Source organism: Stenotrophomonas maltophilia, from assembly GCF_001676385.1.
In the GTDB taxonomy this organism is placed as follows: Bacteria; Pseudomonadota; Gammaproteobacteria; order Xanthomonadales; family Xanthomonadaceae; genus Stenotrophomonas; species Stenotrophomonas maltophilia_J.
On sequence record NZ_LYVJ01000003.1, the window covers coordinates 226432 to 283582 of the forward strand.

Consider the following 57151-nt stretch of genomic DNA (forward strand, 5'->3'; position numbering starts at 1 on the left):
GCCGCCGCGTCCACCCGCCGCTGCCTGCTGGCGATGCGAAGTCGGAAAACGGCGAGCATGCCCGCGGGCGCTTGCGCAGAATCCGCGGAAAGACAGGGAGACCCCCATGAACGCCTGGTACCTCAGCGGCCTCGATCACCGTCCCTTCCAACCTCTGTTCGAAACGCACGACAGCAGGCTCGCTGCACTGGGCATCCAACGCCGCTGGGCGGGCGACGCGGGGGGACATCCCTGCCGGATCAGCCTGAGCGATCCACCCAGCGGCAGCGAGCTGCTCCTGCTCTCGCATGTCCATCTGCCCCTGCACTCGCCCTACCGCGCCTCCGGCCCGATCTTCGTGCAACGCGGGGTGACCCGTTGCGTGCTGCCGCCCGGCGAGGTGCCACCCTATGTAGAACGCCGGACGATCTCGGTGCGGGCCTATGACCGTGCGGCGCTGATGCTGGGCGCCCAGATCTGCGCGGGCACCGACGTTGCCGTCCGCCTGGATGCGCTGTTCGACGATCCTGCCGTGGCCTTTGTCCACTTGCACAATGCGGCGCACGGCTGTTTCTCATGCCAGGTGGACAGGGTCGGTGCGGACGTCGCGTGGCGCGGGCATCCTGACGTGATCCAGGCCCCGCCGATCCCGTGATCTCCAACGCATCCGTCCAGCCGCTGGTGACGCCTGCGGGAAGCGCTTCACATGCTCAGCCACGGATCGGAATTGCGGGAGTTCCGCCGCCTGCATCGCGATTCGATACTCGCGGTGCGTCAATGCCGACGCCTGCCGGCCGGGCATGGATGCCACCGGCGCGATGCGTGGGTCGCGTGCTGAACCAGTGACACGGGAAGCGGCGCACTGTGCACCGCCCTCCGCCCGGAGCTGCACAGTGAGCATCATGTTGCAGATCGAACATGGCCGCCGCCGATTTCGCCGTTGTCCGATATTGCCGGCGGGCCTGAATGTGAAGACTGCACGGGATTTCCCACACGTCGCAAAGGAGTTCCTGCATGCATCTGTCCCATCGGGCAGTCCTCGCACTGTCCGTCGTTGCCGGCCTGGCCCTGTCCGGCAACGCCTTCGCCCATGGCACCATGACCAAGCCGCTCAGCCGCGTGAAGCAGTGCCACGAGGGCAATCCGGAGAATCCGACCAACCCGGCCTGCGCCGCAGCCAAGGCCATCGGCGGCGCGCAGCCGTTCTATGACTGGAATGCGATTGCCCACGGCAACGCCCATGGCAACCACCGTGAGCTGGTGCGCGACGGCGAACTGTGCAGCGCCAGCATTCCCAAGTACCGCGGGCTTGACCTGAACCGCACGGACTGGCCGACCACGCCGATCCGCGCCGATTCGCGCGGCCGCTACACCTTCGAGTTCCATGCTCCCGCCCCGCATGCCACCCGTGAGTGGAAGTTCTATGTCACCCGTGACGGTTGGCAGCCGGGCAGTCCGTTGCGCTGGGCCGACCTGCAGGAATTCTGCACCCTGGGCAACGTGCCGTTGTCCGAAGGCAAGATCTACAAGCTGGATTGCCCGCTGCCCAAGCGCAGCGGCCAGCACATCATCTACAACACCTGGCAGCGTTCGGATTCGGGTGAAGCGTTCTACACCTGCATGGACGTGCGTTTCGAAGGCGGCAACGGCGTGGTTCCGCCGCCGCAGTGGCAGGACGCCGGCCCGGTCACCGCGCGCGGTGCGCTGGAGGTGGGTACCACCGTGACCCTGCGTGTGTTCAACGCCCAGGGCAACGACCTGGAACGCCCCGAGACCACCCTGGCGGCTGGCCAGACCGCTGCCAACCAGTGGCCGCTGGCGCTGGCCCGCAAGGTCAACGGCAGCGCCCTGCACGCCCGCGTGGGCGTGATGAAGAACGGCGTGATCACGCCGGTGGCATCCGCCACCGAGAACCGCGTGTACCTCAAGCCGGGCAACCATTTCGAACTGGAAACCCGGATTCCGGGTCCGATCGATCCGGTCGATCCGCCGCCGGCCGACGACTACGACTTCGTGTACCCGGCCGGCCTCGGCAGTTACAAGCCGGGCGAGACCGTGGTGAAGGGCACCGACGGCAAGCTCTATGCCTGCCGCCCGTTCCCGGAAGGCGCGTGGTGCAACATCAACGCGGACGCCTATCGGCCGGGCACCGGCTTCGCCTGGCGCGATGCCTGGATCGCGTACTGAGCGTGACGGGGGTGGCACTTCGGTGCCGCCCCTTGTGCCGGCGTCGCCTGCGATGGAGATCGCATGTGAAGCGCCAACGGGTTCGCAGCCCCGATCTTTTAGGAATCGTTGAATGGTGAACGATCCATGTGGTGCGGAGACTCAACGGACCCTCCATACCGCAAAGGACGTCATCGATGCAGGCACGCCTCCTCGCCGCAGCTGCGGCCTCCCTGTGCGCGGGTTTCCTCGCCGCGCAGGACGCCCACGCCCACGGCACGCTTTCAAAACCGATCAGCCGCATCTACGCCTGTCGCCAGGCCAACCCTGAGAATCCAACCAACCCTGCCTGCGCCGCGGCCAAGGACATCGGGGGCGCGCAGCCTTTCTACGACTGGGCCGGCATCAACCAGGCCGACGCCAACGGCAACCATCGCGCGGTCGTCCCCGATGGCGAGCTGTGCAGCGGCGGCAACCCCAAGTACCGCGGAATGGACCTGAATCGCACGGACTGGTCGACCACGCCGATCCGCGCCGGTGCCGGTGGCCGCTACACCTTCGAGTACCTGGCATCGGCTCCCCACAAGACCCGCGACTGGGTCTTCTACGTGACACGTGAAGGTTGGAAACCGGGCAGCCCCCTGCACTGGGACGATCTGGAACCGTTCTGCTCGCTGGGCCATGTGGACGCCGATGCCAATGGCATCTACCGCCTGGACTGCCCGCTCCCCCAGCGCACCGGCCAGCACGTGATCTACAACACCTGGCAACGATCGGACTCGGCCGAAGCGTTCTATACCTGTGCCGACGTACGTTTCGAAGGGGGCGACGGCACCCCGCCACCGGAATGGGAAGATGCAGGGGCCGTTACCGCGCGGGGTGACCTGGAGGCCGGCACCACCCTGACCCTGCGCGTGTTCAACGCCAGCGGCAATGACCTGGAAAGCCCGAAGATCACCCTTGCCAGCGGGCAGACGTCCGCCGTGCAATGGCCGCTGGCCCTGGGCCGCAAGGTGAATGCCAGTGCCCAGCACGCGCGGGTGGGCGTACTGAAAGACGGGGTCATCACCCCGGTCGCCTCGGCCACCGAGAACCGCGTCTACCTCAAGCCCGGTCATCGCTTCCAGCTCGACACGGAGCTGCCGGGTCCCGTTGATCCGCCGCCCGGTGACTATGACTTCGAATATCCGGCAGGTATTGGCAGTTACGTTCCGGGCCAGACCGTGGTGAAGGGCACCGACGGCAACCTGTACGCCTGCCGCCCGTTCCCGGAAGGCGCCTGGTGCAACGTCGATGCCGAGCCCTACCGGCCGGGCGTAGGCTCTGCCTGGCGTGATGCGTGGATTCCCTACTGAACTGATCCACACGGCGGGGGCGGCCACGTGCCGCCTCCGCGCTTCGAGCCTTACTTGCTGCTGACGTACTTCTCGCGGCGGATCTGCGGGTTGCCCAGGCCGGCGGCCTTCAGCAGCTCGGCACAGGCATCGACCATGTCCGGGTTGCCGCACAGGTAAGCGATGTCGGTGGCCGGGTCCGGCGTGAAGCCGGCCAGTGCCTGCTGCACGTAGCCGTGCTGTACGTCCGGATGCGGTTCGGCCGGCAGTTCGCGAGACAGGCACGGAACATAGCGGAAGTTGGGTTGATTTTCGGCGAAACCGTAGAAATCTTCGCTATACAGCAGTTCGGCCGGGCTGCGCGCACCCTGCAGCAGCAGCACCTGCACGCCGCGCTCGGCGATCGCCTTCTCGAGCAGCGGCAGCATCGATCGATATGGAGTGACGCCGGTCCCGGTGGCGATCAGCAGGTAGCGGGTATTGCGGTCGCCGGGATTCAGGCAGAACCGGCCATAAGGGCCGGATGCACTGATCTGGCCGCCCGGTTCCAGCGCCTCGAACAGCGCCGTAGCGGCGCCACCGGGCACGAAACTGACCGCGATATCCACCGCCTCGCCCGGGCCCAGCGCATGGTCGTGGAGGGTTGCCAGCGAATAGCTGCGCTTGGTTTCGGTGCCGTCGGCGTAGCTGAAATGGACCTGGATGAACTGCCCGGGCTGGAAATCCAGCGGCTGTCCATCGTCACGCACGAACTGGTAGTGGCCGACGGTCGGGGCCAGCATGCGGCAGCCGACCAGCTTGAGGGGGAATTGAACAGGCACGACTTTTCGGGACAGTGTGTAGCCGGGGCAAGCCCTCGGGGTCTTCTATAATAGCCGCTCCCCGCCCCTCTCCAGCGCCAGCCCATGGGCGCGAAGGCTTCGAGCTTGGCATCCCAGAACGATACGGCACCCGCCCTGCGCGTGCGCGACCTGCGCAAGACCTACGACAACGGCACCCAGGCCCTGAAGGGAGTTTCCCTGGAAGTGGCTCCGGGCGACTTCTTCGCCCTGCTTGGCCCCAACGGGGCCGGCAAGTCGACCCTGATCGGCATCATCAGCTCCCTGGTCAACCTCAGCGAGGGCCAGGTGGAAGTGTTCGGCAGCGACCTGGTGCGCCACCGCAGCGCCACGATGCGCCTGATCGGGCTGGTGCCGCAGGAGATCAACTTCAACCTCTTCGAGAAACCCTTCGACATCCTGGTGAATTACGCCGGCTTCTACGGCGTGCCGCGCGCGGAAGCGGAGAAGCGCGCCGAAGAGGAGCTGCGGCGGGCCCACCTGTGGGAAAAGGCGCAGGTGATGAGCCGCACGTTGTCCGGCGGCATGAAGCGCCGGCTGATGATCGCCCGCGCGATGATGACCCGCCCGCGCCTGCTGATCCTGGACGAGCCGACCGCCGGCGTGGACATCGAGATCCGCCGCGACATGTGGCGCGTGCTGAAGGAGATCAACGCTGCCGGCACCACGATCATCCTCACCACCCACTACCTGGAAGAAGCCGAGTACCTGTGCCGCCACCTGGCGATCATCAACCACGGCCGGATCGTCGAGCAGGGGCCGATGCGCACCCTGCTGGCCAAGCTGGACGTGGAAGGCTTCCTGCTGGACATCGATGGTGACCTGCCTCCGCAGCTGCCGGTGATCGAGGGCGCGACCCTGACCGCACCGGATCCGCATACGCTGGACATCGACATGCCACGCGCGATGGACCTCAACCGGGTGTTCGCCACGCTCAACGAGGCCGGCATCCGCGTGCGTTCGATGCGCACCAAGAGCAACCGCCTGGAGGAGCTGTTCGTGCGCCTCACCGGCAACATGGAGACCTCCGCATGAGCATCACCGAGCTGACCGACGGCCAGCGCAACCGCATCGCACTGATGACCATCGTGCGCCGTGAAGTCGCCCGCATCATGCGCATCTGGGGCCAGACCCTGGTGCCGCCGGCGATCACCATGACCCTGTACTTCCTGATCTTCGGTGGCCTGATCGGCTCGCGCGTGGGTGACATGGGCGGCTACAGCTACATGCAGTTCATCGTGCCGGGCCTGGTGATGATGAGCGTGATCCAGAACAGCTACGGCAACATCAGTTCGTCCTTCTTCGGTGCAAAGTTCGGCCGCCACGTGGAAGAGCTACTGGTCAGCCCGATGCCCAACTGGGTGATCCTGTGGGGCTACGTGGCCGGTGCCGTGCTGCGCGGCCTGATGGTGGGCGTGATCGTGCTGATCATCGCGATGTTCTTCACCCCGGTACGCATCCCGCACCCGCTGGTAACGCTGACCACGGTGCTGCTGGGCGCGACGATCTTCTCGCTGGCCGGCTTCATCAACGCGGTCTACGCGAAGAAGTTCGATGACGTGGCCATCGTGCCGACCTTCATCCTGACTCCGCTGACCTACCTGGGTGGCGTGTTCTATTCGGTGAAGCTGCTGCCGGCCTGGGCGGAGGCGGCCACGCACGCGAACCCGATCTTCTACATGGTCAACGCATTCCGCTATGGCCTGCTGGGCAGCAGCGACGTGCCGGTGACAGTGGCCTATGCGCTGATGATCGGCTTCGTGGTGGTGCTGACCGCCATCGCGCTGTGGCTGCTGCGCCGTGGCGTGGGCATGCGCAGTTGAGGGTGGCCTGCAGGGCCTGCGGTCCTGCACCCGCAGTGGTAGTGCCGGCCGCTGGCCGGCAACAGGACCGTTGGGGTCAGAATCGTTTCCCGCAGGAAAACGGTTCTGACCCCATGCCTTGAAGGGCACCGACGCCGGCTGCGATCTCCGGCACAATCGCAGTTCTGATTCCCCCAGAACACGGTGAACGTACAATGCGCATCCTGATCCTCGGCGCCGGCGGTACCGGCGGTTACTTCGGTGGTCGGCTGGCCCAGGCCGGCGTGGACGTGACCTTCCTGGTCCGCCCCGCACGCGCCGCCCAGCTGGAGCGCGATGGCCTGGTCATCCGCAGCCCGCTCGGCGATGCGGCCTTCCCGGTGCAGCACGTCACCGCCGACGCCCTGCCTGCGCTTGCTACGCAGCAGCCGTTCGACCTGGTCATCCTCAGCTGCAAAGCCTACGACCTGGACAGTTCCATCGATGCCATCGCGCCGGCCGTCGGTGCGAACACCGCGGTACTGCCGATCCTCAACGGCCTGCACCACTACAACGCGCTGGACCTGCGATTCGGTCGCGACGCGGTGCTCGGTGGCCTGTGCTTCATCAGCGCGACCAAGGCGCCTGACGGCGCCGTGCTGCATCTGGGCAAGCCGGCCAAGCTCACTTTCGGCGAGCGCGATGGCGGTGCGGTCTCCGCCCGCGTGCGCGCCTTCGCCGCGGCCTGCGCACAGGCCGGCCTCGATCACCTGGCCAGCGAACACATCGGCCAGGAGCAATGGATCAAGTACACCTTCCTCACCGCACTGGCGGCGGCCACCTGCCTGCTGCGTGCGGATATCGGCACCATCGTCGCCACCGATGATGGCGAGGCCATCGTGCGCGGCCTGTACGACGAATGCCTGGCCGTGGCCGAAGCCGCCGGTGAACCGATTCCCGAGGCCGCGCAGGAGATCGCACGCGGCACCCTGACCCAGGCTGGGTCGGCGCTGAAGGCCTCGATGCTGCGAGACCTGGAGGCGGGCCAGCAGGTGGAGGCCGGACAGATCGTCGGCGACATGCTGGCGCGCGCGCGCAAGGCCGACCAGGAAGCGCTGCTGCTGCAGGTCGCCTACAGCAGCCTGCAGGCCTACCAGGCACAGCGCAGCGCGTGAGTGTGACCGCGCCGGCCCGCGCGCTGCCCTCACGGGTACTGATCCTCGGCCTGGGCTGGAGCGGGCGTGTGCTGGCCAGGCAGCTGCAGGCGCGGGGCGTGCACGTCGCCGGCACCGTGCGCGATCCGGTGCCGGCGGCCGACGATGGCCTGCTGCGGCATACACTGCGCGTCGATACCGCGCCTTCTCCGGCGCTGCTCGAAGAAATCGCGCAGTGCGAGGCCGTGCTGTGCAGCGTGCCACCAGATGCCGAGGGCGACCGGGCGCTGCGCCTGTTGCGGCCCGCGCTGCAGGCCAGCCCGACGTTGCGCTGGGTGGGCTATCTGTCGTCCACCTCGGTGTATGCCGACCGCGCCGGCGCTTGGGTCGACCAGCGCAGCGCAGCCGATGCCACCGAAGCGGCAGGCATGCAGCGCCTGCGCGCCGAAGCGCAATGGCGTGCGCTGGCGGAGGAACGCCGCGTCGCCTCGGCGGTGTTCCGCCTGCCCGGCCTTTACGGCCCCGGACGCAACGTGCTGCTGCAGTTGTTGCAGGGCCGCGCACGCCACGTGGTTCGCCCGGGCCTGGTGTTCAACCGCCTGCATGTGCAGGACCTGGCAACCGCCATCGTCGCCGCGATGCAGCGGCCCACCGCACAAGGGTTGTATCTGCCCAGCGACGACGAGCCGGCAGCGCCGCAGGATGTGCTTGCGTTTGCCGCGCAGCTGGGGGGATTTGCGATGCCACCCGCCGTGGCCTGGGACGACCCGGCGCTGAGCCCGACCCTGAGGCGCTTCTATGAGAGCAACAAGCGCATCGACAGCCGTGGCACGCGTGAAGCGCTGGGTTGGGCGCCGCGGTTCCCGACGTACCGGGAAGGGCTGAAGGATCTGGCCGCTTCGCTCGCCGGGCATCGCCCCGTGCTACCGGATGGCGCTTTGTAGGGCCGAAGGCAGCGGCTGGAGCCGCTGCCAACGTCGCGCGCGACGGCCCGCAGGGTGCCGGTCAGGACGGCCGGCATAGCCCACGCTCGGCTGCTCTCCGTGTCGGTCGCGCTGCGCGCGCCAAGCCGAGCGTAGGCTCGGCGCTGCAGATCAACCCGCCTCGGGCAGGCGGAAGAACGCACGCGTGGCGGCGGTGGCATTGGCTGCGGTCACCGCCACGTCCTCGCCACGGTCACGCGCCAGTTCTTCCACGATGTGCGAGAGGAACATCGGTTCATTGCGGCGATCCTTCGGCATCGGCTTCAGCGTGCGCGGCAGCAGGTACGGCGCGTCGGTTTCGATCATCAGGCGGTTGGCCGGGATGCTCCTCACCAGCTCGCGTAGGTGCGCGCCACGGCGTTCGTCGCACAGCCAGCCGGTGATGCCGATATACCAGTCCTGGTCCAGGTAAGCGAACAGCTCATCGCGTTCGCCGGTGAAGCAATGCACCACGGCCGGGCCAATGCGGCCTTCGAAGTTCTTCATCTGTGCCATGAAATCGGCATGCGCATCGCGCTGGTGCAGGAACAGCGGCTTGCCATTGTCTGCGGCCAGCTGCAGCTGGCGCTCGAAGGCACGATGCTGGGCCGGGCGCGGCGAGAAGTCACGGAAGTAGTCCAGTCCGCACTCGCCCACCGCCACGACTTCCGGGTGGGCATGCAGCGCGCGCATCTCCGCATCACATTCCTCGGTGTATTCCACCGCGTGGTGCGGGTGCACGCCGGCGGTGGCGTACAGGAAACCCGGGTGCTGCTGTGCCAGCTGCAAGGCCAGCGGCGAGTGCTCGCGGCTGGCACCAGTGATCACCATCTGCACCACGCCGGCCTGGCGCGCGCGGTCCAGCACGGCATCGCGGTCGCGGTCGAAGGAGTCGTGGGTCAGGTTGGCGCCGATATCGATCAGGTGCATGGTCATCGCGGGGGAAAGTGCCCGCGCATTGTACCTGCGCCTGCCCTGGCCCCTTATCCTTTGCACATGAACGCCCCGCTCTTCCCGATTTCCCCGCTGCTGCCGCAGATCCAGCAGCACCTGGCCCTGCAGCCACGGCTGGTGCTGGAAGCCCCGCCCGGTGCCGGCAAGACGACCCAGGTACCGCTGGCCCTGCTCGATGCGCCGTGGCTGCAGGGCCGGAAGATCATCCTGCTGGAACCGCGCCGGGTGGCCGCACGCAGCGCTGCACTGTTCATGGCGCGGCAGCTGGGCGAAGAGGTCGGTGGCACGGTCGGCTACCGCATCCGCTTCGAGAACAAGGTCTCGGCACGCACGCGCATTGAGGTCGTCACCGAAGGCATCCTGACCCGCATGCTGCAGGACGACCCGATGCTGGAGGAGGTCGGTGCGATCCTGTTCGACGAGTTCCACGAACGCCATCTCAGTGGCGACCTCGGGTTGGCGCTGGCACTGGACGTGCAGGCACAGCTGCGCGATGACCTGCGCCTGGTGGTGATGTCGGCCACGCTGGACGGCGATCGGCTGGCGCGCTTCCTCGATGCACCGCGGCTGAGCAGCGAGGGCCGCAGTTACCCGGTGGCGATCAGCCACTTCCCGGCGCGCCGCGATGAAGCACTCGAGTTGCAGGTGCGCCGCGCGGTGCAGCAGGCCCTGGTCGAGCACCCCGGTGACCTGCTGGTGTTCCTGCCCGGCCAGCGCGAGATCACACGGGTGCAGGCCGGCCTGCAGGAATCACTGGATGCCGGTGTCGACGTGCTGGCGCTGCACGGTGAACTGCCGGTGGAACAGCAGGCGCGCGTGCTGCAGGCGGCCAGCGATGGGCGCCGCCGCGTGGTGCTCGCGACCAACGTCGCCGAATCGTCGGTGACGCTGCCCGGCGTGCGCGTGGTGATCGACAGCGGCCAGGCGCGCGAGCCGCGCTACGACCCCAACAGCGGCTTTACCCGGCTGGACGTGGTCGCCATCGCCCAGGCTTCAGCGGATCAGCGCGCCGGCCGTGCCGGCCGCGTGGCCGAGGGCGTGGCCTGGCGGCTGTGGCCGCAGTCGCAGCGGCTGGAGCCGCAGCGCCGCGCCGAGATCGACCAGGTGGAACTGGCCGGGCTGGCGCTGGAACTGGCGGCCTGGGGCAGCAGCGACCTGCGCTTCCTCGACCCGCCTCCGGCCGGCCCGATGGGTGCGGCGCGCGAACTGCTGCAGCGGCTGGGCGCGCTGTCCAGCAGCGGCGCGATCACTTCGCTCGGCCGCCGCGTGCTGGCGCTGGGCACGCATCCGCGCATGGCGGCGATGCTGCTGGCCGCACCCGATCCGCGCGCGCAGGCGCTGGCTGCCGATCTGGCCGCCCTGCTGGAAGCACGCGATCCGCTGCGCCAGGGCGGTGATGCGCTGGCAGCGCGGTGGCGCGCATTGGCGGCATTCCGCGCCGGCCGCGCACCGGCCGATGCCAACCGCAGCGCGCTGGCCGCGATTGATGCTGCCGCCAAGCAGTGGCGACGGCGCCTGCGCTGTGACGCCACGCCGCCTACCAGCATCGAGGCGCACGAACTGGGCGACCTGCTCGCGCACGCCTTCCCCGACCGGATTGGTGTCCAGCACCCCAGCGATCCACTGCGCTATCTGCTGGCCAATGGCCGCAGTGCACGCCTGCACGAATCGAGCGATCTGCGTGGCGAGCCATGGCTGGTGGCCAGTGAACTGCGCTTCGAGGCACGTGACGCGTTGCTGCTGCGCGCCGCACCGGTGGATGAAGGCCAGCTGCGCAGGGCGTGGCCGGAGCGCTTCGTCACCGAAGACGTGGTGCGCTGGGACAGCGAACGCCGCGCCCTGGTGGCGCTGCGCGAGACCCGTTTCGACCGCATCGTGCTGGACAGCCGCTCGGCCGGCCGGGTCGACCCGCAACATGCCGCGCAGGCGCTGACCGATGCGGTGGCCGAACTCGGCCTGCAGGCCCTGCCGTGGACCGAAGGCCTGCGCCAATGGCAGGCGCGCGTCGAGTCACTGCGGCGCTGGATGCCGGAACTGGGCCTGCCCGACTGCAGCGACGCGGCGCTGCTGGCCACCCGCGCGCAGTGGCTGCAGCCCGCGTTCGCCGGCAAGAGCCGATTGGATGCGCTGGACGAATCCAGCTTCGGCGAGGCACTGAAGTCGCCGCTGGAATGGGCACAGCGGCAGCTGGTCGAGCGGCACGCACCGAACCGCATTACCGTGCCCTCCGGGCTGGAGCGGCCGGTCACCTACGGACTGGACACCGGGAGCGGCGAACCGCTGCCGCCGGTGCTGGCGGTGAAGCTGCAGGAACTGTTCGGCCTGGCCGACACGCCACGCATTGCCGATGGCCGTGTACCGTTGACCCTGCACCTGCTTTCCCCGGGCGGACGCCCGCTGCAGGTCACCCAGGACCTTCGCAATTTCTGGGAGAACACCTACGCCGAGGTGAAAAAGGAGATGAAAGGCCGCTACCCGCGCCATCCGTGGCCGGATGATCCGTGGACGGCCACAGCCACGCACCGCGCCAAGCCGCGCGGGACCTGAAGGGCGGGGTCGGATCCCTTTGCAACGCAACGGGCTCTGACCCAGGGCGCGGTGGTTGGGGCCAGAGCCCTTCCGCAAGGGAAAGGGATCCGACCCCATCCCTGCCTGATCCTGAATGGCCGCGGCCGCGTCATACCACGCGCGCCCCCGGCTGACATACCGTTTACGGGCAACACGCGACACTGGACTTCGACCCGAGGCAAAGGACCCCCACAGATGAGCAAGCTGACCGTGATTACCGACCGCGCTCTGGAGCGCGCCCTGGACCTGGCCCACAGCGCCGGCGATGGCCTGAAGAGCGCCGGTGGCAGCCTGCGCCATCTCGGCCCGCAGGCCAGTGACTGGATCAAGACCGGCGCGGCGCTGGGCGCCGTCAGGACCGGTGGCAAGGTCGCCACCAGGTTTGCTCGCCGCAACCCGGCAGTGACGATTGCCGCCGCTGCCGTCGGTGTGGGCCTCCTGGGCTATGCGCTGTACCGCAAGCAGCAGAAGAAGAAGGCGGCCCAGGGCCACGTGGTGAATGGCCAGGCGCAGCGCATCAACGCGCGCGACCGCCGCAACGACACCGTGGTGGACGAGCACAGCGATATCGGCAGCGACGCGTGAGTTTGCCCGGGTCAGAGCCCTTCCTGCGGAAGTGATCTGACCCTACCAGCTACGAGAGGGCCGGATGCCGCGAGGTATCCGGCCCTTTCTGTTTCAACCGATCTGCCGCCACTGCCCCGGCTGCAGGTCATCCAGACGGTATGGCCCCATCGACACCCGCACCAGCCGCAGCGTCGGCAGGTTCACCGCCGCCGTCATCCGCCGCACCTGGCGGTTGCGGCCCTCGCGGATCGTGATCGCCAGCCAGCTGTCAGGCACGGTCTTGCGGAAGCGTACCGGCGGATCCCGCGTCCACAGCGACGGTGCAGGGTCGAGGTGCTCGACCTTCGCCGGCAGCGTCGGCCCGTCATTGAGCACCACGCCTTCGCGCAACTGCTGCAGCTGTTCGTCGCTGGGCAGGCCTTCCACCTGCACCCAGTAGGTCTTGTCGGCCTTGTGCCGGGGGTCGGTCAATCTGTGCGCCAGCGTGCCGTTGTCGGTCAGCAGCAGCAGGCCCTCGCTGTCATGGTCCAGGCGGCCGGCGGCATACACGCGCGGCGGCAGGCCGAAACCGGCCAGGGTCGGCCGCGGCGGCACACTGCGGTCGGTGAATTGGCAGAGCACGTTGAAGGGCTTGTTGAAGGCAATCAGCATTGCGGGAACGACAGGCGGCGGGTGCGGCATTGTCCCATTCCCGCACCGCCGCCGCGATCACCGGCTACTCAGCCGAAGGCCTTCCCTTCCATCAACAGCGCAACGAGCACCAGCACGACACCGCACGTGGCGGCAGCGTTGGCACGGTACCGCAGCCGCGTTACCGGTGGGCAGGCCCTTCGCGCACGTTCGTCCCACAGGCCACCAACGAGCAGCGCCGCAAAACCTGCCGCCGCCACAAGGTCATGCACGTGACCAGCATGGAACAGGAAGTCGTACAACCGCGGCAGCACCATCAATGCGAAGGCGAAGTACAGAACCTTCTTCAACTATCCATGTCCTTGAATTCGATCAGGCCGCAGCGCGCGGTGAGCCGAGCATCGGCTCGGCTCTACGGGGCACTCCGCGCTGGCGCTACGGCATGCCGGCTTACGGCTTGATGAAGCGCAGGGTCATGCGGTCGCTTTCGCCGATGGCCTGGTACTTCGCATCGTCGGCCTTGTCGTGCTGGTTGGTCGGCGGCAGCGTCCACACGCCGTTCGGGTGGTCCTTGGTATCGCGCGGGTTGGCATTGACCTCGCTGCGCGCGTCCAGCCTGAAGCCTGCGGCAACGGCCATCGCGATCACCTGCTGCTGGCCGACATAGCCGGTGCCGTCGTCGTCGGCCACATCGGCCTTGGCGCGGTGCTCGACCACGCCCAGCACGCCGCCCGGCTTGAGCACGTTGAAGAAGCCCTGGAACATGCCCTGCGCCTGCCCGGCCTTGCGCCAGTTGTGCACGTTGCGGAAGGTCAGCACCACATCGGCCGAACCGGCCGGGCCGAACACCGGTTTGGCCGGGTCGTAGGCCACCACGGTGGTCTTGCCGAATTGTGCCGGCGCGGCGGCGTACTTCTTCTCCAGGCCGTCGCGGCTGCGCTGCTGGTAGTCACGGCCACGGCCCTCGGGTACCGCCATCGGATCGACCACGGCGGCGATGTAGTGGCCCTTGTCATGCAGCAACGGCGCCAGGATTTCCGAGTACCAGCCGTTGCCGGGGGTGATCTCGATGACGGTCTTTTCCGGCGCGACCCTGAAGAACGACAGCGTCTGCGCCGGATGCCGGAAACCATCGCGCTTGACGTTGTCGGCACCGCGGGTGGGTGCCTTCACCGCCGCGTCGATGGCCGGCGAGATCTCGATCTTCGCCGGTGCCACCGTGACTGGCGAGGCGAAGGCGGGAAGGGTGGCAAGCAGGGCCGAGGCAAGCAGCAGGCGGCAACCACGCAGGGACGAAGCGGGCATCATCGGGACGACTCCAGCGGAAGATGCGGCGAGACTAGCAGCCCATGCGACGCAGGTGTTCACAAAACGTTAGCCGCGTGCGCATCGCGGAACACTGTTTTGTGGCCACCGCCGCGACGCGGTAACACAACGCGCTCTATGCTGGACCACTTCCCCCAAGGAGACCGTGCTGATGACGGCAACCCGCCAACTGGGCCGCTCCGGCCTGCATGTACGTCCCCTCGCCTTCGGTGGCAACGTGTTCGGCTGGAGCGCCGACGAGAAGGCCAGCTTCGCCCTGCTCGATGCCTTCGTCGACGCCGGCTTCAACCTGGTCGACACCGCCGACGTCTACTCGGCGTGGGTACCGGGCAACCGGGGCGGCGAGTCCGAGACGCTGATCGGCAAGTGGTTTGCCCGCAGCGGCAAGCGCGACAAGGTGGTGCTGGCGACCAAGGTAGCCAAGTGGGCCGAACGCCCCGGTCTGGCCCCGGACAACATCAATGCGGCCGTCGAGGACTCGCTGCGCCGCCTGCAGACCGACGTGATCGATCTGTACCAGGCCCACGAGGATGACGAGTCGACGCCGCTGGAAGCGACCCTGGCCGCGTTCGGCCGGCTGATCGAAGCCGGCAAGGTGCGCGCCATCGGTGCGTCCAACTACAGCGCCACGCGCCTGGCCGATGCGCTGAAGGTATCCACCGACTACAGGTTGCCGCGCTATGAAACCCTGCAGCCGGAATACAACCTGTACGACCGTGCCGGCTACGAGAAGGAACTGGAACCGCTGGTGCAGCGCGAACAGATCGGCGTGATCGGCTACTACGCGCTGGCCAGTGGCTTCCTCAGCGGCAAGTACCGCACGCCGGCCGATGCAGCCAAGAGCCCGGCGCGTGGCGAGACCGTGGTGAAGCGCTATCTGAACCCGCGCGGCCTGCGCATCCTGCAGGCACTGGATGACGTGGCCAGCAAGCACAGCGCCAGTGCTGCACAGATCGCGCTGGCATGGCAGATCGCGCGACCGTCGATCACCGCGCCGATCGTCAGCGCCACCAGTGTCGAGCAGCTGCACGATCTGCTGGCGGCGGCCAACCTGTCGCTGAGCGTGCAGGACATCGCGCAGCTGGATGCCGCCAGCGCGGACGCTTGAGACCGGGTAGTGCCGGCCGCCGGCCGGGATTGCACGGATGCCCTGGAGAATAATTGAACAAAATGGTTGCGCGCGACTAAATCGTGGTTTATCGTGCGCACCTCGTTTCAACAACCACTGGAAACTTCCCTTGAACGCGCATTCCGTCGCCACCGCCACATTGCTGCCATGCCTGCGCATGGACCGGCTGGCGCGCGCGTTCGGCAAGGAAGACCAGCTGACAACGGCCTGATACCCGCCCTGCGGAGATCGGCCACCCCGATCTCCGAGGCCTGACGACGCCCTCGGAACGTAAGTCCCGGGGGCGTTTTCGTTTGCGTCGGCACAAGGACCCGCGATGCCAGAACTGCACCCCGCGCGGCGGCCCGCCGCTCACTGACCCAGGCATTTCCACCCCGCGCGAAGGATTTACTTCGCGCAACCGGCAGCGCCTGGACATTATCTGCATCGCTCCCAAACATTATCGCTCGCCGATAATGTCGGTGGCCTGCACCCTCGATTCTCCAACGGTCCCGTTTCAACCACGGGCTGGTGCGCGCGGCGTTGCCGTGGCGTATGCCGGAGGTCGCGGACACGCCATCGCCTGGATCGCCTGCTGGAAGCAGGCGCCGGTTCGCCGGTACGCGGTTCGATTCCGCGCGGTCCCCAACTGGATAGCTCAGCTTGGTTAGAGCAACGGATCCTGATTCCGTCTGTCGTGGGTTCGACTCCCACTCCAACCACATGACCTGTCACGTCATGACCTGAAGCAACACCCGGGGCGCAAGCCCCAGCGGCCATCGTCGCCATCCACTGTCTTCGCCTTCGGGCGGGAACGTGGAAGGCAACGGACCACACGCCGGGCCCCGGCCCGCCGCCACTGCCAGCCTCGTTCCGCACCGGCGCTGCCTGCCGGGGACGACGACGGCAGCACTGCCGGCGCACCGAAGGCTCCGCGCGCGGACCGTCCACCGATGGCCGCCCTCTTCCGCTGCCTGCACCTGGTGTGCAGGCGGCTCGCCACGACCTGATCGACCCGGGTCATGGCGATTCATTCGCAACGGGTCGAACCACCAGAGCCATACAAGGAGAGACTCCCATGTTCTGGACCATCAAGGTCGTGATCGGCGACGGCGAGCGCGGCCTGGTGTATCGCAACCGTCGCTTCCAGCAGATCCTGCTGCCGGGCGTGCACCGCCTGTCGCGGTTCGGCGGCCGCCCGCAGGTGGAGGTCCACACCGCATCGAAGGGTGCGGCCTACACCGGCAGCGACCAGGACAGCCTGATCGAAGCGCAGGGCGCGCAGCTGGGCACGCACTTCGTGCTGGCCAATGTCGGCGCCAGCGAGGTCGGCCTGTTGCTGCGCAACGGCCGCATCGATGAAGTGCTGCCGCCGGGCAGCCGTCGCCTGTACTGGCGCGGTTCGGTCGATACCCAGGTGCAGGTGATGGCGCTGGGTGACGAGCCGCGCATTCCGGCGGACGTCCAGCAGCGGCTCGGCCAGCTGGGGGTGCTGCCGCGTGTGGCGGTGATCAGCACCGTGCCGAGCGAGTCGGTGGGCCTGCTGTTCATCGATGGCACGCTGCGGCAGACGCTGGACGCCGGCCTGCACGCGTTCTGGAACTTCAACGGCAACGTGTCGGTGGAGCGCGTGGAGCTGCGGGCACGTTCGCTGGACGTGTCCGGCCAGGAACTGCTCAGCCGCGACAAGGTGACCCTGCGGGTGAACCTGGCCGCGACCGTGCAGGTGATCGACCCGGTGCGTGCGCACCGCACGCTCAGCAATGCCGATGAGTTCGTCTACCGGCAGCTGCAGTTCGGCCTGCGCCAGGCGATCGCCGCGCGCAGCCTGGACGAGCTGCTGGGTGACAAGGCGGCACTGGACGGCGAGATCGCCGCCCATGTGCAGGCTGCGATCGACGGCCACGGCGTGCGGTTGCTCGGCGTCGGCATCAAGGACGTGATCCTGCCGGGCGAAATGAAGGAGATCCTCAACGGTGTGGTGCTGGCCGAGAAGCAGGCCCAGGCCAGCGTGATCCGCCGCCGCGAGGAGGCCAATGCCACGCGTTCGCAGCTCAACACCGCAAAGCTGATCGAGGACAACCCGGTGTTGATGCGCCTGAAGGAGCTGGAGGCGCTGGAGAAGGTCACCGAGAAGATCGACAAGCTCACCGTGTTCGGCGGCCTGGACGGCGTGCTGAAGCAGCTGGTGACGATCAGGTAGGGGGTTGCGGCGGCGCAGGGACGCGCCGCCGGCCCACCAAGGACAGACATAACGACATGGATACTCAACAGAACTATCAATGGCTGCACGCCGAGGGCACCACCCCGATCAAGGGCTGGGTCAACGGCGTGCCGCTGGAGGCGCAGGCCCACGAGCAGCTGCGCAACATTGCCGCGATCCCGTTCGTCGGGCCGTGGGTGGCCGTGATGCCGGACGTGCACCTGGGCAAGGGTGCAACCGTGGGCTCGGTGATCCCGACCCGCGGTGCGATCATCCCTGCCGCAGTCGGCGTCGACATCGGCTGCGGCATGGCGGCGGTACGTACCACGCTGCGCGCCGATGACCTGCCCGATGACCTGCGGCAGCTGCGCAGCAGCATCGAACGTAGCATTCCGGTCGGCAACGGGCGCGGCGGCGAGCATCACCGCATGCCCGACAGCATCCACACCCGGCTGGTGCGGTCCGGGCTGGCCGCCGGCCTGGAGAAGATCAAGGACAAGCATCGCAGGATCCGCACCGACAAGCTCGACCGCCAGTTGGGTACGCTGGGCGGCGGCAACCACTTCATCGAACTGTGCCTGGACGAGACGGATGCGGTGTGGGTGATGCTGCACAGCGGATCGCGCGGCACCGGCAACCTGATCGGCACCTACTTCATCGAGAAGGCGCGCGAGGAGCTGGCCCGGCGTGTGCTGGGCTTCCACCTGCCGGACAAGGACCTGGCGTTCTTCATGGAAGGCGAGCCGCTGTTCGACGACTATGTCGAAGCAGTGTCGTGGGCGCAGGACTACGCCCGGCATAACCGCGAAGCGATGATGTCGCGCGTGCTGGCCGAGATGCGCCACCGCCTGCCGAAGTTCCAGCTGGCGGCGATGGCGGTGAACTGCCATCACAACTACGTGCAGAAGGAAACGCACCACGGGCAGGAACTGCTGGTGACCCGCAAGGGCGCCGTCAGTGCCCGCGAGGGTGAGCTGGGCATCATTCCCGGCAGCATGGGCACGCGCAGCTACATCGTGCGTGGCAAAGGCAACACGGACAGCTTCCACAGCTGCAGCCACGGAGCCGGCCGGGTGATGAGCCGCGGTGCTGCGCGCCAGCAGATCACGCTGGCCCAGCACCGCGAGGCGACTGCGCACGTGGAATGCCGCAAGGACAGCGGCGTACTGGACGAGTCACCGGCAGCCTACAAGTCGATCGACGATGTGATGGCCGCGCAGCTGGACCTGGTCGAGGTGGTGCACACCCTGCGGCAGGTCCTGTGCGTGAAGGGATGATGGAGCGGTGCCGGCCAAGGCCGGCCTCTACCAGAGCAGCACGTCGCGTCGGGGGTCAGATCGCTTTCTGCGAAAGGGATCTGACCCCGGCACATTCAGCGCGGCACGCTGTCTTCGGCCACCAGCGCGTGGTGCACGCCGATGCCCGCACGCACGCCTTCGGCCATGGCCAGGGTGATGTTGCCGACCGTCGTCGCGTCGCCTGCGGCATACACGTGCGGCACCGAGGTCTGCTTCATCATGTCGACCTCGATCAGCACGCCCAGCGGGCTCTCGGCCAGCGCGCAGCCGAGTTGCTGCACCAGCGGTGTGGCCATCGCCTGGGTGGCCGGCACGAACAGCGCACGCTGGGCGATGCGGCGACCGTCGGCCAGCTCCACTTCCAGCCAGGTGGGCTGGTCACCCTGCACGGCCACCACCGGCGATGTTTCGATCGCCACGCTACGCTGCTGCATCGCGGCCCGCTCATCGTCGGCGATCGGCAGTCCCTGGCTGAAGAAGGTGACGTTGCCCCAGTCGGCGAACAGCGGCGCCTTGCTGGCGGACATCGGGTGGCCTCCGAGCAGGCCGATGGCACCGCCCCCCACCTCGTAACCATGGCAGTAGGGGCAGTGCAGCACGGTACTGCCCCAGCGCTCGGCCAGGCCCGGCAGCGCCGGCAACTGGTCGGCGATGCCGCTGGCCAGCAGCAGCTTGCGCGCGGCCAGCACCTGGCCATCGGCAGTACGTACTTCCACGCCGCTGGCACTGGCGGTGGCCTGCACCGCCTCGGCATGCACCCAGCGCACGCTGGGGTAATCCAGCAGTTGCTGGCGCGCGGTCTTCAGCAGCTCTGCGCCGCTGATGCCATCCAGCCCCGGCACGCCGTGCGAATGGCTGGCGAAGCGGTTGCGCGGCGAACCGGCGTCGATGACGGTGACCGGGCGACGGGCACGGGCCAGGATCAGGCCAGCGGCGATGCCGGCGTAGCTGCCGCCGACGATGAGCACATCAGGATTCATGGTGACCTTCCAGGGAACGGTGATGAGCGAGATGGCGGGCGAAGTCGGCGCCGAGCCGGTCCAGCGTGACCGTCTGCAGGCGCTGTTCGAGCAGGCGCTGTGCTTGCCGCGCCCCGTCAAGCAGGGCGTTGTCGACCAGTTGCTGGATCGGGCAGCCGCCGGCGGACGCACGGGCGCCGACCTGTACCAGTGGAGGGGCTCCCACCGCCAAATAGATGTCGTGCAGGGTGATCGCAGCAGCGTCACGAGCCAGCTGGCTGCCGCCGCCATGCCCGCGTGCGCTGCGCACCAGGCCGGCCTTCTGCAGCTGCGCCAGGATCCGGCGGATCACCACCGGGTGGGTGGGCAGGCAAGCCGCCAGCTGCTCGGAGGTGCGCGGTTGCACCTGGCCGACCAGGTGGGCCATCACGTGCAGTGCGTCGGAAAGCGGGTTCGCGGATTTCATGTAACAAATGTAGTTACATTTATTTGCATTGTCGAGCGCCGGCCCCCCCGACCTGGATACCTGTGTCAGATGAACCGGCGGATGCCGGCGGCACTGCCGGGCCCTGCCCGGCGGGCGCAGCGGCCTCAGCGCAGATAGTCGCTGCGTGCCATCGCTTCCCCCAGGTAATCCAGGAACGAGCTGATCCGCGCCGACACGGCGGTGTTGCGGTAGTAAACCGCATGGATCGGCTGGTACACATCCAGCGTCTGCGCGGCCAGCACCGGCACGAGCGTACCGGCGGCACGGTCGCGGTCGGTGACGAAGTCGGACAGGCAGGTGATGCCCACGCCTTCCACCGCCAGCCGGCGCAACGTTTCACCGCTGGACACCGCGATATCCGGCCGTACCTGCAGCTGGCCATCGGCGCCACCCGGCAACGGCCAGCGGTTCAACGCCTCCGGCTCGTTGAAACCCAACAGTGTGTGCTGGGCCAGTGCCGCTACGCTGGCGGGCTCGCCGTGCGCTGCCAGGTAGCCCGGGCTGGCCACCAGTTGCAGCCGGCAGCGGCCCAGCGAACGCGCGTGCAGGGTGGAATCGGCCAGTGGCCCGATGCGGATCGCCAGGTCGGTGCGCCGTTCGAGCAGGTCGATGTAGCGCTCGGAGGAGTTCAGTTCCAGCTGTACCTCCGGGTAGCGCGCGCGATAGCCTGCTACCAGCGGTGCAATCACGTGCAGCACGAACGGCATCGCCGCATCCACGCGCAGGCGCCCGGCCGGGCGCCCACGGCGGGCCGTCATCTGCTCCTCGGCCGACTCCACCGCGTCGATGATTCCCCGCGCATGGTGCACGAAGGCCTCGCCCTCGGCGGTCAGATGCAGGCGGCGGGTGGTGCGGGTCAACAGCGTCGTGCCCAGCTTGTCCTCCAGCCGCCCCAGCGCGCGGCTGACACCTGACGGCGTCTGCCCCAGCTGCTCGGCAGCGGCGCTGATCGAACCGCTGTCGATCACGGCCAGGAAGGCCTGCATTTCGTCGAGGGTGGTTTTCATCGGGCCATTATTGACCACACGGCAAGAGTGATTGGCGTGAAGACCGGTTTTTCGGCAAAGGTGTGCCGCGCACACTGCGCCCCTTCCTGTCCTCTGGAGCCCGCCATGACCCGTGGCATCCCCCTTGCTCTGCTTGCGCTGACCCTTGGCGCCTTCGCTATCGGCACCACCGAATTCGTCATTGTCGGCCTGATCCCCACCATCGCCGCCGACCTGCAGGTCAGCCTGCCCTCGGCCGGCCTGCTGGTATCGCTGTACGCGCTGGGCGTGGCGGTCGGCGCTCCGGTGCTGACCGCGCTGACCGGCCGCGTTCCGCGCAAGACCCTGCTGGTAGCGCTGATGGTGTTGTTCACCCTCGGCAACGTCATCGCCTTCCTCGCACCGGGTTACACCTCACTGATCATCGCCCGCATCCTCACCGGCCTCGCCCACGGCGTGTTCTTCTCCATCGGCTCGATCATCGCCACTGCAGTAGTGCCGAAGGAAAAGGCGGCCAGCGCGATCGCCATCATGTTCACTGGCCTGACCGTCGCGCTGGTGACGGGCGTGCCGCTGGGCACCTTCATCGGGCAGCATCTGGGCTGGCGCGCCACCTTCCTGGCAGTGGCCGGCCTCGGCGTGATCGCCCTGCTCGGTGCGCTGCTGGCCGTGCCGCGCAAGCTGCCGCAGAGCGCGCCAGCCAGCTTCCGCCAGCAGCTGGCCGTACTGGGCCAGCCGCGGCTGCTGCTGGTCTACGCGATGACCGCGCTGGGCTACGGCGGCACCTTCCTCGCCTTTACCTACCTGGCACCGATCCTGCAGGACGTCACCGGTTTCTCCGCCAATGCGGTCAGCCTGGTGCTGCTGGTGTACGGCGTCTCGGTCGCGATCGGCAACCTGTGGGGCGGCCGACTGGCCGACCGCATGGGCCCGGTGCCCGCACTGAAGCGCATCTTCGCCCTGCTTGCCCTCGTGCTGTTCGCGCTCACCTTCACCGCCAGCAACCCCTGGCTGATGCTGCTGACCGTGCTGGCGCTGGGTGCGGTGGCATTCGGCAACGTGCCTGGCCTGCAGGTATACGTGGTCAAGCAGGCGCAGCGTTACGCCCCGCAGGCCGCGGACGTGGCCTCGGGCCTGAACATCGCGGCGTTCAACATCGGCATTGCGCTGGGCGCCTCGCTCGGTGGGCTGGTGGTGGAGCACATCGGCCTGATGCACACGCCGTGGCTGGGCGCGCTGGTGGTGGCGGGCGCGTACGCGCTGACCGCACTCAGCGGCCGCCTCGATCGCCGCGACGGCATCGACGCGCGTGCCGACGGGATCACCGCAGCCACCCATTGATCCATGCAATGCACCGTTGCCGGCACGCATACGGTGCCTGCCCTACCCTTTCCCCATCTTTCCCCCTCCCCCCTGGAGCTTCCCATGACTGTCCCCGCCTTCGGTCTCGGCACCTTCCGCCTGCAAGACCAGACCGTGATCGACTCGGTGCGCAACGCGCTGGAGGTCGGCTACCGCGCCATCGACACTGCGCAGATCTACGGCAACGAAGCCGAGGTCGGCCAGGCCATCGCCGATTCGGGCGTGCCACGCGATGAGATCTACCTGACCACCAAGGTCTGGATCACCGAGTTCAAGCGCGACGCGCTGCTGGCCAGCCTGCGCACCAGCCTTGAAAAGCTGCGCACCGACCGCGTCGACCTGGCACTGATCCACTGGCCGTCGCCGAATGACAAGGTTGACGTGCCGATGGAGGAATACCTGCCGGCGCTGGCCGAGGCCAAGGCCCAGGGCCTGGCCAGGGAGATCGGCATCTCCAACTTCACCATCGCGCAGACCCGCAAGGCGATCGAGATCCTGGGCGCCGACGCCATCGCCACCAACCAGATCGAAATCCATCCCTATCTGCAGAACCGCCTGCTGGTGAAGTTCCTGCAGGACAAGGGCATCCACATCACTGCCTACATGAGCCTGGCCTATGGTGAAGTACTGAAGGATCCGGTGATCCAGGCCATCGCCGGCCGCCACCAGGCGACCCCGGCGCAGATCGCGTTGGCGTGGGCGCTGCAGCAGGGCTACTCCGTCATTCCCTCGTCGACCCGGCGCGAGAACCTGTCGAGCAATCTGGAAGCGGCCGCCATCCGCCTGACCGGCGAAGACATGGCGCAGATCGCCAAGCTCGACCGCGGCCATCGCCTGGCGAACCCGGAAGGTATTGCGCCGGCCTGGGATTGAGGCGATGTTGTTGTAGAGCCGAACCCCTGCTCGGCTGCTGCCTCGCTGGAGCCGAGCACGGCTCGGCTCTACAGGCAGATGCCGACCTTGGTCGGCACTGACCTCTGATCGATCATTGAAGCACCCTGCGGACCAAGGTCCGCACCCACCAGACGCGGTTTTCGGCTACGCCTGCAACAACCACCCACGCATCGCCGCACTGACCTCGTCCGGCTTCTCCATCGGTGCCAGGTGCCCACAATCGGGCACCACCACCAGCTGCGAATGCGGCACCATCGCATGCATTTCCTCGCTTACCGCCAGCGGGGTGATGCGATCGTTGGCGCCGCAGACGATCAGCAGCGGATCGCGGTAACCCGCCAACACATCATGACCGTCGCGACGCTCCAGCGCGCTCTGGCGCAGGAAGACGCCTGCGCCCAGGCGGGCAGTCATGTCGCGCACGCGCTGCACCAGCACGTAGTCGTCCAGCCGCGAAGCATCGATGTAGCTGCGCATCAGCACGTCACCGAAACCATGGAACTTTCCGGGCAGGCGCACGCTGGCGCGCTGGCTGCGGCGCTGCTCGGCCCGCTCGGGTGAATCGGCATGGATCGAGGTATCGATCAGCGCCAGCTGCAATACCCGTTCTGGAGCGATGCGCAGGATCTGCTGGGCGACGAAGCCGCCGAGCGAGAATCCGGCCAGCGCAAAGCGCTCCGGTGCCTGCGCCAGCACGTCATCGGCCACCGCCTGCAGAGTTTCGCCACGGGTCTGGTCGCCCACGGTGCAGTCGGCGATATCGGCCAGGTCGGCCAGCTGCGCGCGCCACAGCTCGGCGTCGTTGAGCAGGCCGGGCAGCAGGAGCAGGGGGATGCGGTCGGTCATGGGCGTATTGTCGCGCCGGTGCGGTGGCGGCGCCATGCCAGCGACCGCGCCAAGCGCGGCGACGTGCCGCCGGATGAGCCAGGCGCGCCGGACCCGCGCCCGCTTCTGGATACCCTGTGGGACGCCAGTCAGACCGATGCCGCGACGCATTCCTCGGCGTCGGAAGCAGGCGCCGTCGACGCCCCACGCTGGGGCCGCACCTCCTGGACGATCCGCCCCTGCTCCATCACGAGCACGCGGTCGGTGCTGTTTATGGTCTCCGGCCTATGGGCCACGATCACCTTGGTCAGCTCCATACGCTGCACGGCTTCGTTGACCAAGCGCTCGCGCATGACATCAAGATGGCTGGTGGCCTCATCTAGAAACAGAATCCGTGGCCGGCGATAGAGGGCGCGGGCCAGAATCACTCGCTGCTTCTGACCGCCTGAGAGCGAGTTGCCCATGTCGCCGATAAGACCGTGGTAACCCATCGCCATCCCCGCGATGTCATCATGCACCGCGGCCATTCGAGCAGCTTCCTCAATGCGCTGTTCATCGAAGCTACTGTCGAAGCCGCTGATGTTGTCGGCAATGCTTCCTGCAAACAACTGGTCATCTTGCATGACTGCTCCCACCATGGAGCGAGTGCCGCGTGGACCGTGCTGCTGGATATCCACGCCGCCGATGCTTACGCTTCCTTCACTGGGCTTGAGCAATCCGAGCAGTAGTTTCATCAGGGTCGACTTGCCACAGCCGGATGCGCCCACGATGGCCACCGCTTCACCTTGTTCTACGCGGAAGGAACAATTGCGGATGATCCAGGGTTCGCCTTCGGCATAACGGAAGGAAAGATCCTTGACCTCAATGGAGAACGCGATCGGTACCACCGTCTCGATTCGATCGAAATCCTGGTCAGGTGCACTGAGAACGACATCAGCCAATCGCTCCCCATGCAGCCTAAGCATCCTGAACTCGACAGCCTTGTCGATCAGTCCCGCCATTCGCAGCGCGAACTGATCCTTGTACGCAAGATAGGCCACCAGCATGCCGACCGAGAACACATTGTTCATGGCCAGCATTGCACCAATCCAGATAACAGCAATTCTCTCGATGCCGAAGATCAACTGACTGGTACTGGTAAACCCGAGCCTCAGCTTCGAAAGCCTGACTTCCTCATTGACCGTACTGACCATCAGGTTCTCGTAGGTTGCCGTCCGCATCGACTCCTGGCCGGCGACCTTGATGCTCTGCATGCCGCGGATCGACTCGAGCAGATGCGATTGCTGCTTTGCACTGGCAACGAGCTGGCGCTCGGTACGATTGCGAACTGGCGCGTACGCGGTGGCGCGGACCAAGGTGTACAGCACCACCGCCGCCAGCGTCACCAACGCCAGCTTCCAGCTGTAGAGAACCATGACTCCTAGCGTGACGATCGCCATCAGGCCATCGATGAGCGCTTCGACGAAACTGGTCGTCAACGTCTTCTGGATGGATTGCACCGACGAGACCCGAGAGGTGATATCGCCCAGATGTCGCTTCTCGAAGAAGTCCAACGGCAATCGCAGCAGATGCCCGATAACATTCCCCATCCATCTCAAGCCCAGAGTGGAGGAGAGATAGATGACAGAACAACCGCGCAACAGTCCGATGGCCACCTGCAACAGCATTGCAAGCCCGAAGCTTATTCCCAGTACCGTAAGCAGATCCCGATCTGCCGAGACCAGTGCCTGATCAACCACCCACTGGGTAAAGAACGGCGCAAGGACTACGAAGACCTGGAGCGCGAGCGAGAGAAGCAGGACCAGCGCCAATGAGGGCCACAGGCCGTTGATCTCTCCCGTCAGCTGCCGCAGCGAGATCGAAGCTGGTCTGGCCTCCTTCTGGAACTCCGCCGTGGGGGCCAGCTCAAGTGCCACGCCTGTGAAATGCTCGGACACTTCCTCCATCGGAAGCACCCGCTCCCCGATGGCGGGGTCAAGAATCCTTACATTGCTGCGGCCAACCTTTGCCAGCACCACGTAGTGGTTCAGATCCCAATGCAGGATACAAGGCAGTTTGAGCTGGGAAAGATGCTCCATCTCAAGCCGCAAGGGCCGCGAAGACAACCCCAGTTGCTGGCCAATGTGGATGAGCTGGCCCAACTTGGCACCCTTGAGCGACAACGGATAGCGTCGGCGGATCTCGCTCAAGCCGATCCTCTTTCCGTGGAAATCGGCGATCATCGCGATCGACGCCAGCCCACACTCCGTTGCCTCCGACTGAAGTATCGCTTTCATTCCGATGACAAGCCCAAGATCCCAGTCAATTTGAAACAGAAGTCCTTGGCACGATCATCGGTGCCGATAGCCTTTACTGAGCACGCCGCATGAACTGGGCGGCGTGAATGCACCCCCGCACAGCGGTTCAATTCGATGTGTGTTCTCTCTGAATCCGCTTGCGCCTTGCATCCGCGAATCTGGCGATGGCAACCACCACCGCACCAACGCACAGAAGTGGCCAAATCCAGCGGTCTGAAGATGCCGCGACCACGGCCAGGGAGCACACACAGATGGCGAATGTCTTTTCGTCGATACCCGGAAACTTCATGATCCGCTCTCCTCGTGCCAGCATTTTCCGAAACCAATGGCTCCAAACAGATCGCGCAGGGGCGCGCGAGCACCCCTGCGCGACACCCATCACATCAGGTAGTGACCCACGATCGCACCGTGAACGCCACCACTGACGGCGCCGGCGAACGCGCCCACCGGGCCGCCCACCAAGAACCCGATTGCAGCACCGGCAACCACGCCACCGGCAAAGCCGTTCGAAGCGCCTTCACCCGCGCCATCGACATTGGCAACTTCGGCATTGTTGAGTTCACGCATGATGATTCCCCCTATTTGAATACGATTGTTTGAGTTTCAGAGAAGATGTACTTACATCAGGTAAAGCGCAACGGAAATTCCACCGCCGATGAGCGCACCGGCAGCGGACCCGGCCGGGCCGCCGACGAGTGCACCGGCAAAACCACCTGCACCGGCACCGTTGAGAAAGGCGCCCATCGCACCTTCACCCTCGACTTCGATAACTTCATCCATGGTCAGTTCACGCACAATCGATCTCCTGAAATTGGCACACGTCCAGTGTGCATGGGCTGGCTCAGCCAGCGACACGCTGTCTCATCCAATGCTGCAGTCATTGTCCGAACACAGTTCCCTTGATTGAGTAGATCGGCTCAAGGACCCACTCAAAAAACGATCTCGTCTCACCCAGAACATCCGCATCCACCAGCATTCCGGGTTTAAGCGTCTCGGGCTTGCCGTATGCGCTTACGGTTTGCGCTGCGAGAGCGACGGTGATTCGGTACATCGGCTCTGTCGCGCCGCCATTCTGCGAGGCACCCAGTGTGCTTCGACTGATCCGCGAAACCCGCCCTTCATGATGTCCAAACTTCTGGTAAGGATATGCCTGGTATCTGAGCAGGACCTTGTCGTCGGGCTCTATGAAGCCAACTGCGCGGCTGGGAACCAGCAGTTCCGCCTCCAAACGGCCATCCCCAGGCAGTATGCTCATGATCGGCTGGCCGCTCTGCACGGCTTGGCCGGCCTTGATCTGCTGGGTGGCTACAACTCCAGACACCGGGGCGACAATGGCCAGCCGCCCACGCGCGGTATTCTCCACACGTTCCTGCTCAAGCAATGCAAGTTCCTGCTGGAATGTCGCCTCCGCAGCCTCATTTTCTCCAGGCAGTTCATTGAGCGCCTGCGTGATCTGCTCGATCATTCTGTGCGTGGCGATCGCCTGCCGCTGCAATGCCTGCATCTCGCCCTTCTGCGTGAGCGCCGCGGATTCCTGCTGCTTGATCTGGAGGATGCTAACGTAACGATCGTCCTCAAGGAGCCGGAGGCGTTTCAGCGTTTCCTGTGCAATCCTGATCTGATCCTTCCTCGTCAGCACTTCCGCGTCGATCTGCGCCAACTCCCGCTGCGCGTTGGAAAGCTGGCTACGCAATCCCTCCTGCTGTGCGCCTAGCCGCATCCTCTTGGCAGTCTGTACCGCCTCAAGGCTGGACGTCCTGCGCTCGAAGCGGGATTCCATCGCGGCCAGCGTATCTCCATCAGTGGTGGTGGCTCGCGGAACACTCAGGACCGCAACTACCTCACCCGCTTCGACGTGCTCACCTTCGGCACTTCTGACTTCCGACATGAACCCATTGGCTGGCGCCATGACCTGCGCGATTCCATTGACTGGCACAAGCTGTCCACCCACGTGCGAACGGTGGGTATAGGTGCCAAATGTAAGCAGCAGCACTACTACTAGTGCGGTGGAAGAAGCTACGATGGCAAGAACCCAGAGCCTGATCGGTTGCGTGATGGAAATCGATCCCAACCAACCAGCGCGCTTTCCTTGCAGAACTTCTCTGCGAAACAGATCTGAAGACACTCTTCGAAAGTAATTTTGCCCGCGTTGATTGGATGATAGCGAGGCCTCTTCGCAGAGTTAAAGAGCGAGATGCGTCAGCTCTCCTCTCATGCAGTGACCATGATTCATTCATCATTATCTGAGAGATGCACCAACTACTCAGCGCACCGACGCGCAGGGGCCATCCGCGCGCCGTCCAGGATGGCATACGCCGTCGTCGTAGTCCGCGTTCAGCCATCAGAACAACCGGCGTCAACGCTCTGATCGGCACGCGTTACGCCACCACCCAGCATGATGACCGGGCGACGTTGTAGATACCGTCTCGCCCTCGCCTAGGCAAGGGCGGCGTCAGGCTCAAACGGTCGGCCACTTCTCAGTACGCCCCAAACCAGATGGATGAGCTTGCGCATCACCGCACACATCACGACCTTGAAGGGCTTCCCTTTCGCGCTGGGCCGGTCTGCAAAGGACTTCAGCCTGGGGTTGTAGGTCTTCCCGGTCAACGCCGGCATGTACAGCTTTTTGCGGAAATTGGCGTCGCAAACGCGTGATATCCGGCATTTGCCTTCGTAGTTTCCTGATTGACGCTGGGCCGGATTCAAGCCTGCGTGGGCAACCACTTGGCGCACGTCGCTGTATTTGCTTAGAGCGTGTTATGAACTTTGAAGTAGCGTTGCCGCGTTGCCCAACATCAGGATGCTGAAGACAACAAAGTGCAGCCCTGCCAAGGTTTCCGGCAATCGCTCGTAATCACGGGCTAGACGCCTGAAACGGTTGAGCCAGCCGAAGCTGCGCTCGACCACCCAGCGGCGCGGCAGCAATACGAAGCCCTTCTTTGCTTCGGGTAGCTTCACAACATGGAGCTCAATACCTTCCTCTCTGGCGGCTTCGGCTGGATCCTTGCCTGTATACCCCTGATCCACGTACGCCAGTTTTACCGTCTCGCCAGTCACGTCCTGGACCTCCTGGGCAAGCGCACGAACCTGTGCGCGCTCCTGCTCGTTGGCAGGCGTGACCTGTACCGCCAGAAGGTGACCCAGTGTATCCACGGCCATATGCACCTTGCTGCCTTTCTTGCGCTTGTATCCGTCATATCCGGCTCGCGGGCCGCTTTCGCAGGTTGACTGCAACGTCCGGCCATCCAGAATGACCGCACTGGGTTGTCCCTGTTTGCCCTGAGCAGTGCGCAGCACAGAGCGCAGATCGTTGACCATGGCTTCAAAACACCCAGCCTGCAGCCACCGTTGGGTCTGCTGATAGACCGCCTCCCAAGGCGGGAATTCATGTGGCATCAAGCGCCAAGGAGCACCTGCACGTGCCATCCATCGCAATGCATTGAACATCTGCCGCAGGTCGTACTTGCGCTGCCGCGCATCAGGATCCATCAGCATCAGGTAGGGGGCAGCGAATGCCCACTCTTCATCGGTAACGTCTGCCGGGTACGGGCGCCGTGCTGTCATCCCGCTACGGTAGCGGGATCGATGCAGAGTCCATAACACGCTCTATAGATACAGAACGCTAGTCATCCCTCTCGACCTGGACATCGACCTTATCCCGAAAAATAACTGAAATGAAAGACAAAAGCAGAGCTGGAAGCCCCAAAAGCAGCACGAAAGACAAAGGCGCACCAAACGACCATAGAGCTGCAGAAAATACAACAGCCTAAACCCCAAGCAGCAGGAACGAGCACTTAACTTTCTTTATTAATAGGTAACTTGCCGTCGAACACAGCAGCGAGAAAGCGGCAACGAAAACCCCGACCACCTGAGGAACCTGCAAAGGCTCAGCACCCCTCAGCGCTGCCACCAGCATCAGCGCTGAGGCAGACGCCATTGCTACCAGGGAAATAAAATAGAACTTGCCATGTCGCCCATCAAATCCATCAGTAATCTTCACATCAACCCTCAAGGGATCGCAGGGCGAAATCACTGCGATCCGGCCAATTATTTACCAAGCCATCCGATCGAGCTGATCGCCCGCATAACCAGCACCAGCAATAGCAATAGCAACACCAGCGACAAAACCTTTACCAAACGCAGTTCCAATCCCAACGACGACCGGCACAGCTGCACCGTCGACGCTCTCAACTTCAAGAATGGTCAATTAGCGACAGTCAGCACCGAGAGTGCGGCAAGCAGAGGGAACGCCAAAAGCCCCTGGGATTGGGAGAGCATAATGCCCCCCCAACCAGCTGCTTCGCTTTGCATCCAAGACTGGGTGTCTAAGCGACGAATCCGACATCCCGTCTCCGAGCGCTGTTGGCGGGCGTATCACCCTAGCGCGTACTAAACCGTAGCGTGACTTTCCACAGCGATCAAATAGGCATTTGCGACACCAATGTAGCCATCGTCTTTGTTCTATCCAACTGAGAATTCGACTTCACCCCAAGACTCGTAATGAATACCTGATGTTGGGGGTGTTCTGAACAACTCCCTGCGAATGCGGGATGGAGATCGCTCGGCTCGTCTGTCGGCCCATATCCGCAGATCCATGCTCGTCAGTCCCTCCACCCCGGCTCCTACATACCGCGTAGGCGCTGGGAGGAACATACAAGGAACATACAAGCCCATGCTCGGCTGCCTCTGGAACAGCCGAGCGTAGCCTCGGTTCTACATCGGAGTTTGCGGCACCTCGACCTGCTGCACCGGCAGCGTCACCACCATCACGGTCGGGTCGTCCGGGTCCAGCCTGGTCTTGAAGCCCAGGCTCTGGCACATCGCCAGCATGGTGCTGTTCTCGCGCAGTACCTGGCCTTCGACCACGTCCAGGCCCAGCCACTTGGCGTATTCGATCATGATCGCCATCAGGCGCCAGCCGATGCCGTGCCCCTTCAGGTCCGAGCGGATCAGGATGCCGTACTCGCCACGATGGTAATCGGCGTCGGCGTGCAGGCGCACCGCACCGAGCATTTCGCCGCTGCGTGGTTCGATCGCCACCAGCGCGATCGAGCGTGCGTAGTCGAGCTGGGTCAGGCGCGCGATGAACTCGTGGCTGAAGTGCTTCACCGACTGGAAGAAGCGCAGGCGCAGGTCCTCGTCGCTGACGCGGGCGAAGAACGCACGGAACAGCGCATCGTCTTCCGGCCGCACCGGACGCACGAAAGCGCGCCCGCCATCGGACAGTTCAATGGTGCGCTCCCACTCCTTCGGATAGGGGAACACCGAGAAGCGCGGATGGCCGCGGCCCTTGTGCAGGATGCGCGACGGCGCCACCGCCACGCGTGCGTCGAGGGCGAGGATGCCCTTGCCGTCGACCAGCAACGGATTGATGTCCAGCGTGCGCACTTCGGGAATGTCAGCGGCCAGCTGCGCCAGCTTGACCAGCCCCAGCGCCAGCGCGCGCTCGTCGGCGGCAGGCACATCGCCGTAGGCCTTGAGGATGCGCGAGGCGCGGGTCTGGCCGATCAGCTCGTGGGCCAGGCGCAGGTCCAGCGGCGGCAATGCCAGCGCCTTGTCATTGATCACTTCGACGGCGGTGCCGCCACGACCGACCACGATCACGGGGCCGAAGGTCGCGTCATCGGCGATGCCGACGATCAGTTCGCGCGCCTTCGGGCGGACGATGGTCGGCTGTACCAGCAGGCCGTCGATGCGCGCATCCGGCCGCAGCTGGCGCGCGCGCGACAGGATCGCGTTGGCCGCGCTCTGTACCGCCGGCAGCGTGGACAGGCTGAGGCGTACCCCATCCACTTCCGACTTGTGCGGAATATCCGGCGAAAGAATCTTCAGCGCGACCGTGGCCCCCCGTTCCAGCAGGGGCTGCGCCAGGTCCATCGCCTCGTGGGCATCGCGCGCGTGCATGACCGGTGCCGACGGAATGCCATAGGCCTTGAGCAGTTCATGCGTGGCCAGCGGGTCCAGCCACTGCTGGCCGTTGGCCAGTGCGGCATCGACCAGCGTGCGCGCGGCTGCCGCATCGACGTTGAAGTCCTGCGGCAGGCTGGGCGGCGTTTCCATCAACGCGTTCTGCGCCTCGCGGTAACGCACCAGATGCTGGAAGCCACGCACGGCCTCGGCCTCGGTCGGATAGGTCGGCACCCGTGCCGCGTTGAGCGTGGCGGTGGCCTGGTCATCGTTGCCCAGCCACACCGCAAACACCGGCTTGTCGCGATGATGGCGCGGACGCAGGCCGAGCGTGCGGGTAAGTGCCTGCGCTGCATCGGCCGACGAGGTGAACGCGGTCGGCACATTGACCACCATCACCGCGTCGTTCTCGTTGTCGGCCAGCAGCGCCTCGATGGCGGCGGCATAACGGTCACCGTCGGCATCGACCACGATGTCCACCGGATTGCCGCGCGACCAGCCCTGCGGCAGCACCGCGTCGAGCTTCTCGATCGTGCTGTCGGACAGGTTGGCCAGCGTGCCACGCAAGGCGATGAGCTGGTCCACGGCGAGACGGCCAACGCCACCGCCGTTGCTGAGGATGGCCAGGCGACGGCCGGGGAACGTGCCCAGCCGACCGAGCGTTTCGGCGGCGGTGAACAGTTCGTCCAGCGCGCCCACGCGCAGCAGGCCTGCTCGGTTGAACGCCGCACCGTACACATCGTCGGCACGGGCCAGGGCCTGCACATGGGTATCGCGGCTGCCCGGCTGCACGCGCTCGGCGCGACCGGACTTCACCACCACCACCGGCTTGGCACGGGCGGCGGCACGGGCGGCCGACATGAACTTGCGCGCGTCCTTGATCTGCTCGACGTAGAGCAGGATGGCGCGGGTGCGGTAGTCCGTAGCGAAGTAGTCGAGCAGGTCGCCGAAGTCGACGTCCATCGCGTCGCCCAGCGAAACCACTGCGGAGAAACCCACCGAGCGCGCCACGCCCCACTCCACCAGCGCGGCGGCAATGGCCGAGGATTCGGAGACCAGCGCGAGGTCGCCGGCCTGCGGGAAGTGCGCGGCGATGCTGGCGTTGAGCCGTGCATGCGGTGCGATCACGCCCAGGCAATGCGGGCCGAGGATGCGCAGTCCATGCTTGCGCGCTACCGCCTCTACCTGCGCCGACAACGAGCCTGGGCCTTCGCCCAGGTGCGCGGTCAGGATGATGGCCGCCTGCACGCCGCGCTCGGCGGCCGTGCGCACGACCTGCGGCAGGATCGCCGCGGGGGCGGTAATCACCACCAGGTCCGGCACCCAGTCCAGGTCCTTCAGCCGCTTGACCGTGCGGATGCCGTCGATCTCGGCGTGCCGCGGGTTGATCCACGCCACCTTGCCGGGGAAGCCGGTGCCCCGCAGGTTGCGCATCACTGCGCGGCCGGCCGAGCGTTCACGCGGGCTGCCGCCGATCACCGCAACCGACTGCGGGCGGAACACAGACTGCAGGTGATAGGTACTCATGCGCCTACGGTACCCAAAAAAGGGGACGGAGGGGATTAAGTCGTTTGTGCACAAACGACTTAATCCCCTCCGTCCCCTTTCTTGTTACAGCAGCGTGCCGTGCAGGATCAGTGCCGCAATGCTGAAATAGATCACCAGCCCGGTCACGTCCACCAGGGTGGCCACGAACGGCGCCGAGGCGCTGGCCGGGTCAAAGCCCAGCCGCTTGAGGATGAAGGGCAGCATCGAGCCGGACAGCGAACCGAAGGTAACGATGCCGACCAGCGCCGCACCGATGGTGACGGCCAGCAGGATCCAGTGCTCGCCGTAGTCGTGCAGTCCCCCCAGCTGCCAGATCACGATCCGCACGACGGCGAGGCCGCCGAGGATGCCACCCAGCACCATGCCGGTCGGGATCTCGCGCAGGGCGACCTTCCACCAGTCGCGCAGGCGCAGCTCGCGCAGGGCCAGGCTGCGGATCAACAGGGACGTGGCCTGCGAGCCGGAGTTGCCGCCGGAGCTCATGATCAGCGGGATGAACAGGGTCAGTACCACCGCCCGCGCCAGCTCGTCCTCGTAGTGCTGCATCGCACTGGCGGTCAGCATCTCGCCCAGGAACAGCACGCTCAACCAGCCGGCGCGCTTGCGCAGCATCTCGAAGAACCCGATCTGCATGTACGGCTTGTCCAGCGCCTCCATGCCGCCGAACTTGTGCGCATCCTCGGTCGATTCCTCAATCAGCGCATCGAGCACATCGTCGACGGTGACAATGCCGAGCAGCTGCCGTTGCGCGTCGACCACCGGAATTGCCAGCAGATCGTGGCGACGGATCAGCCGCGCCACTTCTTCCTGGTCCATCAGCGCATCCACCGTCACCGGCGGGTTGACCTGGGCCACGTCGAGGATCGATTCCTCCGGCAGGCCGGTGATCAGCCTGCGCATGGTCACCACCTGCTGGAGCTGCTGGCTGGACGGGTCGAGCACGTAGATCGCGTACACGGTCTCGCGGGTGCGCTCGACCTGGCGGATGTGCTGCAGCGTCTGCGCCACCGTCCAGCTGGCAGGCACCGCCACATATTCGGTGGTCATCAGCGCGCCGGCGGTGTTTGGCGGGTAGCTGAGCAGCTTCTGGATCGCCTGGCGCGCGTCAGCGCCGAGCAGCGGGATCAATCGTTCGCGCTCGTCCTCGTCCAGTTCGTGGACGATGTCGGTAGCGCGGTCGTCAGCCATCAGCCCGAGCAGGGCGGCGGCGCGCGCCGGCGGCAGCGCGGCCACCAGCTGGCCGCTACGGTGCAGTTCCGGCGCTTCGAGCATCTTCACCGCGCGCGGCAGTGGCAGCGCGGCCAGCGTTTCGGCTGCACGCGCCAGATCCAGCGTGTTGAGGAATTCCACCGCGTCGGCGGTGTTGTAGCTGGCCAGCGGTGCAGCCAGGGCGGCGGCATCGGCCACCGGGCGCAGCAGTTGCTTCTGGTTCATCGGTTTGCCTTGTGGGGGTGCGACCTCGCGCAACGCCAACGCAGGCAGACCGTCCCGGTGTCAGGCGGTGGCCATCGCTGGCGTCGAACGAGGTCGGCTTCTACTGTCGCTGGACATGGGGTGTGGACTCCGGGGTGCGTATGCTGGCGGACGCGCCGCCAGCGGCGGGCAGTCTGGACCTGCGGGCCATGCAGGTCAACCCGGGCGACGCCACGCGTGCCCAGGTCCTTCAGGGGTTCTCGTGCGTACGCGGGCCGGCGCGCATAATGTGCAGGTGGCGTTCGCCACGCCCTCTCCACCCGGACGGACGCACGGCGGGCTCGCCCGATGACCAGGAAATCCCATGCATAGCGGCGGTCTGGAACTGGCCCTGGTGTTGTTGCTGGCGGCAGTCATCGCGGTGCCGGTGTTCAAGAAGTTCGGTTTCGGCGCGGTGCTGGGCTACCTGGCGGCGGGCGTGGTGCTGGGACCGGATGGGCTGGGTTTCGTGCAGGACGCCGACCGCATCCTCGGCGCGGCCGAGATCGGCGTGGTGATGTTGCTGTTCGTGATCGGGCTGGAGCTGTCACCCGCGCGCCTGAAGGTAATGCGGCGCTCGGTGTTCGGCGCCGGTGCGGCGCAGGTCGCGCTGTCCGGGCTGGTGCTGGGCGGCCTGCTGCTGTTCGATCACTTCCAGTGGAAAAGCGCGCTGGTGGTGGGCGTGGCACTGGCATTGTCGTCAACAGCGGTCGGGCTGCAGCTGCTGTCCGAGCACAAGGCGATCAACAGCGACCATGGCCGGCTGGGCTTTGCCATCCTGCTGTTCCAGGACCTGATCGCGATCCCCCTGCTGGCAGCCATCCCGCTGCTGGGCGGAGCGAAGAACCAGACCCTGCGCTGGGAGGACGCCGCCGTCGCGCTGGGTGCACTGGCGGTGGTGATCCTGTGCGGACGGCCGGTGTTGCGCAGGGTGTTCGGCATCATCGCGCGCACGCGCAGCCCGGAAGTATTCACCGCCACCGCACTGCTGGTGGTACTGGGCACGGCCTGGTTCATGCAGGAAGCCGGCCTCAGCCCCAGCCTCGGCGCGTTCCTGGCCGGCGTGCTGCTGTCCGACTCGGAATTCCGCCACGAGCTGGAATCGCAGATCGAGCCCTTCAAGGGCCTGCTGCTGGGCCTGTTCTTCATCGCGGTAGGCATGGGCATCGACCTCGACCGCATCGCTGCAGAGCCGTGGATGATTGCCGGTGGCGTCGGCATCCTGCTGGTGGTCAAGTTCAGCCTGCTGTACGCGGTCGGTCGCGTCGCCCGGCTCAGCGCGCGGCAGTCGCTGCTGCTGGGCAGCGTGCTGTGGCTGGGCGGTGAGTTTGCCTTCGTGGTGTTCAACGAAGCACAGCGCGCGCACCTGCTGGGCTCTGCCAACCATGACCGGCTGGTGGCGATCGTTGGCCTGTCGATGGCCATCACCCCGCTGCTGATGATTGCACTGCTGAAGCTGCTCGGCCAGGAGAAGGCCGCGCCGCGCGAGGCGGCCGACGCCGACAAGGTAGCGCCGGACAACCAGCCGAAAGTGCTGATCGCCGGCATGGGCCGCTTCGGCCAGGTGATCGCGCGCCTGCTGACTGCACAGAAGGTGCCATTCGTGGCGCTGGAGGCCAACCCGGATACCGTCGCCGACCTGCGCCGCTTCGGCAACCTGCTGTACTACGGTGACCCGACCCGGCCGGAAATGCTGCGCGCGGCCGGTGGCGAGCACATCGATGTATTCGTGATCACCGTGGACGATCCGGACACCAATCTGCGCGTGACGCGCATGGTACGCCGCCTGTACCCCGAAGCGACGGTGCTGGCGCGTGCGCGCAACCGCCAGCATGCGTGGCGCCTGATGGACATGTCGGCCGAGCCGTTCCGAGAAGTATTCGGCACCAGCCTGGAGATGAGCGGCCGCGTGCTGACCGCCCTCGGGGTGGCTCCGGGCGTGGCCGCACGCCATGTGCAGCGCTTCCGCGAGCATGATGAGCAACTGCTGCGCGACCAGTACCTGGTCTACGACGACGAAGCAGCCGTGATCCAGACGTCGCGCGATGCCCGCAACGACCTGATGCACCTGTTCGAGGCCGACGCGGAAAGCGACGGCGAGTAGGTGTGCCGACCAACGGTCGGCACCCACCCGATCAATGGCACTACCCTTTTCCAGCGATCAGCCGTTGTCGCGCAGGAACCGTGCCATCGAGGAAACGCCCGGCACGCGCGGTTCAAACTCGCCCGCGACGTCGATGAAGCCGCGCATCACGGCAATCTCGCGCGGGCTGCGGTTCAGGCTGTCGCGTGCTTCCGGGTCGGCGCCGGCGCGCAACAGGTGCTGCACCAGCAGCGGCAGGCCGTGCAGGGCCGCCAGGTGCAGCGGGCCAAACCCGCGCGGATCACGCACGTCCAGGCTCACCCCCTCGTCCAGCAGGCGCTCCACCGCCGCCATCACCACCTGCTCGTCGCAGGCGGTGCCGGGCTCGGCACGCGCGCCCAGCAACAGCAGCAGCGGCGTGACCGAATCCGCGGCAGGCTGGTCCGGTTCCGCACCGGCCAGCAGCAGGGTATCGAGCAGGGCCAGCAGGCGCGAGCGGTCGCGGGCACCAAAACCATACAGCGCGGCACAGTGCAACGGGCCCAGCTGCTGCGCGTCTCCCGCCTGCACATCGGCACCCGCAGTGAGCAGGCGCGCGACGATGTCCGGCAGGCCCAGCGCCGAGGCCAGCATCAGCACGGTCACCCCGCCGGGCAGGCGGTGTTCCAGCCTGGCACCGGCATCAAGCAGGGCCGAGACGATGTCGACCTGGCGCATGCTGACGGCCGCCGACAGCGGAGTCGCGCCACTGGCAGCGGCGTGCTGTGGATCGGCACCCCGCGCCAGCAACAGGTCGGTCACGGCCAGATGGCCACCGCCAGCCGCACGCAGCAACGCGGTACAGCCCTGTGCGTCGACCGCATCGACGGCGAATCCCAGATCGATGAGACGGCGCACCGCATCGACATCGCCGGCCATCGCAGCGGCCGGCAGGTCGGCTTCGCGCAGGGTGCGGCGCGGCAATGGCCACACCCGCCAGTCAAGCCAGTCGGCCAGGTCACGGCGGCCGATCGACAACGCCACGCCCAACGGCGTCTGGCCGTCGGCGGCACGCGCTTCCGGTGATGCGCCGTGCTGCACCAGCAGCTTCAGCGCGCCTTCGCGGGCCAGCGCAGTGGCCAGGTGCAGCGCAGTCATGCCGTGGCTGTCGCGTGCTTCGCGATCGACACCCGCCTTGAGCAGGGCCTGCTGCAGGCGCAACCAGCCCAGGCGGACCGCCAGCGACAGCGGCGGGTCGCCGGCCGGCGAGGCCGCGAACGGGTCCGCGCCACGCTCCAGCAGTTCCAACGCCAGCTGTTCCAGGCCACGTGCGGCCTGGTCGTGCTGCGCGCAGGCCGCGAGGAAGCGTGCCAGGCCGCCGCGCCCAGCCGGCGACAGGCCACGCTGCAGCATCACCTGCAGCGTGGGCACCGCGTCGATGCCGCGCGACAGCAGGGCGAACATCGGCGTGTCCGAGCAGGCGTCGCGCACATAGGGATCGGCGCCATGGGCCAGCAGCCAGTCGACCGCACGTGGCTCCAGCGCCAGTTCCGGGTCGAGCAGCAGCCCGCCCAGTTCTTCCGGCTGGCACAACCGGGCCAGCGCCGCGATGCCTTCGGTGTTGCCGAAGCCCAGGGCTTCGCGCAGCAGGGTCAACGGCGGGCGATCCGGCAGCAGGCCGCTGGCCGTGGACGCTTCGCCACGGTCGGCCAGGCCATCACTGACCGCAGCGGGCAACGGGTAGGTCGGGTCGAGCAGCGCAACGATCGCCCAGCGGCCAGCCTCGGCGGCGTAGTCCACCGCGCGGCGGCCCACCGGATCGGTGGCGTCGGCGGGAATGCCGAGTTCGACCAGGCGCTTGATCAGCAGTGGCGAAACATCCTCGGCCATCGCAGCCAGCTGCACTGCATTGCGCCCTTCGCCATCCACGGCGACCAGATCGGGCTTGTGCGGCAGCAGATGTTCGATCACGGCAGCGCGGCCAGCACGCGCCGCTTCCAGCCAGGGCGTACGGCCGAGCGCATCGCGTGCTTCGAGGTTTGCACCGGCGTTGAGCAGCACGCCGATGATGTCCACGTGGCCGGCCAGCGCCGCCTCATGCAGCGCACTGCGGCGCTGGCGATCGCGGGCATCGGCCCGCGCCTTGTGCTTGAGCAGCAGCTGCACGCCGGCCGGATCGTCGTCTTCGGTGGCAGCAGCGGCCAGCAGCACCGGGGTACCCTCGGCCGGTTCGCTGCGTGCGCCGCGTTCGAGCAGGAAGCGCGCCAGGCGCCAGTTGCCGACCTGGCAAGCCACGGCCAGGGGTGACCATCCCTCGCGGTTCAGCGCGTCGACTTCGGCCGCAGCATCGCGCAACAGCGCGGCCACGCCGGGGTCGGAGCTGCGCGCTGCATGGTGCAGCGGGGTGTTGCCATCGCTGTCGGTGGCGCGTGAATCGGCCCCGTTGGCGAGCAGCGTCATCACCGCTTCAGGACGGCCGTGCCAGCTGTCGCGGGTGGCGGCCAGCAGCGGCGTCATGCCCCGGTGCGGCGCATTCACATCGACGCCGCGCCCGATCAGTTCGCGCAGCAGGCGCAGGTCCGGCAGCACCGCGGCGAGCACCGCCAGGCTGCGCTGGTCACGCCAGCCCGGGTCCGGCAGTGCATGCGGATCGGCACCGGCCTGCAGCAGTTGCAGGGCGCGGTCGACGCGGCCATGACGCGCGGCCTCGTACAGCGCCGGGGTCAGTTCCTGCGGAGCCATCGCCTCCAACGGCGCGGTTTCGGCCGCGGCCGGGTACATCGCTTCGTGCTCGCGGCCGGCCGTGGCCAGCGGGCCCGGATGCAGCGATACCAGTGGAGCCGGCACCACCCGTTGCAGCAGCAGGTGCAGCACCGGTGACAGCAACGCCACGCCCAGCACCACCGGCCCATGCACCCCGTCGGGCAACAGGCCTGGCCAGGCCGGCAGGACCACCAGCGCGGCCAACGCCATCACCAGCGTGGCGACACCGAGGCCGCGCCAGGCAGTCAGGTCGCGCCCGGCCAGCGCGTGCCAGTGCCGGGCAAGGCCTCCGTCCAGGCGTTCGACATCATTCCACAACGGCCAGGTGCGCCAGGCCGCCAGCAGGCCGGCACTGACCAGAACGCTCAGGCCCAGCACCGCCGCCAGGCTGCCGCTGTCACGCAACGCCGCCAGCGGCCAGGCCAGCAGCAACGCCAGCAACAGCGGGGCGACCGCCCACAGCGCCAGCAGCGCAGCCAGATCCTGGCGTGCAAGCTCTTTCAGCGGGTGCACCGCACGGGTGCGCCGCCACCACGACACGCCCAGCGCAAATGCGGGTTGTGAAAGCGCAGCCAGAATGGCCCCTGGCAAGCCACCCACCGCAGCGCTCAATGCCAGCAACAGGCCGACGGCGAAGGCGATCGACACCGCGCGCGGACGGGAGGCGTCAGTCATAGTGCCGCGGCATCAGGCTGGCCACCGACGGTGGCACCTGCAGGTAGAAACCGCGCTCGCTCATTTCGCTGCGGACCTTTTCGGGATCGGCCTGGGCCAGGCGGCGCTGGGCATCCAGGGCCACGTCCAGGACGAAAGTGAGCCTCCCCAGCGAAGCAAGCAGCGGTGCAGGCAGCACGCTGAAATCATCGCGTCGGGGAACGTAGACGTAGGTGTCCGGCTTGAGTTGGCTTTTATAGACGTAGGCGTGCATGTCCGCGGGACGATAACCCGGGAAGAGCCATGATTGTGTCGGAAAGCCGACACCGGGGAAAGCCGTCAGCCGACGATGGCAGCGTGATCGACGGCGTTTCCCGGGTGGGGTTCAGCATTGTGGCGGCGGCGTTCAGCCAGCGCCGCCGCCGCGCGGGCGCTTACCTGACCTTGGCGTAGGTGCCCTTCAGCGCAACGCCAGCCAGGATGGTACCGGCGTAGCATTCGTAGTTGGTGCTGCTCCTGAACTCGTTCTTCTTGTAGTAGCTGACGATGTCGACCACGGCGTTGGCGCCGCGCGACTTGGCGCCGTCCTGCAGGGCACGCAACGCCGACAGGGCCACCCAACGGCAGGCTTCGGCGTCGCTCTTGTTGGCGGCGTTGGTCTTCTTGTTGGTCACGTCTTCGCCCAGGCGCTGCTGCACGCTGACCGGCTGGCCGGCCAGGTAGAAGCGCACGCTGCCGTCGATGCCGGCCTCGCGGGCCGCCTGCGAATTGACCAGTTCCTGCAGGGACTGCTCGACGCGGGTCTCGCGGGCAGAGGCGGTGGAGGCCAGGGCCAGCAGCGCGGTGGCAGTGGCGATCATCAGGGTACGGCGCATGGGGAACTTCTCCTTGTCGAGGGTGCAGGTGGGTTGTGTGAAGCGGTGGATCACTCGCGCCAGCGGCGGAACACCAGTGAGGTGTTGATGCCACCGAAGGCGAAGTTGTTGCTCATCACGTACTCGGCCTGCAGGTCGCGGCCCTGGCCCGTGATGAAGTCCAGCTGGCCGCAGCGCGGGTCGACCTCGGCCAGGTTGAGGGTGGGTGCGAACCAGCCGGCGCGCATCATCTCGATGCTCAGCCAGGCCTCGAACGCGCCGCAGGCGCCCAGCATGTGGCCGACGTAGCTCTTCAGCGAGCTGATCGGCACGCGGTTGCCGAACACCTGCGCGGTGGCCTGGGTCTCGGCAATGTCGCCGTGGTCGGTGGCGGTGCCGTGGGCGTTGACGTAGTCGATCTGCGCCGGGGCCAGGCCGGCATCCTCCAGCGCCAGGCGCATGGCCTGCGCCATGGTATCCGCGCTGGGCTGGGTGACGTGCTGGCCGTCGCTGTTGGTGCCATAGCCGACCACCTCGGCGAGGATGGTGGCACCGCGCGCCTGTGCGTGCTCCAGGTCCTCCAGGATCAGCGTGCAGGCCCCTTCGCCCAGCACCAGGCCGTCACGGCCGGCGTCGAACGGGCGCGGGGTGGTCTGCGGCGCATCGTTGCGCACGCTGGTGGCGAACAGGGTGTCGAACACCGCCGCAGCGGTGGCGTCGAGCTGCTCGGCACCGCCGGCCACCATCACGGTCTGCTTGCCGCTGCGGATCGCTTCATAGGCCGCGCCCACGCCCTGGCTGCCCGATGTGCAGGCACTGGACGTGGTATAGACGCGCCCGGACAGGCCGAAGAACACGCCGATATTGACCGGCGCGGTATGGCTCATCATCTTCAGGTAGGTGGTGGCGCTGATGCCGTCGGTGGTGAACTCGTTGAGCATGCGCCCGAACTCGCCGGTGGCCTCGTGGCTGCCGGACGAGGAGCCGTAGGCCACGCCGGTACGGCCGCTGCGCAGCACCGGATGCTCGTGCAGGCCGGCGTCGCGCAGCGCCACCTCGGTGGCGCGCACCGACATGATCGCGACCTTGCCCATCGAGCGGGTGGTCTTGCGGTTGTAGTTCGGTGGCAGCTCGAAGTCCTGCGCCGGTGCGGCCAGCTTGGTGTTCAGCCCGGCATAGACATCCCACTCGGGCATCGCGCGCACCGCATTGCGGCAACTGCGCAGGTGCGCCTCGATGGTCGGCCAGTCGTGGCCGAGCGGGCTGATGGCGGCGGCGCCGGTGACCACCACGCGACGATCGGCGGCCATCAGAGCATGCCCCCATTCACCGAGATCACCTGGCGGGTGATGTAGCCGGCCGGTTCGGACAGCAGGAACGCCACCGTGGCCGCCACTTCGTCGGGACGGCCGACACGGCCGGCGGGAATCAGCTTGAGTGCGTGTTCAACCACTTCGTCGTTGAGCATTTCGGTCTCGATCAGGCCCGGGGCCACGCAGTTGACGGTGATCTGGCGGCTGGCCAGTTCCAGCGCCAGCGCCTTGGTGGCACCGATGATGCCGGCCTTGGCAGCACTGTAGTTGACCTGGCCGCGGTTGCCGGCCAGCCCGGATACCGACGACAGGGTGACGATGCGCCCCGGCCTGCGCCGCCGCACCATCGGCATGATCAGCGGATGCAGCACGTTGTAGAAGCCATCCAGGTTGGTGTGGATGACCTGGTCCCAATCGTCCGCTGACAGCGCCGGGAAGGCACCATCACGGGCGATGCCGGCATTGCAGACCACGCCGTAATACGCGCCATGCGCCTCGACATCGGCCTCCAGCACGGCGCGTGCCTGCTCGCGGTCAGCCACGTCGAACATCAGCACGCGGGCCTGCTGGCCCAGTGCGTGGATCTCGGCCATCACGGCCTGTGCCTCTTCCAGGCGGCTGCGGCAATGCACCACCACGTCGAAGCCATCGCGCGCGATGCGCAGCGCAATGGCCCGGCCGATGCCCCGGCTGGCGCCGGTCACCAGCACGCTTCGATTCCCTGTCATGCCTGTCCACTCTCCAGATAGGCCATCGCGTCGGCCGGTTCGAACACCGACACGTTGGCTGTCGCCCATTCTTCATCACCTGCCAGGATGCGGCAGGCGAACATCCCCAATCCATTGTCACCCAACAGCTCGCAGCGCGCCTGTACGCGCAGCCGCGACCCGCTGGGGAAGCTGCTGCGCGGGCTGCTGTAGCGGCGGCTGCCAAGCAGGAAGCCCAGCTGCGGCGGCCGGCCGGCCGTGCGCGCGCGGCAACCGGCCCAGGCCGCGATGGCCTGTGCCATGTATTCGATGCCGACCCAGGCGGGCACGCCGCCATCTTCCACGAACAGCCCGGCCCCGGGCACCACCAGTTCGGCTTCGATGGTGTCCTGGTCCCAGTGCGTGATGCGCTCCAGCAGGCACATGTCCTGGCGGTGCGGCACCACGTCTTCGATCGCGTACAGCGTATTCATCGGCGCTCCAGTGCCAGCACGGCATTGCTGCCGCCGAACGCGAACGAATTGCTCAGCACCCGTTGCGGCGGCTGCGCCATGCGGGTGCCCGGCGCCACCAGCGGCAGTACCGGCAGCGCCGGGTCGGCGATGCCGTCCCACCAGTGCGGCGGCAATTGCTGCTGCGGGTTTTCGGCCAGCAGGATCCAGCACAGCGCCGCTTCGATCGCTCCCGAAGCGCCCAGCGTGTGGCCGGTCAATGGCTTGGTCGAACTGGCCGGCACGCCGTTGCCCAGCACCTGCGCGACCGCCAGGCCTTCCATCGCGTCGTTGTGGCCGGTGGCGGTGCCATGCAGGTTCACATAATCCACCTCGCCGGGTCGCCAGCCGGCGCGCTGCAAGGCCTGCTGCATTGCATCGATGGCCCCCAGGCCCTGCGGGTCGGGCGCCGACATGTGATGGGCGTCGGCCGATTCGCCCCAACCGGCCAGGCACACCGGGCCGGGTTCACGGGTGAGCAGGAACAGTGCGGCGCCCTCGCCGATGTTGATGCCGGCGCGGTGCTGCGAGAACGGATTGCAACGCAGGGCCGACACCGATTCCAGCGCGCTGAAGCCGGCCACGGTGAAGCGGCACAGCGAATCGGCGCCGCCGGCGATCACCGCATCGACAATGCCGGCGCGCAGCATGCGCGCGGCCGACATCAGTGCCTTGGCACTGGACGAGCAGGCAGTGGACAGGGTCCACGCGGGTCCCTGCGCGCCACTGCGATGGCGCACGAACTGCGCGGCCGTTCCCATTTCCTGCTGCGCGTAATCGAACCCGGGCGGCCACTGGCCCTGTTCGGCGTGGGCACGCAGTGCCTGCTCGGATTCGCCGATGCCCGAGGTGCTGGTCCCCAGCACCACCGCCACGCGTTCAGCGCCATGGCGGGCAATGGCTGCACTCACCGCCGGGGCGATCTGCGCGAGTGCCACGTCCAACAGAGCGTTGTTGCGCCCACGCAGGGCCACCGGCAGGTCATCCAGCGTGGGCAGCGGCGTGCGCACTTCGCCCAGGGCCAAGGTGCGCCCCGGCAGCAGGCTGTCGTTGTCGCTGAGCCCGCCCGGCGCATCGGCGAACAGCGCCGACGCTACTGCGGCACGGCCATCGCCCAGTGCGCAGACCACGCCCATGTCGTTCAGGTAGATCGGTGCACTCATCGGTCCGGCCCGGCCATGTCGATCGAGTCGATGCGCAGCGCATAGCCTTCGGCGCGGTTGTCCAGCTGCACGCTGCCATCGTCCAGGCGCCGCAGCTGCAGCCACACCGTGCCAGCGCGCGACAGGCTGCGCTGCTGGCCGTCATCACTGACCTGCCAGCCGGCCGGCAGCGCGGCGGCAATGGCCGAGGTCGGCCACAGCGCGAACTGCAGGTCATCCAGCACGCGTTCGGCGCGCACTTGCGGCGGCAGCCATGGCGCGCGCTGCTGGGTCAGCTGCTGGCCGTCCCATTGCAGGCGCACGCCGGTCTGGCCCATCGCCTGCACCGCCAGCTGAACCTGCTGCGCATCGGCCTCCAGCAGTGCGTCGAGGTCGCGCTCATGCGTGCCGAAGCGGAAATGCAGCTGCTGCTGCAGCGCCAGCGGCGCCGGCAGGCTGGCCGGTGACAGGCGCAGCGGCGGCAGTTCCACCAACGGCTTCGGCATGCGGCCGGCACAGGCAGCCAGCAGCAGGCACAGCAGCAGCGCAGGCGCATGGGCAATCAGGCGCCGCACAGCTGCTCCAGCACGCGCATGCGGCGGCCGCTGTCGTCGGCCACGTAGGGGTTGTTGGTGTCCCAGGCGTAACCGGCCAGGATGGAACTGATCATGTCGCGGACTTCCGGCTGCTGCTGGGGATGGTAGATGATCTTCTGGAAGCCGCCTTCGTACCAGCTTTCGACGAAGCGGCGGAAGGTCTTCACGCCGGCGCGCAGCGGAATCGAGAACTCGGCCTCCCAGTCGACCGCTTCACCCGCGTAACGGCGCTTGAGGCATTCGCTGGCCAGCTGCGCGGACTTGAATGCAATGGTGACGCCGGATGAGAACACCGGATCGAGGAACTCGCCGGCGTTGCCCAGCAGGGCATAGCCGGGACCCCACAGCGAACGGACGTTGGCCGAATAGCCGGTGATGCGCCGCACCGGCAGCACCGCCCATTCGGCGTTGGCCAGCAACCGGGTCAAGTTGGGGTCCTCGCCGACGATGGCCTGCAGCTTCTGCAGGTCGTCGCCCTCATAGCGTTCGAAGAATAACGGCTCGGCAACCACGCCCAGCGAGCAGCAGCCGTTGGAGAACGGGATCGTCCAGTACCAGACGTCGATGTGTTCGGGGTGGGTGGTGATCAGGATCTTGTTGCGGTCGAAGTCCGCCTCGGCCGGGATGTTGTCGCGCACGTGGCAGAAGATCGCCCCGCGCACCGGGAAGTTGGATGGTGACTCCAGGTCCAGCAGGCGCGGCAGCAGCCGCGCGAAGCCCGAAGCGTCGAGGATGAAATCGGCCTCGATGCGGTATTCGCTGCCATCCGGGCGGCGCACCGTCACCGCCGGCTGCTCGCCCGGCTCGACCGCAAGCACTTCATCACCGAAACGCAGCGTGGTACCCATGCGTTCGGCACCCCGGGCCAGCACATTGTCGAAGTCGGCGCGCTGCACCTGGTAGGTGGTGCCCCAGCCCGGCGAGAACTTCTTCCGGAAATCAAACGCGGTGCGGGCGTTGCCATGCACGAACGCGGCGCCGTTCTTGTACTGGAACCTGGCTTCGACCACATCCTGCAGCAGGCCGGCGGCTTCGATGTACTCCATGCTTTGCGGCAGCAGGCTTTCGCCGATGGAGAAGCGCGGGAACGCCTGGCGCTCCAGCATCAGCACCTGGCGGCCCTGCTGGCGCAGCATCGCCGCGGCCACGGAGCCGGCAGGGCCGGCGCCGATGATCAGGATCTCGGTACGTTCGACAGCATCCACAGCAGTATTCATCGGTGCGTCCTTGTTGCTCGATCAAGTGGAAGAAGGAAAGTGGGAAAACAGGGGTCAGGCCGGCGGCAGATCGTGCGGCGCCGGCCGGAACAACGGCGAGATCAGCCACACCAGGCCGATGCCGAACAGCAGGGTCAGGCCGAAGGCGCGCAGTGCCGGCGTCTGCGACAGGCCCAGCAGGCCGAACGACAGCCAGGTGCTGGCCGCGCCCACGCATACCGCGAGCCACGCGCTGGCATCGCCACGATGCTCGATCAGGAAGATGCCGTAATCGATGCCCATGCCCAGCAGCAGCATCAGCGCCAGCACATTGAACAGCTGCAGCGGCTGGCCCAGCAGGCCGAGGATGCCCAGGGTCAATGCGCTGGCGATCAGGGTCGGTGCGAACACGCGCCAGGCCTGGCGTCGGTAGCGCAGCCACAGTGCGCCGAATACCAGCACGATGCCGACCAGCAGCAGCCCACCCATCAACTTGCGGTAGTGGCCCAGCAGCTTGGAGAAATCGGCGGTGCGATCCACCCAGCGCACGCCCGGCAGGCCTTCGGCGGCCCCTCGCAGGGTCACCAGCGCATCGGCTTGCGACAGGTCATCGACCATCACCACGCTGATCATCTGCCCACCGACGCCGCCCACCCACAGGTGACGGAACGGCCGCGAAGCCGGCGAGGCAAGGAATGCTTCGGCGGTCAACGGCGTGGCGGCGAACGCCGGGCGTGGCAGCGGTTCGCCGACTGCATCGGACACCGCCTGCAGCACGCCGGGTTCCACCTTCGCAGTCAGCGCGGCATCGGCCTGCTGGCGCGCCGGCGACGGCAACCAGTCGCTGATCGCGCGGTAACCCCCGATGCGCTGGTCGTGGGCCAGTGCCCGCAGTCGTTCGGTCAGGGCCTCCTCACGCTGCAGCAACTGCGCCGCATCGGCGCCCTGCACCAGGTAGAACTGCGCTGGGCTGGGCATGCCCAGCAGCTGGCTCAGGCGGATCTGCTGGGCCATCAGCGCCGGCGGTGAGGACTGCAGGCTGCGCAGGTCATCATTGCTGTGCAGGCGGGCAATGCCGATGGCGGAGATCGCCAACGCCACCAGCATGAAGGCCGCCAGTGGACGGCGGCCCTGCAGGCGCGGGAAGCGATCGAGCGTGTTGCCCAGCCACCGCGAGAAGCGGGTCTGCCGGATCTCGCCACCATCCAGCCAGGGAAACCAGAAAATCACCGTGAGGAAGGCGGCCGCCAGGCCAACCACCGAGAACAGCGCCATCTGGCGCAGGCCCGGGAACGGCGCCAAGCCCAGCGCCAGGTAGGCCAGCGCGCTGGTCAGCAGTGCCAGCCACAGGCCGGGCAGCAGGTGCCGCAGCAGCGTCCAGCGGCGATCGGCCGGCGCGGCCTGGCGCGAGGCGAACCAGTGGATGCCATAGTCCTCGGCCACGCCCACCAGCGACGCGCCGAACACCAGGGTCAGCACGTGCACCTTGCCGAACACCAGCACGGTCACCGCCAGCGCCACGCCACAGCCGATCAGCAGCGACGCAGCGACCAGCAGGATCGGCCGCAGCGACCGGAAGGCCAGCCATACCAGCAGCAGCACTGCGGCCAGCGAACCCCAGCCGATGGTGTTGATCTCCCTGTTGGCCTGCACCGCTGCCGCCTCGGCATGCAGCGGCACGCCGGCATGCAGGATTTCCAGCTCCGGCGCGGTCCTCCTGGCGGCCTGCCCGGCACGCTCCAGCAGGCCATCCAGATGGCGCTCGCCGTCAAGCTGGAACGCCGAGCCCGGCGTATCGAACTGCAGCACCGCCCAGTGCCTGCCCTCGGCTTCGAGCAGGCCGTCATCACCCAGCCGCAATCCCGAACCCTGCGCCTGCTGCTGCCACCACTGCGGCCACAGCGACAAGGGGTCCTGCCGCCAGTCGGTCAAGCGCGGCGCGCCCATCGGCCCGTACAGGGCTGCCAGTGCCTGCGCGGCCAGCTCGGCGGGTTGCGCCTGCTGCAGTTGCTCGCGCTGGGCCGGGGTCAACAGGCGGTCGCGGTACGGCGCGTAGAACGCGCGCGCCTCATCGAACCAGCCTTCAATCGAGCCGCTGGGAACCAGCAACGCGTGATCGGCGTCGTTGGCCATGGCCGCAGCAAAAGCCGCCTGCGCGCGCTTGGCGGCGGTGCCGTCCCTGCTGCCAAGCAGCACCACCACCTGCCGCGAACTGCCGTCGGCGATACGCCGGGTCACGTCGCTCAACAGGCGGTCGTGCGCATCCTGCGGCAACAGCGCGAGGATGTCGGTGTCAATCCGCGATGCCTGGCTCCACAGGTGCCACTGCTGCGCACCCAGTACCACCAGCAGCACCAGCCAGGCGATGCCCAGCCAGTGCCACCAACGCCGCAGCCGGTCCGGTGCGCTCGCTGCCACGGCCTTACTCAAAGCGGCGTGCCTCGTCGGCGCTGAGCGTGGCCGGCGCTTCGCTCATAGCGCTGAACTGGATCTGCGTGCGGTCATTGTTGGCCTCGACGATCTCGACCTGGCGCACGTAGCGGTCGCCCCGCAGGGTCAGCGACTGGAAGGCCTTGGCCAGCACCGCGGACTTCGGCGTCAGGCGCAGCCGCCAGCCCTGCCCTTCACGGTTGGCGGCGACGTTGAACTGGCTGGACAGCGCCTGCACGTCGCCACTCATCAACGCGAACATGATCGCGTTGACCGACCGCATCGCCGGCTGCTGCCGTGCATCGAGCTCGACGCGGGTGCTGCCGTCGCGCTGGCGGCTGAGGATGCGGTCGGCAGTGACCACCACCTCGGAGGGGAAGGGCTTGAGCGTGGTCCAGATCACGCCATGCCGGTGCGCGACCACGAACTGGCCCTGCGAGCGCAGTGGGTTCCTGAAGCCACTGACCTGCTTTTCCTGGCTGAACTGGCCACGCAGCACGTCCGGCCGCGCTACGGCCTGGGTGACCGCATCGACGGCGGGGTCGGCTGCCTGCACCAGGGGTGCGGCAACGAGCAGCAGCGCGCACAGCAGCGCGCGCGGAAGACGGGCAGGCAGATTCATGGCGCGGGCACTCCCAGGCGTTCCCACAGCACCGGTGGGCACTGGTACTGCATTTCCTTGCTGGCAGCGTCCACCGCGACCTGGATGGTCATTGCGCGGGTCAGCACCTGGCCGCTCTGTGCATCGAGGATTTCGTACTCGATCTTCAGCCGGTTCTCCCATTCGACGATGCGCGCGACCACGCGCAGCGCCTGGTTGAACAGCAGCGGGCGCACGTATTTCACCCGCGCATCCACCACCGGCCACAGGTAGCCCGATTCGAGCATCTGCGGGTAGTCGTAGTTGTAACGGCCGAGCAGCGCGCAGCGCGCGATCTCGAAGTACTTGAAGTAGTTGCCATGCCAGACCACGTTCATCGGATCGCAGTCATGGAAGGCGGGGGTCAGCGCAATCTCGCCGACCCGTTCGATGGCCTCATTCACCGGCATACAGCTCCCAACGTTGCGCGCGGATCTCCACCAGCAGTTCCCGCAGTTCGCGATCCAGCGCGCGGTCTTCTTCGACCAGGGCGATGCGCTGCCCCAGGTCGGCGTACATGTCGGCCAGACTGCCATGCAGCTGCGCGTTCAGGCCAACCCGTTCGCGCAGCGCCAGGCCCTGGCGGGCAGCGATCAACATGGCCGCCACCACCTGTTCAGTCAGCTCGATCACGCGCAGGCAATCGCGCGCGGCAATGGTGCCCATGCTGACCTTGTCCTGGTTGTGGCATTCGGTGGAACGCGAGAACACGCTGGCCGGCATAGTCTGCTTCAGTGCTTCTGCGGTCCACGCCGACACGCTGATCTGCAACGCCTTCAGCCCATGGTTGATGGCCGCGCGCGGGCCGGTGGCCGCCGACAGGTTGGCCGGCAGGCCATGGTTGTAGCGGGCGTCGACCACCAGCGCCAGCTGCCGGTCGAGCAGGTCGGCCACGTTGGCCACGGTGTTCTTCAGGGTGTCCATCGCAAGCGCGATATGGCCGCCGTAGAAATGGCCCCCATGCAGGATGCGCTCGCCATCGGCGTCGATCAGCGGATTGTCGTTGGCACTGTTCAGTTCAGTTTCGATCAGCTGGCGCAGGAACGGCAGGCTGTCTTCCAGCACGCCGATCACATGCGGCGCACAGCGCAGCGAGTAGCGGTCCTGCAGGCGCTGTTCATTGCGCGGCGGGCGCTCGCTGTGCAGGTCGCTGCGCAGGCGTGCAGCGATGCGACCCTGGCCAGGATGCGGCTTGGCCGCGAACAGCGTTTCATCGAAATGATGCGCGTTGCCATCGCTGGCCAGCACGTTGAACGCGGTCAGGCGCGTGGCCATGCGGGCCAGGTAATCGGCGCGCTGCCAGGCCAGGCAGGCCAGGCCGGTCATCACGGCAGTGCCATTCATGATCGCCAGGCCTTCCTTCGGCCGCAGCCTCAGCGGGGTCATGCCGATCTTGGCCAGCACCCCGGCAGCCGGCTGCACGCGGCCGTCGTGCAGCACCTCGCGCTCGCCGCACAGCACCGCCGCCACGTACGACAGCGGCGTCAGGTCGCCGCTGGCGCCGACCGAGCCTTCGGCCGGGATCAGCGGCAGCACATCGTGCTGCAACAACGTGGCCAGGCCCTCCAGCAACGGCACGCTGACACCGGACATGCCCTGCACCAGCGAGGCCAGGCGGGCAGCCAGCACCGCGCGGGTCTCGACTGGATCCAGGTAACGGCCCAGGCCGCAGCCGTGGTAGGTGTAAAGATGGTGCGGCAGCTCGGCCACCAGCGCCGGCGGAATGTTCACCGTGCACGAGTCGCCGTAGCCGGTGGTCACGCCGTAGATCACGCCGTCCTCGCGCAGCAGGCGGTCCAGGAAGCCGGCACCGCGCTGGATGTGTGCGCGGAACGCCGGCGCTTCGCTCAGTGCGGCCTGGCGCTGGCGCTGGGCCAGCGCCACTACGTCTTCGATGGTCAACGGTGCTTCGCCGAAGCGGCACACGGGTACGGTGTCAGTCGTCATGCGGGGCCTGATCCCAGAAGGGGAAGAAATTGAACCAGTCCAGCGGGGACTGGATGACCTGGCGTTCCAGCCAGCGCGCGAAGCGCTGTGCCTGCTCGCCCAATGCGGCATCGCGCGAACCGCGCGGCAGCACGATACGCTCGGCGAACTGCTCGAACGCCACGCGGTAGCCGTCGCCCTCATGCAGGCAGGCCATGGTGTAGACCGGGCAGCCCAGCGCAGCGGCCAGCACGTAGGCGCCGATCGGGAAGGGCGCGCGATGGCCGAGGAAGTCGGCATCAACGCTGCGGCCGCCGTGCACCGGCGTTCGATCGCCGACGATGGCGACGAAGCCGCCGCTGGCCACGCGCTCGGCCAGCTTCACTGCGGTGGCCGGGCCCATTCCGGTGACCTGTACCAGCTCCACCGCAGCCAACGGATCCAGCCGCTGCAGCAGGCGGTTGAAGCGCTGCGCGTGCGCGGTATGCACCAGCACGGTGATGCGGAAGCCCGGCACCTGCTCGGCCAGCACCTGGCACAGTTCCAGGCAGCCGATGTGCGCGGTGAGGATCAGCCCGCCTTCGCGGCGCGCGATCTTTTCCAGCATGAGGTCGCGCTGCAGCTGGATGCGTCCGGCCGGATAGCGCCCGCCCAGCCCGAGGATCTTGTCCAGCATCGTGTCGGCGAAGGCGAAGAAGTGGCGCAGGCTGTCGCGGCGGGTCGGCGCGCGCCCGAGCACGCCGCTGTGTGCCTGCAGCCGTTGCAGGTACTGCAGGGACGCCTGGCGGCCGACGCGGTTGCCCAGCCAGTGGCAGGCCACCACCGGCCACGCGCACAGGCGGAACGGCCAGCGCCCGAACCAGCGGTGCACCCAGCACAGGAACAACACGCCGGCCACCGAGGTGGATTCGCCGATCTCTGCCCAATGCGGAGCGTGCTGCGCGCGCGCCATCTCAGCGCTGCCCCTGCAGCCGGTTCCACAGCAGGCGCGGTGCGCGCCGAAGCATGCCGAAGAACAGGCGCGTGTGCATGCGGCTGATGCGCACGTTGTCGCGCCACACATCGAAGTGCGACACACCGTCGGAGGGATAGGTCACCCGCGTGGCCAGATGTTCGACCGGCAGTTGCCGCCAGTACAGGCGCACCATGATCTCGGTATCGAAATCCATGCGCCGGCCGATGGTCTCTTCGCCGGCCAGGCGCAGCACGGGAGGCAGTGGATACACCCGGAAACCACACATGGTGTCGCGCAGGTGCAGCGACAGCGTGTTGATCCAGACCCAGATGTGGGTGGCGTAACGACCGTACAGGCGCGCCTTGGGCACGCTCGCGTCGTAGGCCGGGATGCCACAGATCACCGCGTCCGGATGGGCACGGGCCGCCTCGATGAAGCGTGGCAGGTCACGGGTGTCATGCTGGCCGTCGGCATCGATCTGCAGCACGTGGCTGTAGCCGCGCGCGCCGGCCTCGGCAAAGCCGGCCAGCATCGCCCCACCCTTGCCCTGGTTGATCTCCAGGCGCAGCAGGTCGACCCCCTGGCGCTGTGCCAGCGAACGCAGTACCGCCGCGCAGGAGCCACGTGAGCCATCGTCGACCAGCAGGCAGGGCAGGCCAGCCGCCTGCACGCCATCGACCACTGCTGCGATGGCGTGCTCGTGGTCGTAGACGGGAATCACCACCAGCGGCGCGAATGCGGCACCGGCAGCCGCCGGGTCAGTCCGCATCGGCAAACACCACCCTGCCGCTGGCATGCACGCCGTGGCGGGAGGTATAGCGGAACGACAGCACGTTGCGCGTCGCGTCCCAGTCCAGCTGCAGCGTCAGTTCATCGCCCGGTCGGGCCACATGCTGGAACTTCACTGCGTCCATGCGCAGGAAGGCGGCCGGCATCGTGAACGCCTGGCGACCGAACCGCACTGCCCAATCCAGCTGGGCCACGCCCGGCAGGATCGCCGCCTGCGGGAAATGGCCCTGGAACGGCCGCAGTGCCGGGTCGAGGGTCATGCGCAAGGTGGCGCTGGCGGCATCGCGGCGATCCCATTCCGGTACCGGCATCAGGGGTTGGAACAGGGCGGCCAGTGCGGCCTGGGTGACCTTGCCCTGTGCATTGATCGGCAGCGCCTGCACCAGTCGCCAGCGGCGCGGCCGGGTCACCGCATCATGGCCCTGTGCCAGGCGCGCGCCCAGGCGCTGGCCCAGCGCGCGGCGCGCGGCGTCACCCGCGTCCAGCAGCGCCGGATCGGCCGGCACCACCACCGCCGCCAGCTGCTCGCGCTGGCCGGGCAGCACCAGCACGCGCGCATCCTCCACTTCGGCGTCTTCGCGCAGCGCGCGCTCCAGCGCATCCAGCGAGACCCGGCGTTCTTCGATCTTGACGATGCGGTCGGCGCGGCCCAGCAGGCGGAAGCAACCATCGGCCAACGCCTCGACCCGGTCCTGGGTGCGCCACCAGCCAGGGCATTCCAGATGCGGCGAGGCCACGGCCAGGCAGCCGTCCTCGATCCGCCACTGCACGCCCGGCAGCGGTTGCCAGGGCGGTAGATCGCTATCCCAGCGGCGCCAGGCAATGCCACCGGTCTCACTGCTGCCGTAGACCTCGGTCGGTGCCACGCCCAGCCACTGCCGCACCTGGCGCGCCGCCGCTTCCGGCAGCGCCCCCCCGGAGGAGAACACCGCCCGCAGGCGGCCATGCAGGCTGGCCCAGTCGAGCTGCTCGGGCAGGCGCTTGAGGTGGGCCGGCGTGGCCACCAGTACCGTATCGGCGCCGGACAATGCCCCCACCAGGTCCTCGTGGAAGAACCGGCGTGGCTGGATCAGGCGGCCTGCAGCCAGTGGCCACAGCACCCGGAACAGCAGGCCATAGATGTGCTGGTGCGAGACCGTGCCGTGGACCTGCACGCCGTCCAGCTGCGCGCCGAAGGCCGCCTGCAGCGCATCGATCTCGCGCGCGAGCTGGTCCATGCGCTTGTTGATCGCACTCGGCTGGCCGGTGCTGCCGGAGGTGAACACGCACAGCTCACAGCTGCGCTCGTCCAGCACCTGCAGCGCACCGTCCACCTCCGGGGCCGCAGGCGGGGCCGCCAGCGGGCGGTAATCGGCCGGAACATCGCCGGCGAAGCCGCTGACCTGGGACTGCAGCAGCTGCAACGTGGCGGGCAGGTTGTCCGCAGCCAGGAACACACGCTTGCCGGCATGCCAGGCGCCGAACAGCGCCGCAGCGAACGCCACGGCGTCATCGAAATACAGGGCCCAGTCGCGGCCTTCGGCTGCGGCGAAGGCGTTGCGCCAGGCCAGGGCCCGCTGCCGGAACCGGGCATGATCGACTTCCTCGCCGTCACAGATGCCAACGCTGCGCTGCGGCCGTGCGTCCAGCAGCAACCGGTCCAGGGCGATCCACTCAGCCATGGGCATGCGCCGCCTTCACCCGCCGCCGTACCAGCCACTCACCTGCAAACAACACACCCATCATCACGTATGCCAACAATCCGTTGTAGAGCATCCAGACCCGGTCCGACGCGTACAGCGCGGTGAGCAGGGCCAGGCCACCGTTGAGAACGAAGAAACCGCACCAGACCTGGGTAACGCGGCGGGTATAGGCCAGTGCAAAGGCGGGCAACTCCGGCTCCTGCAGCCGCGCCAGGCGTTCCACCAACGGCGGGCCGAAGCGCAGGCTGGTGCCGAAGACAACCAGCATCACCGCGTTGACCAGCGCCGGGTACAGCTTCAACGGCAACGCCTGGTTGAGCACCGTGGCCAGCACCGCCAGCAGGCCGGTGCCGGCGGCAGCGGCCCACCACAGCGGCTGGCGCGTACTCAGCGCACGCAGCAGGGCCAGGGTGAACAGCAGCAGCGAGAGCCAGCGGGGCTCGAAACGCCCCATCGCCAGGTACACCAGCAGCGGGTAGGCCAGCGAAAGCGCTGCCACCACGACCGTGCGTGCGCGTGCCATGGTGGCGCTGCGACCGGCGCTGGGGTCAGGCCGCGGCCTGATCCGGCAGCAGGCCGTGCACGACATCAACGATGTCCTGCACTGTGCGCACGGCCTTGAAGGCCTCCGGCTGCAGGTTGCGACCGAGCAACGGCTTGAGCTGTACGATCAGGTCGACCGCATCGATGCTGTCGATGTCCAGGTCGTCATACAGGCGGGCCTCCGGGGTGATCCGGGCGGTTTCAATCTCGAAGCTCTCGGTCAGGATGCTGACGATGCGCTCGAACAGTTCATTCTTGGTCATGGCTATTCCTGGCGCCGTTACGACTGGCGGGCGGCGACGAACTCGCCGAGCGCGCGCACGCTGGAGAAATGGCGACGGGTTTCTTCCGAATCGGCCGAGAGGCTGACACCGTACTTCTTCTGCAACGCCAGGCCCAGCTCCAGCGCGTCGATCGAATCCAGGCCGAGGCCCTCGACGAACAGCGGCGCGGTCGGATCGATGTCCTCCGGCGTGATGTCCTCCAGCGAAAGGGAGGAAATGATCAATTCCTTGATCTCGTGCTCAAGTGCTTGCACGGGGCGGATCTCCAGACAGGTCGAAATAACGAGAAAGGTGCTCGGTGACGCGGCGCGCCGCCAAGGCATCCCCCCTTGGCGAGTCGTCATCGGCCAGGAAGGGCGCGATCGGGATATCTTCGCCGATCTGCAGCCGAACGTGAAAGCGACGTGAGGGTACACGATACCACTTCTGGCCCTTGGTCAACGTGGGCGGGGTACAGGTAATGCGTACCGGGGTGATGTCCAGGCGGCCGCGCACCGCGATGTTGGCCGCCCCGCGCTGCAGCCGAGGCGGCTGGCCC

At 67.1% G+C, this 57151-nt stretch carries 53 protein-coding genes, 1 tRNA gene and 1 pseudogene (1 of these 55 cut by a window edge); 17 read left to right on the top strand and 38 right to left on the bottom strand.

All coding sequences use genetic code 11. From position 1 onward, the window contains the following. The first annotated feature begins 106 nt into the window (after positions 1 to 106). The 3 genes from A9K58_RS05180 (at position 107) to A9K58_RS05190 (ending at position 3500) form a co-directional block, all read left to right on the top strand. Entirely contained in the window at positions 107 to 634 is a 528-nt protein-coding gene (locus A9K58_RS05180) for a DUF1203 domain-containing protein (protein WP_065198328.1), read from the top strand. 359 nt (positions 635 to 993) lie between these two features. Next, a complete protein-coding gene (locus tag A9K58_RS05185; RefSeq protein ID WP_065198329.1) occupies positions 994 to 2166 on the top strand; it encodes a lytic polysaccharide monooxygenase in 1173 nt (390 codons plus the stop codon). 176 nt (positions 2167 to 2342) lie between these two features. Continuing rightward, on the top strand, positions 2343 to 3500 hold the full coding sequence (locus A9K58_RS05190; RefSeq protein ID WP_065198330.1) for a lytic polysaccharide monooxygenase: 1158 nt from the start codon (positions 2343 to 2345) through the stop codon (positions 3498 to 3500). A gap of 50 nt (positions 3501 to 3550) precedes the next feature. Here A9K58_RS05190 and A9K58_RS05195 read toward each other — a convergent pair whose 3' ends face one another. Beyond that, positions 3551 to 4300, bottom strand: a complete 750-nt coding sequence (locus A9K58_RS05195; protein ID WP_081283978.1) for a ferredoxin--NADP reductase — start codon at positions 4298 to 4300, stop codon at positions 3551 to 3553. An 84-nt stretch (positions 4301 to 4384) separates the two neighbouring features. On the opposite strand from A9K58_RS05195, the gene A9K58_RS05200 reads away from it, so the two are divergent. The 4 genes from A9K58_RS05200 (at position 4385) to A9K58_RS05215 (ending at position 8197) form a co-directional block, all read left to right on the top strand. Beyond that, the gene (locus A9K58_RS05200; RefSeq protein ID WP_065198332.1) at positions 4385 to 5353 is read left to right on the top strand and encodes an ABC transporter ATP-binding protein; all 969 of its coding nucleotides are present in this window, start codon (positions 4385 to 4387) and stop codon (positions 5351 to 5353) included. Next, the gene (locus A9K58_RS05205; RefSeq protein WP_065198333.1) at positions 5350 to 6141 is read left to right on the top strand and encodes an ABC transporter permease; all 792 of its coding nucleotides are present in this window, start codon (positions 5350 to 5352) and stop codon (positions 6139 to 6141) included. Before A9K58_RS05200 ends, A9K58_RS05205 begins: the two co-directional genes overlap by 4 nt. A gap of 194 nt (positions 6142 to 6335) precedes the next feature. Then, entirely contained in the window at positions 6336 to 7274 is a 939-nt protein-coding gene (gene panE, locus A9K58_RS05210; protein ID WP_065198334.1) for a 2-dehydropantoate 2-reductase, read from the top strand. After that, positions 7271 to 8197: an NAD-dependent epimerase/dehydratase family protein gene (locus A9K58_RS05215; protein WP_065198335.1), complete on the top strand. Its 927-nt coding sequence runs from the start codon at positions 7271 to 7273 to the stop codon at positions 8195 to 8197. Before panE ends, A9K58_RS05215 begins: the two co-directional genes overlap by 4 nt. A 150-nt stretch (positions 8198 to 8347) precedes the next feature. On the opposite strand, the gene A9K58_RS05220 is transcribed toward A9K58_RS05215, so the two are convergent. Continuing rightward, positions 8348 to 9145 (bottom strand): TatD family hydrolase, encoded by a 798-nt coding sequence (locus tag A9K58_RS05220; protein ID WP_065198456.1) that lies wholly within the window; start codon positions 9143 to 9145, stop codon positions 8348 to 8350. Between the two features lie 66 nt (positions 9146 to 9211). Here A9K58_RS05220 and hrpB point away from each other — a divergent pair, with 66 nt between their 5' ends. Together hrpB and A9K58_RS05230 are read left to right on the top strand one after the other, a co-directional pair. Next, positions 9212 to 11716 carry an ATP-dependent helicase HrpB gene (hrpB, locus tag A9K58_RS05225; RefSeq protein WP_065198336.1) on the top strand — a complete coding sequence of 835 codons (2505 nt, stop codon included), beginning with the start codon at positions 9212 to 9214 and terminating at the stop codon, positions 11714 to 11716. A gap of 216 nt (positions 11717 to 11932) precedes the next feature. After that, positions 11933 to 12322 carry a hypothetical protein gene (locus A9K58_RS05230; protein ID WP_065198337.1) on the top strand — a complete coding sequence of 130 codons (390 nt, stop codon included), beginning with the start codon at positions 11933 to 11935 and terminating at the stop codon, positions 12320 to 12322. Positions 12323 to 12415: 93 nt separating this feature from the next. On the opposite strand, the gene A9K58_RS05235 is transcribed toward A9K58_RS05230, so the two are convergent. The 3 genes from A9K58_RS05235 to A9K58_RS05245 form a co-directional block, all read right to left on the bottom strand. Next, entirely contained in the window at positions 12416 to 12955 is a 540-nt protein-coding gene (locus A9K58_RS05235; protein ID WP_065198338.1) for a pseudouridine synthase, read from the bottom strand. A gap of 68 nt (positions 12956 to 13023) precedes the next feature. Further along, on the bottom strand, positions 13024 to 13284 hold the full coding sequence (locus tag A9K58_RS05240; protein WP_065198339.1) for a hypothetical protein: 261 nt from the start codon (positions 13282 to 13284) through the stop codon (positions 13024 to 13026). Between the two features lie 100 nt (positions 13285 to 13384). Beyond that, positions 13385 to 14242: a class I SAM-dependent methyltransferase gene (locus A9K58_RS05245; protein ID WP_065198340.1), complete on the bottom strand. Its 858-nt coding sequence runs from the start codon at positions 14240 to 14242 to the stop codon at positions 13385 to 13387. A 169-nt stretch (positions 14243 to 14411) separates the two neighbouring features. Between A9K58_RS05245 and A9K58_RS05250 the strand changes: the two genes are divergently transcribed. From A9K58_RS05250 to A9K58_RS05265, 4 genes are all read left to right on the top strand, one after another. Next, on the top strand, positions 14412 to 15368 hold the full coding sequence (locus A9K58_RS05250) for an aldo/keto reductase (protein ID WP_065198341.1): 957 nt from the start codon (positions 14412 to 14414) through the stop codon (positions 15366 to 15368). A 650-nt stretch (positions 15369 to 16018) separates the two neighbouring features. Continuing rightward, positions 16019 to 16090 (top strand) — tRNA-Gln (locus A9K58_RS05255). 356 nt (positions 16091 to 16446) lie between these two features. Then, the gene (locus tag A9K58_RS05260; RefSeq protein WP_065198342.1) at positions 16447 to 17571 is read left to right on the top strand and encodes a slipin family protein; all 1125 of its coding nucleotides are present in this window, start codon (positions 16447 to 16449) and stop codon (positions 17569 to 17571) included. A 56-nt stretch (positions 17572 to 17627) separates the two neighbouring features. Then, entirely contained in the window at positions 17628 to 18848 is a 1221-nt protein-coding gene (locus A9K58_RS05265) for an RtcB family protein (protein ID WP_065198343.1), read from the top strand. Positions 18849 to 18943: 95 nt separating this feature from the next. Here A9K58_RS05265 and A9K58_RS05270 read toward each other — a convergent pair whose 3' ends face one another. The 3 genes from A9K58_RS05270 to A9K58_RS05280 form a co-directional block, all read right to left on the bottom strand. Further along, positions 18944 to 19849 carry an NAD(P)/FAD-dependent oxidoreductase gene (locus A9K58_RS05270; RefSeq protein WP_065198344.1) on the bottom strand — a complete coding sequence of 302 codons (906 nt, stop codon included), beginning with the start codon at positions 19847 to 19849 and terminating at the stop codon, positions 18944 to 18946. Continuing rightward, entirely contained in the window at positions 19839 to 20294 is a 456-nt protein-coding gene (locus tag A9K58_RS05275) for an Rrf2 family transcriptional regulator (protein ID WP_065198345.1), read from the bottom strand. The genes A9K58_RS05270 and A9K58_RS05275 overlap by 11 nt, the downstream gene beginning before the upstream one ends. Before the next feature lie 125 nt (positions 20295 to 20419). Then, positions 20420 to 21322, bottom strand: a complete 903-nt coding sequence (locus A9K58_RS05280; protein WP_065198346.1) for a LysR family transcriptional regulator — start codon at positions 21320 to 21322, stop codon at positions 20420 to 20422. A 105-nt stretch (positions 21323 to 21427) separates the two neighbouring features. Between A9K58_RS05280 and A9K58_RS05285 the strand changes: the two genes are divergently transcribed. Both A9K58_RS05285 and dkgB read left to right on the top strand, forming a co-directional pair. Then, positions 21428 to 22642 (top strand): MFS transporter, encoded by a 1215-nt coding sequence (locus tag A9K58_RS05285; RefSeq protein WP_065198347.1) that lies wholly within the window; start codon positions 21428 to 21430, stop codon positions 22640 to 22642. A gap of 84 nt (positions 22643 to 22726) precedes the next feature. Further along, the gene (dkgB, locus tag A9K58_RS05290) at positions 22727 to 23536 is read left to right on the top strand and encodes a 2,5-didehydrogluconate reductase DkgB (protein ID WP_065198348.1); all 810 of its coding nucleotides are present in this window, start codon (positions 22727 to 22729) and stop codon (positions 23534 to 23536) included. Between the two features lie 165 nt (positions 23537 to 23701). On the opposite strand, the gene A9K58_RS05295 is transcribed toward dkgB, so the two are convergent. Beyond that, a complete protein-coding gene (locus A9K58_RS05295) occupies positions 23702 to 24403 on the bottom strand; it encodes an alpha/beta fold hydrolase (RefSeq protein WP_065198349.1) in 702 nt (233 codons plus the stop codon). 128 nt (positions 24404 to 24531) lie between these two features. Then, the gene (locus tag A9K58_RS05300; RefSeq protein WP_065198350.1) at positions 24532 to 26658 is read right to left on the bottom strand and encodes a peptidase domain-containing ABC transporter; all 2127 of its coding nucleotides are present in this window, start codon (positions 26656 to 26658) and stop codon (positions 24532 to 24534) included. 429 nt (positions 26659 to 27087) lie between these two features. On the opposite strand from A9K58_RS05300, the gene A9K58_RS20170 reads away from it, so the two are divergent. Further along, on the top strand, positions 27088 to 27279 hold the full coding sequence (locus A9K58_RS20170; protein WP_407070821.1) for a hypothetical protein: 192 nt from the start codon (positions 27088 to 27090) through the stop codon (positions 27277 to 27279). Positions 27280 to 27297: 18 nt separating this feature from the next. On the opposite strand, the gene A9K58_RS19685 is transcribed toward A9K58_RS20170, so the two are convergent. From A9K58_RS19685 to mgtE, 8 genes and pseudogenes are all read right to left on the bottom strand, one after another. Beyond that, the gene (locus A9K58_RS19685; protein WP_196769158.1) at positions 27298 to 27474 is read right to left on the bottom strand and encodes a hypothetical protein; all 177 of its coding nucleotides are present in this window, start codon (positions 27472 to 27474) and stop codon (positions 27298 to 27300) included. An 82-nt stretch (positions 27475 to 27556) separates the two neighbouring features. Next, positions 27557 to 28804 carry an HlyD family secretion protein gene (locus tag A9K58_RS05310; protein WP_065198352.1) on the bottom strand — a complete coding sequence of 416 codons (1248 nt, stop codon included), beginning with the start codon at positions 28802 to 28804 and terminating at the stop codon, positions 27557 to 27559. 311 nt (positions 28805 to 29115) lie between these two features. Further along, a pseudogene (locus A9K58_RS18955) lies at positions 29116 to 29430 on the bottom strand (transposase); the annotation flags it as partial. Between the two features lie 6 nt (positions 29431 to 29436). Further along, positions 29437 to 30243 carry an IS5 family transposase gene (locus A9K58_RS05320; RefSeq protein WP_065198354.1) on the bottom strand — a complete coding sequence of 269 codons (807 nt, stop codon included), beginning with the start codon at positions 30241 to 30243 and terminating at the stop codon, positions 29437 to 29439. A gap of 202 nt (positions 30244 to 30445) precedes the next feature. Beyond that, the gene (locus A9K58_RS19420) at positions 30446 to 30679 is read right to left on the bottom strand and encodes a hypothetical protein (RefSeq protein WP_155760436.1); all 234 of its coding nucleotides are present in this window, start codon (positions 30677 to 30679) and stop codon (positions 30446 to 30448) included. A 51-nt stretch (positions 30680 to 30730) separates the two neighbouring features. Then, positions 30731 to 30886: a hypothetical protein gene (locus A9K58_RS19425; protein WP_155760437.1), complete on the bottom strand. Its 156-nt coding sequence runs from the start codon at positions 30884 to 30886 to the stop codon at positions 30731 to 30733. A 506-nt stretch (positions 30887 to 31392) separates the two neighbouring features. Continuing rightward, positions 31393 to 34113, bottom strand: a complete 2721-nt coding sequence (locus A9K58_RS05325; RefSeq protein WP_065198355.1) for a bifunctional acetate--CoA ligase family protein/GNAT family N-acetyltransferase — start codon at positions 34111 to 34113, stop codon at positions 31393 to 31395. An 84-nt stretch (positions 34114 to 34197) separates the two neighbouring features. After that, on the bottom strand, positions 34198 to 35568 hold the full coding sequence (gene mgtE, locus A9K58_RS05330) for a magnesium transporter (RefSeq protein WP_065198356.1): 1371 nt from the start codon (positions 35566 to 35568) through the stop codon (positions 34198 to 34200). Positions 35569 to 35911: 343 nt separating this feature from the next. Here mgtE and A9K58_RS05335 point away from each other — a divergent pair, with 343 nt between their 5' ends. Beyond that, positions 35912 to 37690, top strand: coding sequence for a monovalent cation:proton antiporter-2 (CPA2) family protein (locus A9K58_RS05335; protein WP_065198357.1), 1779 nt, complete (start codon positions 35912 to 35914; stop codon positions 37688 to 37690). A gap of 57 nt (positions 37691 to 37747) precedes the next feature. Here the strand turns inward: A9K58_RS05335 and A9K58_RS05340 are convergent, their stop codons facing one another. From A9K58_RS05340 to A9K58_RS05435, 20 genes are all read right to left on the bottom strand, one after another. After that, positions 37748 to 41086, bottom strand: a complete 3339-nt coding sequence (locus A9K58_RS05340; RefSeq protein WP_065198358.1) for an ankyrin repeat domain-containing protein — start codon at positions 41084 to 41086, stop codon at positions 37748 to 37750. Next, positions 41079 to 41339, bottom strand: coding sequence for a YcgL domain-containing protein (locus tag A9K58_RS05345; RefSeq protein ID WP_065198359.1), 261 nt, complete (start codon positions 41337 to 41339; stop codon positions 41079 to 41081). The genes A9K58_RS05340 and A9K58_RS05345 overlap by 8 nt, the downstream gene beginning before the upstream one ends. Positions 41340 to 41499: 160 nt before the next feature. Next, positions 41500 to 41940 carry an excinuclease ATPase subunit gene (locus A9K58_RS05350; protein WP_065198360.1) on the bottom strand — a complete coding sequence of 147 codons (441 nt, stop codon included), beginning with the start codon at positions 41938 to 41940 and terminating at the stop codon, positions 41500 to 41502. A 50-nt stretch (positions 41941 to 41990) separates the two neighbouring features. Then, on the bottom strand, positions 41991 to 43229 hold the full coding sequence (locus A9K58_RS05355; protein ID WP_065198361.1) for a beta-ketoacyl-ACP synthase: 1239 nt from the start codon (positions 43227 to 43229) through the stop codon (positions 41991 to 41993). After that, on the bottom strand, positions 43229 to 43960 hold the full coding sequence (locus A9K58_RS05360) for a 3-ketoacyl-ACP reductase FabG2 (RefSeq protein ID WP_065198362.1): 732 nt from the start codon (positions 43958 to 43960) through the stop codon (positions 43229 to 43231). The genes A9K58_RS05355 and A9K58_RS05360 overlap by 1 nt, the downstream gene beginning before the upstream one ends. Beyond that, positions 43957 to 44412 carry a hotdog family protein gene (locus tag A9K58_RS05365; RefSeq protein ID WP_065198363.1) on the bottom strand — a complete coding sequence of 152 codons (456 nt, stop codon included), beginning with the start codon at positions 44410 to 44412 and terminating at the stop codon, positions 43957 to 43959. The genes A9K58_RS05360 and A9K58_RS05365 overlap by 4 nt, the downstream gene beginning before the upstream one ends. After that, a complete protein-coding gene (locus A9K58_RS05370; RefSeq protein WP_065198364.1) occupies positions 44409 to 45593 on the bottom strand; it encodes a beta-ketoacyl-[acyl-carrier-protein] synthase family protein in 1185 nt (394 codons plus the stop codon). Before A9K58_RS05370 ends, A9K58_RS05365 begins: the two co-directional genes overlap by 4 nt. Then, complete coding sequence (locus A9K58_RS05375) at positions 45590 to 46147, bottom strand: DUF3261 domain-containing protein (RefSeq protein WP_065198365.1); 558 nt, start codon at positions 46145 to 46147, stop codon at positions 45590 to 45592. The genes A9K58_RS05370 and A9K58_RS05375 overlap by 4 nt, the downstream gene beginning before the upstream one ends. Then, the gene (locus tag A9K58_RS05380) at positions 46135 to 47385 is read right to left on the bottom strand and encodes an NAD(P)/FAD-dependent oxidoreductase (protein ID WP_065198366.1); all 1251 of its coding nucleotides are present in this window, start codon (positions 47383 to 47385) and stop codon (positions 46135 to 46137) included. Before A9K58_RS05380 ends, A9K58_RS05375 begins: the two co-directional genes overlap by 13 nt. Before the next feature lie 54 nt (positions 47386 to 47439). Beyond that, entirely contained in the window at positions 47440 to 49794 is a 2355-nt protein-coding gene (locus A9K58_RS05385; protein ID WP_065198367.1) for an MMPL family transporter, read from the bottom strand. Next, positions 49787 to 50416: an outer membrane lipoprotein carrier protein LolA gene (locus tag A9K58_RS05390; RefSeq protein ID WP_065198368.1), complete on the bottom strand. Its 630-nt coding sequence runs from the start codon at positions 50414 to 50416 to the stop codon at positions 49787 to 49789. Before A9K58_RS05390 ends, A9K58_RS05385 begins: the two co-directional genes overlap by 8 nt. Beyond that, entirely contained in the window at positions 50413 to 50844 is a 432-nt protein-coding gene (locus A9K58_RS05395; protein WP_065198369.1) for an acyl-CoA thioesterase, read from the bottom strand. The genes A9K58_RS05390 and A9K58_RS05395 overlap by 4 nt, the downstream gene beginning before the upstream one ends. Then, a complete protein-coding gene (locus tag A9K58_RS05400; protein ID WP_065198370.1) occupies positions 50831 to 52381 on the bottom strand; it encodes an HAL/PAL/TAL family ammonia-lyase in 1551 nt (516 codons plus the stop codon). Before A9K58_RS05400 ends, A9K58_RS05395 begins: the two co-directional genes overlap by 14 nt. Beyond that, positions 52371 to 53312, bottom strand: a complete 942-nt coding sequence (locus tag A9K58_RS05405) for an LpxL/LpxP family acyltransferase (protein ID WP_065198371.1) — start codon at positions 53310 to 53312, stop codon at positions 52371 to 52373. The genes A9K58_RS05400 and A9K58_RS05405 overlap by 11 nt, the downstream gene beginning before the upstream one ends. A 1-nt stretch (position 53313) precedes the next feature. Continuing rightward, complete coding sequence (locus tag A9K58_RS05410; RefSeq protein ID WP_065198372.1) at positions 53314 to 54084, bottom strand: glycosyltransferase family 2 protein; 771 nt, start codon at positions 54082 to 54084, stop codon at positions 53314 to 53316. Next, positions 54074 to 55765, bottom strand: coding sequence for an ApeI family dehydratase (locus A9K58_RS05415; protein ID WP_065198373.1), 1692 nt, complete (start codon positions 55763 to 55765; stop codon positions 54074 to 54076). Before A9K58_RS05415 ends, A9K58_RS05410 begins: the two co-directional genes overlap by 11 nt. Beyond that, positions 55758 to 56309, bottom strand: coding sequence for a COG4648 family protein (locus A9K58_RS05420; RefSeq protein WP_065198374.1), 552 nt, complete (start codon positions 56307 to 56309; stop codon positions 55758 to 55760). The genes A9K58_RS05415 and A9K58_RS05420 overlap by 8 nt, the downstream gene beginning before the upstream one ends. Positions 56310 to 56334: 25 nt before the next feature. Further along, entirely contained in the window at positions 56335 to 56592 is a 258-nt protein-coding gene (locus tag A9K58_RS05425; RefSeq protein ID WP_065198375.1) for an acyl carrier protein, read from the bottom strand. A 17-nt stretch (positions 56593 to 56609) separates the two neighbouring features. Beyond that, positions 56610 to 56867: a phosphopantetheine-binding protein gene (locus tag A9K58_RS05430; protein ID WP_005411610.1), complete on the bottom strand. Its 258-nt coding sequence runs from the start codon at positions 56865 to 56867 to the stop codon at positions 56610 to 56612. Then, positions 56854 to 57151: the end of a lysophospholipid acyltransferase family protein gene (locus A9K58_RS05435; protein ID WP_065198376.1), read on the bottom strand. 500 nt of this gene lie beyond the right edge of the window; the window shows 298 of its 798 coding nt (coding positions 501-798); its start codon lies off the right edge, out of view — the gene reads right to left on this strand; it ends in the stop codon at positions 56854 to 56856. The genes A9K58_RS05430 and A9K58_RS05435 overlap by 14 nt, the downstream gene beginning before the upstream one ends.

Coding starts and splice junctions, on each gene's coding strand:
- A9K58_RS05335 (WP_065198357.1), top strand. CDS start 35,912: ATGCATAGCGGCGGTCTGGAACTGGCCCTGGTGTTGTTGCTGGCGGCA.
- A9K58_RS05395 (WP_065198369.1), bottom strand. CDS start 50,844: ATGCCGGTGAATGAGGCCATCGAACGGGTCGGCGAGATTGCGCTGACC.
- A9K58_RS05365 (WP_065198363.1), bottom strand. CDS start 44,412: ATGAATACGCTGTACGCGATCGAAGACGTGGTGCCGCACCGCCAGGAC.
- A9K58_RS05235 (WP_065198338.1), bottom strand. CDS start 12,955: ATGCTGATTGCCTTCAACAAGCCCTTCAACGTGCTCTGCCAATTCACC.
- A9K58_RS05420 (WP_065198374.1), bottom strand. CDS start 56,309: ATGGCACGCGCACGCACGGTCGTGGTGGCAGCGCTTTCGCTGGCCTAC.
- A9K58_RS05400 (WP_065198370.1), bottom strand. CDS start 52,381: ATGACGACTGACACCGTACCCGTGTGCCGCTTCGGCGAAGCACCGTTG.
- A9K58_RS05230 (WP_065198337.1), top strand. CDS start 11,933: ATGAGCAAGCTGACCGTGATTACCGACCGCGCTCTGGAGCGCGCCCTG.
- mgtE (WP_065198356.1), bottom strand. CDS start 35,568: ATGAACCAGAAGCAACTGCTGCGCCCGGTGGCCGATGCCGCCGCCCTG.
- A9K58_RS05325 (WP_065198355.1), bottom strand. CDS start 34,113: ATGAGTACCTATCACCTGCAGTCTGTGTTCCGCCCGCAGTCGGTTGCG.
- A9K58_RS05380 (WP_065198366.1), bottom strand. CDS start 47,385: ATGAATACTGCTGTGGATGCTGTCGAACGTACCGAGATCCTGATCATC.
- A9K58_RS05200 (WP_065198332.1), top strand. CDS start 4,385: ATGGGCGCGAAGGCTTCGAGCTTGGCATCCCAGAACGATACGGCACCC.
- A9K58_RS05285 (WP_065198347.1), top strand. CDS start 21,428: ATGACCCGTGGCATCCCCCTTGCTCTGCTTGCGCTGACCCTTGGCGCC.
- A9K58_RS05250 (WP_065198341.1), top strand. CDS start 14,412: ATGACGGCAACCCGCCAACTGGGCCGCTCCGGCCTGCATGTACGTCCC.
- A9K58_RS05415 (WP_065198373.1), bottom strand. CDS start 55,765: ATGGCTGAGTGGATCGCCCTGGACCGGTTGCTGCTGGACGCACGGCCG.
- A9K58_RS05390 (WP_065198368.1), bottom strand. CDS start 50,416: ATGAATCTGCCTGCCCGTCTTCCGCGCGCGCTGCTGTGCGCGCTGCTG.
- A9K58_RS05295 (WP_065198349.1), bottom strand. CDS start 24,403: ATGACCGACCGCATCCCCCTGCTCCTGCTGCCCGGCCTGCTCAACGAC.
- A9K58_RS05185 (WP_065198329.1), top strand. CDS start 994: ATGCATCTGTCCCATCGGGCAGTCCTCGCACTGTCCGTCGTTGCCGGC.
- A9K58_RS05265 (WP_065198343.1), top strand. CDS start 17,628: ATGGATACTCAACAGAACTATCAATGGCTGCACGCCGAGGGCACCACC.
- A9K58_RS05270 (WP_065198344.1), bottom strand. CDS start 19,849: ATGAATCCTGATGTGCTCATCGTCGGCGGCAGCTACGCCGGCATCGCC.
- hrpB (WP_065198336.1), top strand. CDS start 9,212: ATGAACGCCCCGCTCTTCCCGATTTCCCCGCTGCTGCCGCAGATCCAG.
- A9K58_RS05350 (WP_065198360.1), bottom strand. CDS start 41,940: ATGCGCCGTACCCTGATGATCGCCACTGCCACCGCGCTGCTGGCCCTG.
- A9K58_RS05370 (WP_065198364.1), bottom strand. CDS start 45,593: ATGAGTGCACCGATCTACCTGAACGACATGGGCGTGGTCTGCGCACTG.
- A9K58_RS05180 (WP_065198328.1), top strand. CDS start 107: ATGAACGCCTGGTACCTCAGCGGCCTCGATCACCGTCCCTTCCAACCT.
- A9K58_RS05300 (WP_065198350.1), bottom strand. CDS start 26,658: ATGAAAGCGATACTTCAGTCGGAGGCAACGGAGTGTGGGCTGGCGTCG.
- A9K58_RS05205 (WP_065198333.1), top strand. CDS start 5,350: ATGAGCATCACCGAGCTGACCGACGGCCAGCGCAACCGCATCGCACTG.
- A9K58_RS05345 (WP_065198359.1), bottom strand. CDS start 41,339: ATGCACGCCTACGTCTATAAAAGCCAACTCAAGCCGGACACCTACGTC.
- A9K58_RS05260 (WP_065198342.1), top strand. CDS start 16,447: ATGTTCTGGACCATCAAGGTCGTGATCGGCGACGGCGAGCGCGGCCTG.
- dkgB (WP_065198348.1), top strand. CDS start 22,727: ATGACTGTCCCCGCCTTCGGTCTCGGCACCTTCCGCCTGCAAGACCAG.
- A9K58_RS05405 (WP_065198371.1), bottom strand. CDS start 53,312: ATGGCGCGCGCGCAGCACGCTCCGCATTGGGCAGAGATCGGCGAATCC.
- A9K58_RS05220 (WP_065198456.1), bottom strand. CDS start 9,145: ATGCACCTGATCGATATCGGCGCCAACCTGACCCACGACTCCTTCGAC.
- A9K58_RS05355 (WP_065198361.1), bottom strand. CDS start 43,229: ATGGCCGCCGATCGTCGCGTGGTGGTCACCGGCGCCGCCGCCATCAGC.
- A9K58_RS05190 (WP_065198330.1), top strand. CDS start 2,343: ATGCAGGCACGCCTCCTCGCCGCAGCTGCGGCCTCCCTGTGCGCGGGT.
- A9K58_RS05320 (WP_065198354.1), bottom strand. CDS start 30,243: ATGACAGCACGGCGCCCGTACCCGGCAGACGTTACCGATGAAGAGTGG.
- A9K58_RS05410 (WP_065198372.1), bottom strand. CDS start 54,084: ATGCGGACTGACCCGGCGGCTGCCGGTGCCGCATTCGCGCCGCTGGTG.
- A9K58_RS05340 (WP_065198358.1), bottom strand. CDS start 41,086: ATGACTGACGCCTCCCGTCCGCGCGCGGTGTCGATCGCCTTCGCCGTC.
- A9K58_RS05425 (WP_065198375.1), bottom strand. CDS start 56,592: ATGACCAAGAATGAACTGTTCGAGCGCATCGTCAGCATCCTGACCGAG.
- A9K58_RS05275 (WP_065198345.1), bottom strand. CDS start 20,294: ATGAAATCCGCGAACCCGCTTTCCGACGCACTGCACGTGATGGCCCAC.
- A9K58_RS05245 (WP_065198340.1), bottom strand. CDS start 14,242: ATGATGCCCGCTTCGTCCCTGCGTGGTTGCCGCCTGCTGCTTGCCTCG.
- panE (WP_065198334.1), top strand. CDS start 6,336: ATGCGCATCCTGATCCTCGGCGCCGGCGGTACCGGCGGTTACTTCGGT.
- A9K58_RS05360 (WP_065198362.1), bottom strand. CDS start 43,960: ATGACAGGGAATCGAAGCGTGCTGGTGACCGGCGCCAGCCGGGGCATC.
- A9K58_RS05280 (WP_065198346.1), bottom strand. CDS start 21,322: ATGAAAACCACCCTCGACGAAATGCAGGCCTTCCTGGCCGTGATCGAC.